Source organism: Pseudomonas segetis (assembly GCF_900188155.1).
In the GTDB taxonomy this organism is placed as follows: Bacteria; Pseudomonadota; Gammaproteobacteria; order Pseudomonadales; family Pseudomonadaceae; genus Aquipseudomonas; species Aquipseudomonas segetis.
Map to the genome: position 1 here is coordinate 285,020 of NZ_FZOG01000004.1, position 57,369 is coordinate 342,388.

Annotated in this window: 53 protein-coding genes and 1 riboswitch (2 of these 54 only partly in view); of the genes, 25 read left to right on the top strand and 28 right to left on the bottom strand. The window is 57.5% G+C overall.

Annotated elements, in window-relative coordinates:
* A protein-coding gene (gene nadD / locus CHB79_RS15225) for a nicotinate-nucleotide adenylyltransferase (protein ID WP_010487234.1) crosses the window boundary here: on the bottom strand, positions 1-499 show its 5' portion. Its footprint begins 146 nt before the window's first position; only the first 499 of its 645 coding nucleotides appear in the window; it begins with the start codon at positions 497-499; its stop codon lies off the left edge, out of view.
* Entirely contained in the window at positions 492-1,760 is a 1,269-nt protein-coding gene (locus tag CHB79_RS15230; protein ID WP_089360541.1) for a glutamate-5-semialdehyde dehydrogenase, read from the bottom strand. Before CHB79_RS15230 ends, nadD begins: the two co-directional genes overlap by 8 nt.
* Before the next feature lie 343 nt (positions 1,761-2,103).
* On the opposite strand from CHB79_RS15230, the gene CHB79_RS15235 reads away from it, so the two are divergent.
* Positions 2,104-3,390, top strand: a complete 1,287-nt coding sequence (locus CHB79_RS15235) for an alpha/beta fold hydrolase (protein WP_089360542.1) — start codon at positions 2,104-2,106, stop codon at positions 3,388-3,390.
* On the opposite strand, the gene CHB79_RS15240 is transcribed toward CHB79_RS15235, so the two are convergent.
* Positions 3,323-4,171 (bottom strand): class I SAM-dependent methyltransferase, encoded by an 849-nt coding sequence (locus CHB79_RS15240; RefSeq protein WP_176443203.1) that lies wholly within the window; start codon positions 4,169-4,171, stop codon positions 3,323-3,325. The two genes, CHB79_RS15235 and CHB79_RS15240, sit on opposite strands and share 68 nt — an antisense overlap.
* Positions 4,172-4,234: 63 nt before the next feature.
* On the opposite strand from CHB79_RS15240, the gene CHB79_RS15245 reads away from it, so the two are divergent.
* Positions 4,235-4,942, top strand: a complete 708-nt coding sequence (locus CHB79_RS15245) for a DNA-3-methyladenine glycosylase (protein WP_089360543.1) — start codon at positions 4,235-4,237, stop codon at positions 4,940-4,942.
* Positions 4,939-6,255 (top strand): bifunctional DedA family/phosphatase PAP2 family protein, encoded by a 1,317-nt coding sequence (locus tag CHB79_RS15250; protein ID WP_089360544.1) that lies wholly within the window; start codon positions 4,939-4,941, stop codon positions 6,253-6,255. The genes CHB79_RS15245 and CHB79_RS15250 overlap by 4 nt, the downstream gene beginning before the upstream one ends.
* Before the next feature lie 20 nt (positions 6,256-6,275).
* Here the strand turns inward: CHB79_RS15250 and CHB79_RS15255 are convergent, their stop codons facing one another.
* From CHB79_RS15255 to CHB79_RS15265, 3 genes are read right to left on the bottom strand one after another with little or no spacing between them, the layout of a single operon-like run.
* On the bottom strand, positions 6,276-6,866 hold the full coding sequence (locus CHB79_RS15255; protein ID WP_089360545.1) for an LON peptidase substrate-binding domain-containing protein: 591 nt from the start codon (positions 6,864-6,866) through the stop codon (positions 6,276-6,278).
* A gap of 10 nt (positions 6,867-6,876) precedes the next feature.
* Entirely contained in the window at positions 6,877-7,593 is a 717-nt protein-coding gene (locus tag CHB79_RS15260) for an LrgB family protein (protein WP_089360546.1), read from the bottom strand.
* Complete coding sequence (locus CHB79_RS15265; RefSeq protein ID WP_089360547.1) at positions 7,590-7,952, bottom strand: CidA/LrgA family protein; 363 nt, start codon at positions 7,950-7,952, stop codon at positions 7,590-7,592. Before CHB79_RS15265 ends, CHB79_RS15260 begins: the two co-directional genes overlap by 4 nt.
* 230 nt (positions 7,953-8,182) lie before the next feature.
* Between CHB79_RS15265 and CHB79_RS15270 the strand changes: the two genes are divergently transcribed.
* The 6 genes from CHB79_RS15270 to CHB79_RS15295 all read left to right on the top strand — a co-directional run bounded on the left by CHB79_RS15270 (position 8,183) and on the right by CHB79_RS15295 (position 12,601).
* Positions 8,183-8,638, top strand: a complete 456-nt coding sequence (locus CHB79_RS15270; protein ID WP_089360548.1) for a MaoC family dehydratase — start codon at positions 8,183-8,185, stop codon at positions 8,636-8,638.
* Between the two features lie 156 nt (positions 8,639-8,794).
* Complete coding sequence (locus CHB79_RS15275; protein ID WP_089360612.1) at positions 8,795-10,531, top strand: C13 family peptidase; 1,737 nt, start codon at positions 8,795-8,797, stop codon at positions 10,529-10,531.
* An 85-nt stretch (positions 10,532-10,616) separates the two neighbouring features.
* The gene (locus CHB79_RS15280; RefSeq protein WP_010487213.1) at positions 10,617-11,258 is read left to right on the top strand and encodes an oxidoreductase; all 642 of its coding nucleotides are present in this window, start codon (positions 10,617-10,619) and stop codon (positions 11,256-11,258) included.
* 18 nt (positions 11,259-11,276) lie between these two features.
* The gene (locus CHB79_RS15285; protein WP_010487211.1) at positions 11,277-11,627 is read left to right on the top strand and encodes a DUF5629 family protein; all 351 of its coding nucleotides are present in this window, start codon (positions 11,277-11,279) and stop codon (positions 11,625-11,627) included.
* 19 nt (positions 11,628-11,646) lie between these two features.
* The gene (locus CHB79_RS15290; protein WP_010487210.1) at positions 11,647-12,258 is read left to right on the top strand and encodes a class I SAM-dependent methyltransferase; all 612 of its coding nucleotides are present in this window, start codon (positions 11,647-11,649) and stop codon (positions 12,256-12,258) included.
* Between the two features lie 73 nt (positions 12,259-12,331).
* Complete coding sequence (locus tag CHB79_RS15295; protein ID WP_089360549.1) at positions 12,332-12,601, top strand: peptide methionine sulfoxide reductase; 270 nt, start codon at positions 12,332-12,334, stop codon at positions 12,599-12,601.
* On the opposite strand, the gene CHB79_RS15300 is transcribed toward CHB79_RS15295, so the two are convergent.
* The 3 genes from CHB79_RS15300 to mpl are packed head-to-tail and all read right to left on the bottom strand — an operon-like array spanning position 12,598 to position 14,877.
* Entirely contained in the window at positions 12,598-12,897 is a 300-nt protein-coding gene (locus CHB79_RS15300; protein WP_036988204.1) for a YceK/YidQ family lipoprotein, read from the bottom strand. The two genes, CHB79_RS15295 and CHB79_RS15300, sit on opposite strands and share 4 nt — an antisense overlap.
* Complete coding sequence (gene ubiX / locus CHB79_RS15305) at positions 12,890-13,522, bottom strand: flavin prenyltransferase UbiX (RefSeq protein ID WP_010487204.1); 633 nt, start codon at positions 13,520-13,522, stop codon at positions 12,890-12,892. Before ubiX ends, CHB79_RS15300 begins: the two co-directional genes overlap by 8 nt.
* Before the next feature lie 2 nt (positions 13,523-13,524).
* A complete protein-coding gene (gene mpl / locus CHB79_RS15310; RefSeq protein WP_089360550.1) occupies positions 13,525-14,877 on the bottom strand; it encodes a UDP-N-acetylmuramate:L-alanyl-gamma-D-glutamyl-meso-diaminopimelate ligase in 1,353 nt (450 codons plus the stop codon).
* Positions 14,878-15,430: 553 nt separating this feature from the next.
* On the opposite strand from mpl, the gene exaC reads away from it, so the two are divergent.
* Together exaC and CHB79_RS15320 are read left to right on the top strand one after the other, a co-directional pair.
* The gene (gene exaC / locus CHB79_RS15315; protein ID WP_089360551.1) at positions 15,431-16,951 is read left to right on the top strand and encodes an acetaldehyde dehydrogenase ExaC; all 1,521 of its coding nucleotides are present in this window, start codon (positions 15,431-15,433) and stop codon (positions 16,949-16,951) included.
* 231 nt (positions 16,952-17,182) lie between these two features.
* Positions 17,183-17,638: a GNAT family N-acetyltransferase gene (locus tag CHB79_RS15320; RefSeq protein WP_089360552.1), complete on the top strand. Its 456-nt coding sequence runs from the start codon at positions 17,183-17,185 to the stop codon at positions 17,636-17,638.
* 52 nt (positions 17,639-17,690) lie between these two features.
* Here CHB79_RS15320 and CHB79_RS15325 read toward each other — a convergent pair whose 3' ends face one another.
* Complete coding sequence (locus CHB79_RS15325; RefSeq protein WP_176443204.1) at positions 17,691-19,289, bottom strand: serine/threonine-protein kinase; 1,599 nt, start codon at positions 19,287-19,289, stop codon at positions 17,691-17,693.
* A gap of 138 nt (positions 19,290-19,427) precedes the next feature.
* Here CHB79_RS15325 and CHB79_RS15330 point away from each other — a divergent pair, with 138 nt between their 5' ends.
* Positions 19,428-20,270, top strand: a complete 843-nt coding sequence (locus CHB79_RS15330; RefSeq protein WP_089360553.1) for a M90 family metallopeptidase — start codon at positions 19,428-19,430, stop codon at positions 20,268-20,270.
* Between the two features lie 94 nt (positions 20,271-20,364).
* Positions 20,365-20,892: an inorganic diphosphatase gene (gene ppa, locus CHB79_RS15335; protein ID WP_087515588.1), complete on the top strand. Its 528-nt coding sequence runs from the start codon at positions 20,365-20,367 to the stop codon at positions 20,890-20,892.
* 74 nt (positions 20,893-20,966) lie between these two features.
* On the opposite strand, the gene CHB79_RS15340 is transcribed toward ppa, so the two are convergent.
* The 3 genes from CHB79_RS15340 to aqpZ all read right to left on the bottom strand — a co-directional run bounded on the left by CHB79_RS15340 (position 20,967) and on the right by aqpZ (position 25,153).
* On the bottom strand, positions 20,967-23,258 hold the full coding sequence (locus tag CHB79_RS15340; protein ID WP_089360554.1) for a CHASE2 domain-containing protein: 2,292 nt from the start codon (positions 23,256-23,258) through the stop codon (positions 20,967-20,969).
* 65 nt (positions 23,259-23,323) lie between these two features.
* Positions 23,324-24,259 (bottom strand): FecR family protein, encoded by a 936-nt coding sequence (locus CHB79_RS15345; protein ID WP_089360555.1) that lies wholly within the window; start codon positions 24,257-24,259, stop codon positions 23,324-23,326.
* A 192-nt stretch (positions 24,260-24,451) separates the two neighbouring features.
* Complete coding sequence (gene aqpZ / locus CHB79_RS15350; RefSeq protein ID WP_089360556.1) at positions 24,452-25,153, bottom strand: aquaporin Z; 702 nt, start codon at positions 25,151-25,153, stop codon at positions 24,452-24,454.
* An 840-nt stretch (positions 25,154-25,993) separates the two neighbouring features.
* Here aqpZ and CHB79_RS15355 point away from each other — a divergent pair.
* Complete coding sequence (locus tag CHB79_RS15355; protein WP_010487188.1) at positions 25,994-26,707, top strand: response regulator transcription factor; 714 nt, start codon at positions 25,994-25,996, stop codon at positions 26,705-26,707.
* 466 nt (positions 26,708-27,173) lie between these two features.
* On the opposite strand, the gene CHB79_RS15360 is transcribed toward CHB79_RS15355, so the two are convergent.
* Positions 27,174-28,181, bottom strand: coding sequence for an AraC family transcriptional regulator (locus CHB79_RS15360; RefSeq protein ID WP_176443205.1), 1,008 nt, complete (start codon positions 28,179-28,181; stop codon positions 27,174-27,176).
* Between the two features lie 142 nt (positions 28,182-28,323).
* Here CHB79_RS15360 and CHB79_RS15365 point away from each other — a divergent pair, with 142 nt between their 5' ends.
* From CHB79_RS15365 to CHB79_RS15380, 4 genes are all read left to right on the top strand, one after another.
* On the top strand, positions 28,324-28,812 hold the full coding sequence (locus tag CHB79_RS15365) for a cupin domain-containing protein (RefSeq protein ID WP_029529513.1): 489 nt from the start codon (positions 28,324-28,326) through the stop codon (positions 28,810-28,812).
* Positions 28,813-28,883: 71 nt separating this feature from the next.
* A complete protein-coding gene (locus tag CHB79_RS15370; RefSeq protein ID WP_029529512.1) occupies positions 28,884-29,654 on the top strand; it encodes an SDR family oxidoreductase in 771 nt (256 codons plus the stop codon).
* A gap of 37 nt (positions 29,655-29,691) precedes the next feature.
* Positions 29,692-30,474 (top strand): crotonase/enoyl-CoA hydratase family protein, encoded by a 783-nt coding sequence (locus tag CHB79_RS15375; RefSeq protein WP_089360614.1) that lies wholly within the window; start codon positions 29,692-29,694, stop codon positions 30,472-30,474.
* Positions 30,475-30,499: 25 nt separating this feature from the next.
* Complete coding sequence (locus tag CHB79_RS15380) at positions 30,500-32,023, top strand: class I adenylate-forming enzyme family protein (RefSeq protein WP_089360558.1); 1,524 nt, start codon at positions 30,500-30,502, stop codon at positions 32,021-32,023.
* A gap of 203 nt (positions 32,024-32,226) precedes the next feature.
* On the opposite strand, the gene CHB79_RS15385 is transcribed toward CHB79_RS15380, so the two are convergent.
* On the bottom strand, positions 32,227-33,015 hold the full coding sequence (locus CHB79_RS15385; RefSeq protein WP_089360559.1) for an aldolase: 789 nt from the start codon (positions 33,013-33,015) through the stop codon (positions 32,227-32,229).
* Entirely contained in the window at positions 33,012-33,737 is a 726-nt protein-coding gene (locus tag CHB79_RS15390) for a haloacid dehalogenase type II (protein ID WP_010487109.1), read from the bottom strand. Before CHB79_RS15390 ends, CHB79_RS15385 begins: the two co-directional genes overlap by 4 nt.
* A 108-nt stretch (positions 33,738-33,845) precedes the next feature.
* Between CHB79_RS15390 and CHB79_RS15395 the strand changes: the two genes are divergently transcribed.
* Positions 33,846-34,700, top strand: a complete 855-nt coding sequence (locus tag CHB79_RS15395) for a LysR substrate-binding domain-containing protein (RefSeq protein ID WP_089360560.1) — start codon at positions 33,846-33,848, stop codon at positions 34,698-34,700.
* A 50-nt stretch (positions 34,701-34,750) separates the two neighbouring features.
* On the opposite strand, the gene CHB79_RS15400 is transcribed toward CHB79_RS15395, so the two are convergent.
* Genes CHB79_RS15400 through kdpF form a run of 6 tightly spaced genes read right to left on the bottom strand, consistent with a single transcriptional unit; the run spans position 34,751 to position 42,585 of the window.
* Positions 34,751-35,443 carry a response regulator gene (locus CHB79_RS15400; RefSeq protein ID WP_010487106.1) on the bottom strand — a complete coding sequence of 231 codons (693 nt, stop codon included), beginning with the start codon at positions 35,441-35,443 and terminating at the stop codon, positions 34,751-34,753.
* Entirely contained in the window at positions 35,440-38,094 is a 2,655-nt protein-coding gene (locus tag CHB79_RS15405; protein WP_089360561.1) for a sensor histidine kinase, read from the bottom strand. Before CHB79_RS15405 ends, CHB79_RS15400 begins: the two co-directional genes overlap by 4 nt.
* 4 nt (positions 38,095-38,098) lie before the next feature.
* The gene (kdpC, locus tag CHB79_RS15410; protein ID WP_010487103.1) at positions 38,099-38,665 is read right to left on the bottom strand and encodes a potassium-transporting ATPase subunit KdpC; all 567 of its coding nucleotides are present in this window, start codon (positions 38,663-38,665) and stop codon (positions 38,099-38,101) included.
* Between the two features lie 48 nt (positions 38,666-38,713).
* Positions 38,714-40,774, bottom strand: coding sequence for a potassium-transporting ATPase subunit KdpB (gene kdpB / locus CHB79_RS15415; protein ID WP_089360562.1), 2,061 nt, complete (start codon positions 40,772-40,774; stop codon positions 38,714-38,716).
* Between the two features lie 12 nt (positions 40,775-40,786).
* Positions 40,787-42,487, bottom strand: a complete 1,701-nt coding sequence (gene kdpA, locus CHB79_RS15420; protein WP_089360563.1) for a potassium-transporting ATPase subunit KdpA — start codon at positions 42,485-42,487, stop codon at positions 40,787-40,789.
* Positions 42,488-42,495: 8 nt separating this feature from the next.
* A complete protein-coding gene (gene kdpF / locus CHB79_RS15425; protein ID WP_138943099.1) occupies positions 42,496-42,585 on the bottom strand; it encodes a K(+)-transporting ATPase subunit F in 90 nt (29 codons plus the stop codon).
* A gap of 208 nt (positions 42,586-42,793) precedes the next feature.
* On the opposite strand from kdpF, the gene CHB79_RS15430 reads away from it, so the two are divergent.
* The 6 genes from CHB79_RS15430 to CHB79_RS15455 all read left to right on the top strand — a co-directional run bounded on the left by CHB79_RS15430 (position 42,794) and on the right by CHB79_RS15455 (position 52,472).
* A complete protein-coding gene (locus CHB79_RS15430; RefSeq protein WP_089360564.1) occupies positions 42,794-43,564 on the top strand; it encodes a sulfite exporter TauE/SafE family protein in 771 nt (256 codons plus the stop codon).
* A gap of 88 nt (positions 43,565-43,652) precedes the next feature.
* A complete protein-coding gene (locus CHB79_RS15435; RefSeq protein ID WP_089360565.1) occupies positions 43,653-43,895 on the top strand; it encodes an exodeoxyribonuclease VII small subunit in 243 nt (80 codons plus the stop codon).
* On the top strand, positions 43,892-44,779 hold the full coding sequence (gene ispA / locus CHB79_RS15440) for a (2E,6E)-farnesyl diphosphate synthase (protein WP_089360566.1): 888 nt from the start codon (positions 43,892-43,894) through the stop codon (positions 44,777-44,779). Before CHB79_RS15435 ends, ispA begins: the two co-directional genes overlap by 4 nt.
* Positions 44,780-44,930: 151 nt before the next feature.
* Positions 44,931-48,203 (top strand): acetyl-CoA carboxylase family protein, encoded by a 3,273-nt coding sequence (locus CHB79_RS15445; RefSeq protein WP_089360567.1) that lies wholly within the window; start codon positions 44,931-44,933, stop codon positions 48,201-48,203.
* A 104-nt stretch (positions 48,204-48,307) separates the two neighbouring features.
* The gene (gene dxs / locus CHB79_RS15450) at positions 48,308-50,206 is read left to right on the top strand and encodes a 1-deoxy-D-xylulose-5-phosphate synthase (protein ID WP_089360615.1); all 1,899 of its coding nucleotides are present in this window, start codon (positions 48,308-48,310) and stop codon (positions 50,204-50,206) included.
* A gap of 31 nt (positions 50,207-50,237) precedes the next feature.
* A riboswitch (cobalamin riboswitch) is annotated at positions 50,238-50,453 on the top strand.
* 96 nt (positions 50,454-50,549) lie between these two features.
* Positions 50,550-52,472, top strand: coding sequence for a TonB-dependent receptor domain-containing protein (locus tag CHB79_RS15455; RefSeq protein WP_089360568.1), 1,923 nt, complete (start codon positions 50,550-50,552; stop codon positions 52,470-52,472).
* A gap of 71 nt (positions 52,473-52,543) precedes the next feature.
* Here the strand turns inward: CHB79_RS15455 and CHB79_RS15460 are convergent, their stop codons facing one another.
* The 6 genes from CHB79_RS15460 to CHB79_RS15485 form a co-directional block, all read right to left on the bottom strand.
* Positions 52,544-53,917, bottom strand: coding sequence for an APC family permease (locus CHB79_RS15460; RefSeq protein WP_089360569.1), 1,374 nt, complete (start codon positions 53,915-53,917; stop codon positions 52,544-52,546).
* 200 nt (positions 53,918-54,117) lie between these two features.
* Entirely contained in the window at positions 54,118-54,921 is an 804-nt protein-coding gene (locus CHB79_RS15465) for a cobalamin-binding protein (RefSeq protein ID WP_089360570.1), read from the bottom strand.
* Positions 54,921-55,337 carry a hypothetical protein gene (locus tag CHB79_RS15470; protein ID WP_010487087.1) on the bottom strand — a complete coding sequence of 139 codons (417 nt, stop codon included), beginning with the start codon at positions 55,335-55,337 and terminating at the stop codon, positions 54,921-54,923. Before CHB79_RS15470 ends, CHB79_RS15465 begins: the two co-directional genes overlap by 1 nt.
* A complete protein-coding gene (ribA, locus tag CHB79_RS15475; RefSeq protein WP_089360571.1) occupies positions 55,334-55,954 on the bottom strand; it encodes a GTP cyclohydrolase II in 621 nt (206 codons plus the stop codon). Before ribA ends, CHB79_RS15470 begins: the two co-directional genes overlap by 4 nt.
* A gap of 151 nt (positions 55,955-56,105) precedes the next feature.
* Positions 56,106-56,744, bottom strand: coding sequence for a retropepsin-like aspartic protease family protein (locus CHB79_RS15480; RefSeq protein ID WP_089360572.1), 639 nt, complete (start codon positions 56,742-56,744; stop codon positions 56,106-56,108).
* Positions 56,745-56,769: 25 nt separating this feature from the next.
* Positions 56,770-57,369, bottom strand: the 3' portion of a protein-coding gene (locus CHB79_RS15485) for a substrate-binding periplasmic protein (protein ID WP_089360573.1). It continues 129 nt past the right edge of the window; only the last 600 of its 729 coding nucleotides appear in the window; the start codon falls outside the window, past its right edge; it ends in the stop codon at positions 56,770-56,772.

The window sequence follows — 57,369 nt, forward strand, 5'->3', positions numbered from 1 at the left end:
TCTGCCCACATGCACCGGTCATCGCATGTGGATCGCTGACACTGCGCGCCGCTAACAAATCGCGCAGTGCCTCTGGGGCTTCGCTGTCAGCATCGGGACGCTGCAATACCAGGATATGGCAATGCAGCAATAATTCATCCCAACGGTGCCAGCTTGGCAACCCGCAAAAGGCATCCCAGCCCAGTAACAAATACAGCTGATCATCCGCTGCCAACTCAGCCCGCAGCGATTCCAAAGTATCGATGCTATAGGACGGCTTATCGCGCTTGAGTTCGCGATCATCAACCACCAGCGGTGCAACACCAGCCACCGCACACTCGACCATTGCCAGACGGTCATGGGCCGAAACCAGCGGCGTATCCCTGTGTGGCGGCCGCGCACTGGGTATCAGGCGCAGCTGATCAAGGGCCATAAACTCGGCGACTTCTACCGCGCCGCGCAAATGCCCAATGTGCACCGGGTCAAAGGTGCCGCCAAATAGGCCAATGCGTTTAGGCATTCTGCCCGCGCAACTGGCCGTCACCGACCACCACGTACTTCTCGCACGTCAGGCCTTCAAGCCCCACCGGGCCGCGAGCATGCAGCTTATCGGTCGAGATGCCAATCTCCGCGCCAAGGCCATACTCAAAGCCATCGGCGAAACAGGTTGGTGTATTGAGCATCACTGAACTGGAGTCGACCTCAGCCATGAAGCGCCGGGCATGGCCCTGATGTTCAGTCACGATCGAGTCGGTGTGGTGCGAGCCATAGTGGTTGATATGCTCGATAGCCTGATCAAGATCATCAACGATACGAATCGACAAAATCGCCGCCAGATACTCGGTAGCCCAATCCTCCTCAGTCGCAGGATTGGCCGCAATCAGGTTGCGCGTGCGCTCGCAGCCACGTAACTCGACACCTTTCTCAGCGAACTGTGCCGCCATCGCCGGCAGGAAATCGGCCGCGACCGACTGATGGACCAGCAGGGTTTCCATTGCACCGCAAATCCCGTAACGATAGGTTTTGGCATTGAAGGCAATCTTCTGCGCTTTTGCCAATTCAGCCAGTGCATCTACGTAGACGTGACAAATGCCGTCAAGGTGCTTGATCACCGGTACGCGCGCATCGCGGCTTACCCGCTCGATCAGCCCCTTGCCGCCACGCGGCACGATCACATCAACAAACTCGGGCATGGTAATCAACGCGCCGACCGCTGCGCGGTCAGTGGTTTCAACCACTTGCACCACGGCAGCAGGCAGATCGGCTGCGGCCAAGCCACGCTGGATGCATGCCGCAACCGCCCGATTGGAGTGAATGGCCTCCGAGCCGCCACGCAAGATAGTCGCGTTGCCGGATTTCAGGCACAGGCTCGCGGCATCAATGGTCACATTTGGCCGCGACTCGTAAATGATGCCCACCACGCCAAGCGGCACGCGCATCTTGCCAACCTGAATACCCGACGGACGGTAGCTTAAATCCCGAATGGCACCGATCGGATCGGGCAATGTCGCCACCTGGCGCAGGCCTTCGATCATTGCATCGATGCGCGCAGGCGTCAGCGCCAGGCGATCGAGCATCGCCGGTTCCAGGCCATTTTCACGACCTGCGGCGAGGTCTTTGGCGTTGGCTTCGGTCAATTCGGCGCGCGCACAATCCAGCGCCGACGCGGCGGCCAGCAAGGCGCGGTTCTTCTGGGCAGTGCTGGCACGCGCAATCACGCGCGAAGCCTCACGGGCAGCACGGCCCAAGCGGGTCATATAGTCGAGCACGGACTCAGTCATGGTCTCGGTAGCCAGGCAACAAGGAAAGCGGCTGATTATAGCGAGCGCAAGCCCTCACGCACAGCGGTGCCTGGCAGATGGCGAACAGCTTGTTACGGTTTTTCCACAGTAACAACTGCAGCAGCCGTTATTTCGCCAATAAAAGCGCCCTGCAGGACAGACAGGTCTAAGGATAGGTAACCAAAAGAAATGCACCTGTCTATTTTCAAAACTACCTACACAGAAAAACACTTACCCCGTGCCATCACCCAGCTGTATCCGCCTGGCAACCCATTAGCGACCACGCCAAGGCGCTAAATACCGAGAATAATGACAGGCGGACCACCGTCGGAGCAATTGAGCCATGCGCTATAGAACCGACTACAACCCGACGCAATTGAATAACAGCCCCCAGACGCTGATGATCGGTCCCTGGCGCCTGCAGTACCTCGCATACGCCACCCATAGCCATGATTCGCGCCAGCCCGTGCTGTTCATAGGCGGCGCTTTCCAGAGCTTTCGCTCTTTCAGTCACGAAGTCGGCGAATTGCTGGCCGACCATCCCGTGATCCTGCTCGACCTGCCCGGCCAGGGCGGCAACCTGCAGCCCGCCGGCGAGTTGAGCCTGGAGGATCTGGCTGACCTGATTGCAGGCTTTATCAGCGAACTGAATCTACCCGCCGTCATGCCAATAGGGCTTTCGTATGGTTCTGCACTCGCAGCATTGTTTGCCTGTCGCCACCCAGGTAAATGTTACCGCTTGCTGCTTTCTGGCGTTGCCGCATTCGGTAGGCCTGGCGCACGACTATTACTGGAGGAAAGCCTCCACATACTTGAGCAAGGCGATATCAAGCTCTTTGCACAAGGCGTCGTCAGCGGCCTGATCAACCCCTTGCGCATTGAAGAAACAGGAATATCCCCGACCTTTCAAAAAGCCTTGCTGCGTCAGTTGCAACGCTTGTCCGGCTCGGATATCCAGCGCTACCAACAAAACAGCCGGCGCCTGCTCGACTTCCAAGGGTTTGACGCACACCCCAAGTGCCCAACGCTCATAATCGCTGGCGAATATGACCACTTCACCCAGCCCTGGGAGCATGCGCATTTTGCCGCGGCCTGTGCGGATGCAGAATTTGCAATCATCAACAACGCCGATCACCTTGCACAACTGGAACGTCGCCCAAGCTGCAGCCAGCTTTACCTGCCATTCCTGCAAGGCAGAACGCTGCCCATGCAGTGTGCGGGCGTCCGGCGCATCAAGAGTCATTCACTATTGCAACTCGAACGTCGCCAGGAAGCACGTACCCCACCGCCACAAGCTCAAGCTCGCCTGCGCAGTATCGATGGTCGCGAATGGCATGCGGAAATTGTTGAGCTGGGCTTCTTCGGCGGACTGCTGCGCACTGAATACACCCAGCAATTGCCTGTTCGTGGCTGGCAGCTGTTACTCCAGGAACTTGAGCCACAAGGTATTCTGCTGGTTCACCAGTCTACGCAGGGGGCAGCGTTTATCTTCACCCACGCCGACGCGCGAGCCAGCCAGGCACTGGCCCACTACATCCGGCGCGCCTACGCCTATCAGGGGCTTACATATGGGCGTGAACGACTCTCACCAAGCCAGGCCCTTTCGCGATTGGCAGGCCCAAATCTGTAGCGCGCAGGCTGGGATCAATAACCTCGACAGCAGCAAAGCCACAGGCCTTGAAACCTGAACCAATTGCCTCGGCATCGGCGTAGTGCAGGTAATACTCGCCGCGGGTCAGTTTCCCCACCAAATCAACACCCCAACGAATTTGTTGGTAACGCGGATGCGCCTGCAACTCCGGATACAAGTCGGTGATATAGCTTGCCGCACTGAAAGCGCTTAGCTCACCAGCTAGGCGCGTCCAAAACAACTCGATCTGTTTTCGCGGGAAATAGTTGACCAACCCTTCGGTAATCACCAAGACAGGCTCATCGCGATCTAGCTGGGCAAAAGCACTGGCGAGGCTATTGACGCCATGCTGGGCAAACACATCGACAGCGGTAACCTGATGCCTGTCGCCAAGCCAGCCGTTCCTGGCCAGCAACTGGCGCTTGCGCTCAGCCATATCCGGCAAATCGGCTTCCATGTAGCGAAGTTGCGGATAACGCTGAGTGAAACGCCGCCCCCGAGGCGAAAGCCCGCAGGCGATTTCAACCACCTGGCGAACCCCATGATTTTCAATAGCGCAGTGCAGGCATGCATCAATTTGCAGATGACGCAGCAGCAACATGTTTTCAAGATCCAGGTCAAAAAAACGCCTGCTCGCCCACATCACCGGCCTTAGAACAGAGTGGGAGAAACGGCCAAAGGTGCTGATAAATGCAGCATCAGACAAGCCGCGCCGGTACCATACGTACGCAGTGAAATGCGCACTCGGGCTTATGTGGCTGTGAAGAACGCGTTCAGACATGCTTAAGGCTCGTCTTGTTATTATCCAAGCAGCCTATGCCCTACGACCAAGCAGCGACAGCCCATGCCTGACAAACCCGCCTTAAGTACAGCAAGCCAGCCATTGAACGATGTTTTTTTCAATCGCGACGCATGTGTACTGGCCCGCGATCTTCTCGGCAAAGTCATTCGCCACCGCCAGGGAGCCCTTTGGCTTTCGGCACGAATTATCGAGACAGAAGCTTATTACTGTGCTGAAAAAGGCAGCCACGCATCGCTTGGCTATACAGAAAAACGTCGCGCCCTGTTTCTCGATGGCGGGCATATCTACATGTATTACGCACGCGGTGGAGACTCCCTTAATTTCAGCGCACAGGGCCCGGGCAATGCGGTTTTGATCAAGTCCGGCTTCGCCTGGCTCGACGAATGCTCTGGCGCTCCAAGCCTTGAACGCATGCAAAGGAACAACCCGGACAGCCAGGGCCAACCGCGCGCGCGGGAAAAACTCTGCTCAGGACAAACCCTGCTATGTAAGGCGCTCGGTTTGAAAGTGCCCGAGTGGGATGCACAGCGTTTCGACCCGGAGCGGCTCTTTGTCGAGGACATTGGCGAGTCCCCCCAACAGATTATTCAAACCACCCGCCTTGGCATTCCACATGGTCGCGATGAACAACTGCCCTATCGGTTTGTTGATGCAGACTATGCACAATACTGCACGCGCAACCCTTTGCGGCGCGGGCAGCTTGAAGGCCATGATTTTTATAGACTCGATCGCCAGGACGCACACAGATGAACCAATGGATTGAACCCTTGACTGGCTGGTTGTCCAGCAACCCGCAATGGCTGGCCGCTGCAGTATTCCTGATCGCGCTGACCGAGTGCCTGGCAATCGTGGGCTTGATAGTGCCCGGCACATTTTTACTCTTTGCCGTGGCGGCCATGGCAGGCAGCGGCGTCCTGAGTCTCGGTGAAACCTTGTTATTGGCCTATGCCGGCGGACTGCTGGGCGATGCGCTGTCCTACGCACTGGGGCATTTTTTCCACAAAGACATCCGCCGCCTGCCTGGCTTGCGGCAGCGTGAACACTGGCTCGAATACGCTGAAAACTACTTCCAGCGCTACGGTATTGCCAGCCTGCTAGTGGGGCGTTTTATCGGCCCCCTGCGACCGATGCTGCCGATGGTCGCAGGAATGCTGAACATGCCGCTGCCACGATTTATCCTGGTCAGTCTGCTCGCCGCAGCCGGCTGGTCAGTCGCCTATTTGCTACCCGGCTGGGCGACCGGCGCGGCACTGCGCTTGCCTTTGCCTCCAGGTTTCTGGGCTGAAGCCGCCATAGTCGCCGCGGGTGTTGGGCTTTTTGTGCTGATCGCCGCGCAAAGCAACCTGCGCGACCAGCACCACGCCGGACTCATAACCGCCTGCTCAGGACTGATAGCACTCATTGCCATGATGATTGGCTGGCCCCATCTGGACGAACTGGATAACGGCTTGATGACCCTGATCCAGGAACAACGCAGTAGCCATGCCGACATGCTGGCGCAAAGCATCACCCACCTGGGCGACTTCACCACACAGTTCGCGGCCGCAGCGTTGCTATGCCTGTTGTTAGTCGCGGCCAAGCAGTGGCGCTCGGCATTATTTAGCGCCATGACCCTGCTGGGCACAGCCCTTAGCAATACCGTGCTGAAGCTGACCTTTGCTCGCCAGCGGCCTGAGGTACTGGCCGAGCCGCTGAGCAGCTTCAGCTTCCCCAGCGGGCACAGTTCGGCGGCCTTTGCTTTTTTCCTGGTGCTTGGGGTTCTCGCCGGACGTGGTCAGCCAGCACGATTGCGCCTGACCTGGTTGATCGTCAGTTGCCTGCCAGCACTGATGATCGCCTGCTCACGGGTGTACCTCGGCGCACACTGGCCGACCGACATCATTGGAGGCGCGCTGTTGGCGAGCACATTGTGTGCAGCCAGCCTGGCAATCAGTCAAATCAAACACCCACTCGCCCCGCTATCGATGAAAGCCTGGTGGCTGATCGTGCCAGCTTGCACAGCGTTGTTAGCTGGCATCTCGATTTGGCAGTTATCAATCAATACCCTGCAATATCGCTATTAAGCAGACATGGACAATGCAGGTCAGGCGTTAAGCTCGGCCTGCAATTGATCAAGTACTTCTTGCAGCAACGCCAGGCGCTCCAAGGGCTGGTCAATGCCCAGCAATTGAATTTTCTGCTCGGGCTCAAGCGGTAACAGGTAAGCCAACTGATTGGCCAGATCCGCTTGGCCATTCGCCTGGCCTTCCATGCCCAACGCCTCGACCATGGGATGCACCGCCAACGCATGGAGCAAGGCATTGAGGTCGGCATGCTCTTCCAGCAATGGTTGTTCAGGCGCCTCATCCAGCCAGGTGATGTCGGCCATGGTCAGTTGATCGGCCAAAAGCTGCGCCCGCTCAACACGAAAGCGGCGTGCGCCCTGTACGCGAATACCTAGCAAGCCATTGGGCTGCTGCTGGAAGTCACGAACCAGGGCTTCACAACCTATTGCCGAGAACTCTGCGGCCGCGGCACCGACTTCATTGCCTTCAAGAATGCACACCACGCCAAAGCCTTGGCCTTGCTTCATGCAGCGGCTGACCATGTCGAGGTAGCGCGCTTCGAAAATTTGCAGATCCAGCAAACAGCCAGGAAACAACACCGTATTCAACGGAAACAATGGCAGGTGCACAACAACCTCCTCACCTCAGTAACACAAAAGCCAACGGCAGCAGCACAGCCGTCAGCATACCCATCAAACTCATGGCCAGTGCGGCAAACGCTCCACACTCCTCGCTTTCCTGCATCGCTCGTGACGTACCGACAGCATGCGCGCTGATGCCTAGCGCCAACCCGACCGCAGCATGATGATGCACACCAAAGATGCGCAACAATGAAGGCCCGAGAATGGCGCCAACAACACCGGTCAGCATCACAAACACCGCAGCCAGTGCCGCAATGCCTCCAATTTGATCGGCCACCAACATGGCAATCGGCGAGGTAACCGACTTGGGCGCGATACTCATCAGCATCAAGGGTTCAGCCCCGAATAACCATGCAATGCCAATGCCTAGGCAGGTGGCAACAAGGCCACCAACCAATAAGGTTGTCACTGTTGGCCAGAACAGTTGGCGGATTCTGCGCAAGTTAAGGTACAGGGGCACGGCCAGGGCAACAGTGGCCGGGCCAAGGAACAGGGTCATGGATTCAACGCTGAGCTTGTACTCGGCGTAGCTCAGACCACAGATCAGCAGCACGGCGATAACGATGACCATCGACACCAATACCGGCTGCAAAAAGACCCAGCGCGTCTTCTCATAACCCACCATTGCCAGTTGATAGGCGCCCAGGGTGATTCCCACGCCAAACAGCGGATGGTGAGTAACCGCTTGCCACGCCGCCAGCCAGTCAAGGGTCATAGGCCACCCTGCTTACGTACCTGGCGCTCGATCAGCTTTTGCATCAACCAACCGGCGAAGACCAGTGAAAGAACCAATGAAAGCACCAGCGCACCGACCACCGCCCAGAAGTCGGCGGCAATGTCGGTGGCATAGGCCATCACCCCTACAGCGGGCGGCACAAGGATCAGCGGGAGGTATTTGAGCAGGCTGCTCGCGGCTTCGCGCAACGGCGCATCGACCTCGCCACGAACAAGTAGAAACACAAACAACAGCATCATGCCGATAATCGGCCCCGGCAAAATCGGGAAAAATAAAACATTCAGCGCCGTGCCCAATAATTGACACAGCACCAGCCAGGAAAGGCCGCGCAACAGCATTGTGAATCTCCGCAGGATAATGGCGTGGCTGCATATCATCGCGCACGCATCAGGTGATCGAGGCGCGCATTGCGCCCAGCAAACCTAACCATTATAGGCTGCCTATGGGCTCGCCTATAACCCAGTATTCAAAAAGCAACATGGTGCTTGACCCTGAAACCGGGCCATGGTGATCTAAGTTCTTGAGGCAATACACCTAAAAGAACAAAACGTCTCCCCAAGGAGGGAATATGCCGCAGGTGAAAATTGAAGAGTTGAAAAGCTCCATCGGTAAAGAACTGGGTCGCTCCAAGTGGTTAACTATTGATCAACAACGCATCAATCAGTTCGCCGACTGCACCGGCGACCATCAATTCATTCACGTCGACCCAGAGAAAGCCAGGCAGACCCCATTTGGCTCAACCATTGCGCACGGTTTCTTGTCCCTGTCGCTGATCCCGATGCTCATGGACGGCATCATGCTGGTACCTGAAGGCCTGAAAATGGCCATCAACTACGGCTTTGATTCTGTACGCTTCATCCAGCCGGTCAAGGTCGATTCCAAGGTGCGCCTGGTCGCCACCCTGCTTGATGTCCACGAAAAAAACCCAGGGCAATGGCTGCTCAAGGTCCGCGCGGTTCTTGAAATCGAAGGGTCTGAAAAGCCAGCCTACATATCTGAAATACTCACGCTCTGCTTCGTTTAGCCTGAACCATGATGGCGGCGGTGACCTGCCGCCATCACTACAACCTTTGCCCAGAGTAAAGGCCCTGATCAAATTCCATCCTGGGTCACCCCCGTCTAGTTCTTCAACCGTTGCTTTGCTGCATACTTCAACTCTGTATTTCCAGGGATGTTCAATATGCGCCGTTTCACCAAGGTGGCTGCCGTAACGCTCACACTGTTTCTGGTGGCCTGTGGCGAGGGCGAGCCACTGCTACCGGCCAACGCCACGCTCCCCGACGGCTCGCGCTATCGCGGCCAGGTAGTCGATGGCTTGCTGCAAGGTCCGGGACGCCTGGATTTTGCTGATGGTGGCTGGTACCAAGGTGAGTTCAAGGATGGTCGAATGAGCGGTACCGGCGAACTGCGCAAAGGCAACGGTGAGCACTACATCGGCCAGTTCAAGCAAGGCCTTTATGAGGGCCAGGGTGAGCTCACCCTGGCAGACGGCAGTCACTACAAAGGTGGTTTCAGCCAGGGTCTGTACGCCGGCGAAGGTACCTTGAAGCACAATTCAACCCTCTATACCGGCCAGTTCCAACAAGGCCAATTCAGCGGCTTGGGCTCGCTCGATTCCCCCGACAAGAGCAACTACAGTGGCCAGTTCAGTGCAGGCAAAGCCAATGGCCATGGCGTGCGCCGCGATGAATACGGCAACCAGTTCAGTGGGGTATTCAACAACGGCTTACTCAATGGCCCTGGAAGCTTTAAAAGCAGCGATGGCGACCTCTATACCGGAAACTTTGTCGATGACCAGTTTGTTGGCAGCGGTCGCTATCAAACCGCTGACGGCGATGTCTGGAGCGGTGAATTCAGTAACGGCGCACTGAATGGCCACGGTGAGTTCAAAGGTGCCGACGGCAGCCACTATCTGGGACAGTTGGATGATTGGTCATACAACGGCCGAGGTCACCTGACCCTGGCTGATGGCAGCCAGTACGACGGACACTTCATCTACGGCGAGTACACGGGGCCAGGCATCTTAACGCTGGCCGATGGCAGCATAAAATCCGGGACCTGGCTAAATGGCCAATTGATCCGCGATGTGCAGGGTAACCCCCTTGTCGATCCACTTGAGGTTGGCTTACTCGAACAAGGCAAGCTGCTGGAAAACACAATCAAGCAGTTGCCACAATCGACGGCTGAACAAGAAATCTATGCCCTTACGGTCGCCGGAGACGGTAAGCAAAGCGTCTTCATGCGCGAAGCGAACTACGTCGATGACCTGCTGCAAAAACGGTTTTCCGCACGGGGCACAATCGCCTTGATCAATCACCGGGATCACATAAATGATCGGCCACTGGCTACCCGCGAAAGCATTCGCCGCGCGGTAGAAGCAATAGCGCAACGCACCGGGCCAGAAGACCTGGTGTTTATCTATTTGACCAGTCACGGCTCACGCAATCATGAATTAAGCCTGGATATACCACGCATCCAGCTCTCCGACTTACCCGCCAGTGAACTTGGTGCCTTGCTCAAGCCCTTGGCCGACCGCGACAAAGTCGTCGTGATCTCTGCTTGTTACTCCGGTGGTTTTATCCCCGCGCTAAAAGACCAGCGCACCTTGGTAATCACGGCCTCGCGCACTGATCGCGTATCGTTCGGCTGCTCCGACGACAACGACTTCACCTATTTTGGCCGGGCACTGTTTGCCAACGCACTGAACCAGACGGATGACCTTGAACGTGCATTTGAATTGGCCAAGGCGGAGGTCAGCAAGCGCGAAAAGGAACAGGACTTCGCCCCATCAGAGCCACAGATCTGGGCCGCGCAACAGGTGATCAAACACTGGCAGGCACTGCGTGCCGATCAAGCAAAACGCGCGCTGATGATCAAATCCACTGACTCAACCACAGTTGAAACACTGAAAAAATGATAACCAGACGCAGATTTCTTGCCTATCGCGCAATAGTTCGCCACGGCCTGATAAGCTGATATGTATCAGCGGAGAAACAACAACTATGTATTTGACCCCTCAACACATCTTGCTTGCAGGCGCGACCGGTCTTACTGGCGAGCATTTGCTCGACAGGCTGCTCAATGAACCTACGGTTGCAAGGGTTCTGGCGCCTACCCGTCGTGCGCTGGCCGAACACCCTCACCTGGAAAACCCCGTGGGTGAGCTACTGGATGTATTGCCGCAACTGAGCGGCCAGGTCGATACCGCCTTTTGCTGCCTGGGTACAACAATCAAGCAAGCGGGTTCAAAAGAAGCGTTCCGCGCGGTGGATCATGACCTGGTCCTGGCATTCGCCCAGCGCGCCCGTGACCTGGGCGCCCGCCACTTGCTGGTGGTCAGCGCGCTTGGCGCAGACGCCAACTCTTCGGTGTTCTACAACCAGGTCAAAGGCCAGACCGAACAAGCCCTGAAACAACAGGGTTGGCCGCAACTGACCATAGCGCGCCCTTCTCTGTTGATAGGTCCTCGCGCGGAGTTTCGCCTGGGCGAACGTGTGCTGATGCCATTATCACGCTTGGTGCCCGGCAAATATCACGGCATTGAGACCACCGTATTGGCCCGTGCCTTATGGCGCCTGGCGCTTGAGGAGGATGATGGCACACGCATCATCGAGTCCGATCAACTGCGCCGGTTAGGCCGCTAACACTGGGAAACGCTGAATATGAGCACTACTCACAACAGCCTGATTGAAGCCCTGGTCGATGCCGACATGCTGGAAATCGACGGCCTGTACGCCTGGCAATTCAGCCTCGACAAAGAACTGCTCGCACAGGTCAGCGCCGGCTCAGCCAGCACCGACAGCCAAGCCAAGCCGCTGCTAAGCATGGAGTGCATAGACGGCCGCGATCGCCGTCACTGGCAGTTCACCCTGGGCCAGATCAGCGCCGCGACTTATGACAGCAGCAATGAACATTGGAATATCGCAGGGGCCGAACAATCGCATAAGCTCAAGTGCTTCGCCGCCATTACGGGTAACAATGATGACGATGACGAGTCAGAAGCGCAGGACTGACGATTAACAGGACGGGCTGATGAACCTGTACGATCGCTTTGTATTGCCACGCTTAATTGACTTTGCCTGCGGCATGGGCGAAGTCATGAAGGCGCGCTCCAAGATTGTTCCTCAGGCCCACGGCAGAGTGCTTGAAATAGGCATCGGCAGCGGTCTCAACCTTGAGTTTTATGACCCGGAAAAAGTCAGCGCCGTGGTTGGCGTTGATCCCTCTGCCGAGATGCAAAAGCTGGCGCGAGAACGAGCTGCCAGAACCCCGATCCCAATTGAAATGATTGCCCTGGAACTTGGCCAGATCAAAGCCGCCGACGCCAGTTTCGACAGCATTGTCTGCACCTTCACCCTTTGCACCATTGCCGACACGGCCACCGCGCTTAAAGAAATGCGCCGAGTGCTCAAGCCTCAGGGGCGCCTGCTGTTTTGCGAGCACGGCCTGGCCCCCGACGCCAGGGTAGTGCGCTGGCAGAATCGACTCACGCCCATCTGGAAGCCGCTGGCTGGCGGCTGCCACCTAAATCGCGATATTCCAGCCCTGATAAGTGCCGGCGGCTTCAGGATTGGCGAGCTGGACAAACGCTACCTGCAAGGCCCCAAAGCCATGACCTACGTCTATTCGGGCTGGGCGGACTAAGCAAAACAGCACGACTACTGCGTTGCCATGGCCCAAAGGGGCGCGACTTAACGCTTAATCCTGGAAGCCAAGCATGGACGATCAACGCATCCAACTGATCAACAAAATTCCTCTCGGCGCCAGCAAAGCCAAGGCATTCGGCCGTACCTACAGCATTAGCCGCAGCGACTTCAATGCAGGTCAAAGCATCAAGGTCTATGCCGAAGAGCTCGGTGGCACTGACTTTATCAGCTTCAACTACTACATCACCGCCAACACAGCACTGCTCAAACCTTGCGAGATGCCGCAGGAAAAAGTGATGAGTTTCTTGCGCGAACTTGAATTGATCACGCCCAGCAGTTAAAGACCGCCAGTGACATTCAAGGTACCGCCCAGGGCGGTAATCAACGACAAAGGCAACAGCAGCGTATCGAGCAAGGCACTGAAGGGCAGGTCCAGCCCAGGCATTGCCGGGGCCTGTGCACCAAAACGGTCCAGCGGGCAACAGCCGCCATTGAGCACATACCAGTCGAGCCGGGTTCCGGCATAAACCACCGGGGCATCGGCCTTGGCTGCATCAAGTGTGCTTACAGTGGCGCAGCCGCTTGTGACTAAAAGCAATGCAAGCATTGGCGCGATGCCAAAAAAGTGTTTAGTCATCGCGACTAACGTGATGATGCTCACCCCAGCGTGGCAACATATCTTGTGGAATGCCAAGGCAATTGAGGATTCGCGCGACTACAAAATCGATCAAGTCATCAATGGTCTGCGGTTGGTGGTAAAAGCCAGGCGCCGCCGGCAATATTGTCGCCCCGAGGTTGGACAGCTTGAGCATGTTTTCCAGGTGAATACTGGAAAATGGAGCCTCGCGCGGAACCAGGATCAACTGCCGACGCTCCTTGAGGGTGACATCTGCCGCTCGCTCGATCAGGTTATTGCAGGCGCCAGTGGCAATTGCAGAAAGGGTACCGGTTGAACAGGGTACAACCACCATCGCGCTCGGCGAGCCAGATCCTGAAGCCACTGGCGACATCCAGTCTTCCTTGCCATAGACCCGGATTTGCTCAGGCGCAGCCCCGGTGTACTCGCTCAGAAAAGCCTGCATCGCTTGTGGCTTGGCAGGCAGGGTTACGTCCGTTTCGGTCGCCATGACCAGTTGTGCCGCCTTGGAAATCAGAAAATGCACCTCACGCTCTTCCTGCACCAGGCAATCCAGCAGGCGCAGCCCATACTGGGCGCCAGAAGCACCTGTCATCGCCAAGGTAACGCGTTCCGGGCCTTGCATGCTTATGCCTCCAGCGCCTTCGCTAATTTACTGTGCAGGCCGCCGAAGCCACCATTGCTCATCACCACCACTTGTGTTCCCGGCTCTGCCTGGGCCTTGACCCCTGCAATAATGGCGTCGAGCGAGTCGCAGACGGTGGTTGGCACCGAGGATGAAGCCACGACCGCCGCCAGGTCCCAGCCCAGGTTTGCCGGAGCATACCAATACACTTGATCCGCCTGATGCACAGAGCCAGGCAAACCATCGCGGTGAGCACCAAGCTTCATCGAATTGGAACGCGGCTCGATAACTGCAATCAGCTTGGCCGAACCTATTTGCTTGCGCAAACCGTCGAGGGTCGTGGCGATCGCCGTTGGATGATGGGCGAAATCATCATAGATGGTCACACCCTTGACTTCGGCGACCTTCTCCATCCGCCGCTTGGCATTTTTGAACAGGCACAGCGCTTCAATGCCCAGTGCGGGCACAACTCCGACATGCCGCGCGGCAGCCAGCACAGCCAGTGCGTTAGCGACGTTGTGCTGGCCGGTCAGCGCCCAGTCGACAATACCCTCGACCCGACCCTCAAACAGCACTTCAAAACGAGCGCCGTCCTCACTCAGCAAACGTGCCTGCCACTGGCCATCAGCGCCGGTGGTTTGCACCGGCGTCCAGCACCCCATCTCGACTACCCGCTTCAGCGCAGCTTCAGCAGTAGGATGAATAACCAGACCTTCGCTTGGAATGGTACGTACCAGATGGTGGAACTGACGCTCAATCGCCGCCAGATCAGGAAAGATGTCCGCATGATCAAACTCGAGGTTGTTCAGAATCGCGGTACGTGGCCGGTAATGGACAAACTTGGAACGCTTGTCAAAGAACGCGCTGTCATATTCATCCGCCTCAATGACGAAAAATGGGGTAGCACCCAAACGTGCCGAGACACCAAAGTTCTGCGGCACACCACCAATCAGGAACCCCGGACTCATACCAGCATGCTCAAGCACCCACGCCAACATGCTGCTGCTGGTGGTTTTGCCATGGGTACCGGCCACGGCCAGCACCCAGCGGCCTTGCAGCACATGATCGGCCAGCCACTGCGGCCCGCTGACGTAAGGCAAGCCTTTGTTCAATACATACTCGACTGCCGGATTACCACGCGACATGGCGTTGCCAATCACCACCAGATCAGGAGCGGGCTCAAGCTGCGCTGGATCATAGCCCTGGGTGAGCTCGATGCCCTGGGCTTCAAGCTGGGTACTCATTGGCGGGTATACGTTGGCATCGGAACCGGTGACATGGTGGCCCAGCTCCTTGGCCAAGACCGCCATGGAGCCCATGAATGTGCCGCAAATACCAAGGATGTGGATATGCATGAAAAACCTAAACCTCAAAAAACGGGCCGCAGCAGCCCGACAAAATCTCGCCGCAGATTAGCACAGCAGAGCAGGCCGATAAGCCTGCGAGCGACTAATCTCTATCTAGGCAGTGTACAAACGCAAAGTGTGCGCCGAGCCGAGCCCAATGCCTTTGGCTGATTCTCATCTGGGAACATCTGAAATTAAGCAAGCAGGCCAGGATAGGACAAAGCGCAGCGATCCACAGGAGAAACAGACAAGGGCCGGCCCTAAGGGCGAACGACAGCGAGGAACAAATGCGAAAAAGTAGCCGAGAACGCGCTCGCCTTGTGTGCGCCTAAATGAGCATTTGATTCGGGTCGTTCACCCCATTGGACCGCAGCAAGGGCTGCCCAACTGAAGTTTGTTCAGCCTGCTTTTAACCCAACATGGGCTGCACCAGCCTAGGCTGCCTCAGTAGTATCGAGGGCAGCAGCTTTGCAGAGGTTCCCCTAGATTGACCACGTGATGCCCATGGGCTGCCACCGCTGACCTTGATGTGCATCACCACAACACAAGAGAGGCCCACATCATGATTTACGCCAAACCCGGAACGCCAGGCTCGGTTGTTTCATTCAAGACGCGTTATGGCAACTTTATTGGAGGCCAGTTCGTTGACCCAGTCGATGGCGAGTATTTCACCAATACCAGCCCAATAGACGCCTCGGTGATAGCCGAGTTTCCCCGCTCTCGCGCGGCTGATATCGAGCTTGCACTGGATGCAGCCCACAGCGCCGCGGATGCCTGGGGCAAAACTTCACCCCAGGCACGCGCCCTTATCCTGCTGAAAATCGCTGACCGTATCGAAGAGAACCTTGAACTGCTGGCGGTCACCGAAACCTGGGACAACGGCAAAGCCGTACGCGAAACCCTGAATGCCGACGTCCCCCTGGCTGCCGACCACTTTCGCTATTTCGCCGGTTGTATTCGCGCCCAGGAAGGCAGCGCCGCAGAAATTGATGAACACACGGCGGCCTACCATTTCCACGAGCCGCTGGGAGTGGTTGGCCAGATCATCCCATGGAACTTTCCACTGCTGATGGCCGCCTGGAAGCTCGCCCCGGCTCTGGCAGCAGGTAATTGCGTGGTCCTCAAGCCAGCGGAACAAACACCCCTTTCGATCACCCTGTTTGCCCAGCTGGTCGGCGACCTGCTACCTGCCGGGGTGCTCAACATCGTCCAGGGTTATGGTCGCGAAGCGGGTGAAGCGCTGGCCACCAGCAAGCGAATCGCCAAGATTGCCTTTACCGGCTCAACGCCCGTGGGCTCGCATATTCTCAAATGCGCGGCTGAAAACATCATTCCCTCGACCGTGGAGCTAGGTGGCAAATCCCCCAACCTGTTCTTCGAAGACATCATGCAGGCCGAGCCCGAGTTCATTGAAAAGGCCGCCGAAGGCCTGGTGCTGGCCTTCTTCAACCAAGGCGAAGTCTGCACCTGCCCTTCCCGGGCATTGGTTCAGGAGTCGATCTACGAACCCTTCATGCTCGAAGTGATGAAGAAGATCAAGCAGATCAAGCGCGGCAATCCACTGGATACAGAAACCATGGTTGGCGCCCAGGCCTCGGAACAGCAATACGATAAAATCCTGAGCTACCTCGAGATAGCCCAACAGGAAGGTGCAGAACTGCTTACCGGAGGAGCCAGCGAAACCCTTGAGGGTGACCTGGCAAGCGGCTATTACATCCAGCCGACACTGCTCAAAGGCACCAACAAGATGCGCGTCTTCCAGGAAGAAATCTTTGGCCCGGTGGTTGGGGTGACCACATTCAAGGATGAAGCAGAGGCGCTAGCCATCGCCAACGACACCGAGTTCGGCCTGGGAGCAGGCCTTTGGACCCGCGACATCAACCGTGCGTACCGCATGGGCCGGGCAATTAAAGCAGGTCGGGTCTGGACCAACTGCTACCACCTCTACCCGGCGCATGCGGCGTTCGGTGGCTATAAAAAGTCCGGCGTGGGCCGTGAAACTCACAAAATGATGCTCGATCATTACCAGCAAACCAAAAACCTGCTGATCAGCTACGACATCAACCCACTGGGCTTCTTCTAGCCACAACGCAGGCCACATGCAATATGTGGCCTGCCTCCCAGCACGATTTTCTAGGGCAACAGCCCAACACAGAGCAAACGCTTGCTTGGATTGCACTTTCCATTTTTTCTAGGCAGCATCAATCCCGATACTGGCATAAGCCATGCTTGTTTTTTTGAGCCAACACGGGGACTGGCTGCTGTTAAAGCACTACAGGTCAAGCCCGCCCAACTACTGATACTGAGGCCTGCAATGCGCATCGTTCAAGCCACGCTGGAACACTTGGATCTGTTGACCCCTCTGTTCGTCAAATACCGTGAGTTCTACGGTGAACTGTCTTTCCCGGACTCGTCGCGGGCCTTTCTGGAGAAACGCCTGCGCCGCAAGGAATCGGTGATTTACCTGTCATTGGCTGATGATGAAGACAAACTGCTTGGCTTTTGCCAGCTTTATCCGAGCTATTCATCTCTGGCCCTCAAGCGGGTGTGGATTCTCAACGACATCTACGTTGCCGAAGACGCTCGCCGCCAACTGGTCGCTGATCGCTTGATCCAAACCGCGAAGAAAATGGCCAAAGACACCAATGCCGTGCGCATGCGTGTGTCCACCAGCAGCGATAACGAAGTGGCACAGAAAGTTTACGAGTCCATTGGCTTTGTGGTTGACGAGCAATTCAAGAACTACCTGCTGCCAATCAACCCTGACTGAGCCCTGCGCCAGCAGTGGCTTGCACAAGATCAAACCACTGCTGGCAATCGCGTCAACGGGCGAGGCTCACCAACAAGCCAATGCTCAACTGCAACAACAAGATGCCGACCACCCATACTCGCCAACTGACGACTTTACTGGCCGACTTGCTGCTACCCGGGCTTTGCTGAAGTGGTTGCTGCAAGGCCTGCTGAAACTCAGAAAGGGCATCGAAGCGGGACGCGGCCTGGGGCGCCAAGGCCCTCGCCAGCACGCCGTCCCAGCCCTCAGGCAGTCGTCGATTGAAGTTCGCCAATGGCACATAGTGACTCACTGGACTGGCTTCTGGACGGGCAATTTCTGGCCACTGGCCACATAGCAGCCAGTAGGCTAAGGCTGCCAAGGCGAACTGATCAGCTCGCCCATCCACGCGTCCTCCAGCCATTCGCATCTCAGGCGCCAATGGCAAGGCATCAACTGGCATGGCCTGGCGTGGCGCCCCCGGAATCAATACAGCATGCTCTGCGAATAACAAGACTCGCCCAGACTCGGCAATCAGAATATTGCGCGGATTCAACCACAAGCCCTGCATGCCTCGGCGCTGCAGGGCACGAACCCCGTCTATCGCCTGCTTGATAATCGACATGACCCCTTGCACTGCCAAGGGCCCGCGCCCGGCAGCCCAGTCAGCCAAACTGCGCATATCCGCAGATGGGTACTCAAACAGGGTGAACGCATGCTCACGAGGGTTAAATGCCGAAAGAACTTGAGGCAAACCCGGCACAGGACTGCGGCGCATGGCCCACTCACGCTGCCAGAAAACATCATCGGCAGGCTGTTCCGACAGCCACAGGAGCGCACAGCGCCCGGCAGCATCAAGCGCCTTGAACACACGCCCGGGCGGCCCAAATGAACAACTCCCGGTGATGGTCCAGCCATCTATTTGCATGCCTACAGTGGCGTTCTCGACCACCGGCCAGGTCGCTGTACCTGCCTGCCGGTCGAACTGGCTTGAATCACCCGACAAAAGCAAGGCCCCGGCACTTGGCGCACTCAACAAGGGTTCAAGCAGGCCCTGTAATTCGGTTGTGCAACAGCGCTGGCAGGCATTCTGATAGGCGTTGAGATCGGCCACGCCGAGCAGTGGCTGAGGCGCCAGAAGCAACAAATCACCCTCGTTCAACGGCAGGCTGTACTGGATCAGCGCAAGCTCGGCCTGCTCGCCAATTTGCAGTCCATCGCGCCCTACCAGCGTATGAATATTGTTGTTTTGGTAACGCAGCAAGCCTATAGAGCCCGCCTGCAAGAACTGCACGCTCCCCTCCTGCAACAGCAGCAGGCCGACATTTAGTTCTGCAATTTCACGTCCGGCCTGCTTGCGACGAAACAGCTGTTGATTCAGAGCCGCGAGTACTTGACGCGCTGCTTGCGCCTCGCTCCAGGATTGCGGCGTACAGCGGTAGTCGGCAAACAATGCATCGAGGTAATGCTCGATACTTTGCACCACATCGGCGCATTCACGTGCCCAAAGTAATGCCACCATCAATACAGGAGGCCGTCCGTTACGCCCGGCGACCCACATCGCCCTGACCCGCGCCGCTTGGCGCGGCAGGTCTATTCCATGGCCGTAAACCACTGTGGCTGCTGGATGCTCCATGCACTCTGTAGGCATCTCAAACCCTCCCTCGCGAACGATGAATCGGCGTCCCGGGTAAACCTGTGCAGCCTTTGTGCCGTTTTTCTGCTGAGCTTGTTGCCTGTCAAGGTGGAGGCTTAAGCTATATCCAGCCAAATATGGGGAGCAGCCGGGATGTGGATATTGCGTAAATGGCGACGCAGGCGAATCCTTGCCAATAACCCGGTAAGCGCGCAAAGCTGGGCCGAAGTTCGCCGACGCCTCCCCATTACCGACGGACTCAATGCACCAGACGAGCAATGTCTGCAGGAGCGAGCGGTATTATTTCTGCACGAAAAACACCTGACAGAACTCGATGGCGCAAAGCTTTGCGACGTTGATCGGCTGGCGCTGGCGACCCTTGCCCAACTGCCCATACTGCATTTGGGCGAGCTGGGCTGGTATCGCGGCTTCCATGAAATCATCCTGTACCCAGATGACTTTATCAGCCCGCAAAGCGCACGCGACGCCAGCGGCGTGGTTCACCAGTGGAGCGGAGAGCACAGCGGTGAAGCCTGGCTACAGGGGCCGGTGATCCTTGCCTGCTCAGGCATTCGCAGTAGCGGCGCATGGAATGCATACAACCTGGTCATCCATGAGATGGCGCACAAGATCGATATGCTCAACGGGGCGGCCAATGGCCTGCCACCGCTGCACGACAATATGCGCGTCCAGGAGTGGGCCAGCACCCTGCAAGCTGCATTTGATCAGCTCAACCTGCACCTCGACACCCAACCACATGCCCCACCACCAATCGATGCCTATGCAGCGGAAAACCCGGCAGAGTTCTTTGCAGTGTGCAGCGAGTATTTTTTCAGCGCGCCCGACCTGCTGAACCAGGCATTCCCAAGCGTTTACGCGCAGTTTGTCCTGTTTTACCGGCAAGATCCCCTGCAACGCCTGAAGCTTCTGGAACAGGCCCAGCCGAGTTATCGTCAGCAACACAGCAACGTGCCCGTGTTATACCGATACGTCTAAGCGACCAATGGTTAACTACGCCAGCGTAGCAACCATGCGGGAATACGCCTATAATCTCGCCACTTTTTTGGCCCATTTCCAGGGAGTTAACCCCATGAGCTACAGCAAGATTCCGGCAGGCAAAGACCTTCCGAACGACATCTACGTCGCTATTGAGATTCCGGCCAACCACGCGCCGATCAAATACGAGATCGATCACGACAGCGATTGCCTGTTCGTTGATCGTTTCATGGCTACGCCAATGTTCTACCCGGCCAACTACGGCTACATCCCGAACACCCTTGCGGACGACGGTGACCCACTCGATGTACTGGTTGTAACCCCTTACCCAGTCGCGCCAGGCGCAGTGATCCGTGCTCGCCCGGTTGGCGTGTTGCACATGACCGACGAAGCCGGTGGCGATGCCAAGCTGATTGCAGTACCGCACGACAAGCTGAGCCAGCTGTACGTCGATATCAAGGAATACACCGACCTGCCAGCGCTGCTGCTTGAACAAATCAAGCACTTCTTCGAGAACTACAAGGACCTCGAAAAAGGCAAGTGGGTCAAGGTTGAAGGCTGGGGCAATGCTGACGCGGCCCGCGCTGAAATCACCAAGGCCGTTGCCGCTTACAAAAAGTAAGCAGGCAATCGCACTACAAAAAAACCAGCCTAGCGCTGGTTTTTTTGTAGTGCGGGCGGCGATAAACGCCTGGTTCAGGCCTGCGACTCATCGAGCAATGGCAATTTCAAGCTAAACACGCTGCCCTCTCCCACCACGCTTTGACACTCGATAGTGCCGCCGTGGCGCTCGACCACGGCCTTGACCATCGCCAAACCCAGGCCAATACCGCCAACTGATGTGTCCAGGGAAAAGCGCTGGTAATTCCTGAACAGCTGGGCAATGTTTTCAGCACTGATGCCTTCTCCCTGATCCGCAATCACGCACACTGCCATGCCTTGCTCTATCGATAGCGTCACGCTGACACAAGTGTTGGCAGGACTGTACTTGATCGCATTCTCAAGCAAATTAAACAGGGCGCGACACAGCAAGCCCGGGTCAGCCGACACCACGGCCTCCTCATCTGGCCAGCACGTCTTGAGCCTGATCATCTTGTTGCGCGCCAGCGTCCACACCTCATCAACCGCGTCCTGGACAATGCTGTCAAACAGCACCGCTTCAAATCTGTACTCGGACGATTCAGCCTTGGTCAGTTGCAAGAAATCGTCGGTCAGGCGCAGTGCCCGGCGCACCTGTTTATCGATACTTGCAAACACCTGGTCGTGCCCATCATTTTCAGCCTGATGCATGGAAAGCAGCGACAGGATTGCCGAATGCGGCGCGCGCAGGTCATGCGAAAGAAAGCGCAGCATGCTCGCGCGTTGTTCTTCAGCCTCACGCTCGCTGGTCAAGTCAACCAGGCTGATTAGCCAGCCGGCCGTTGTTCCATGCTCTGCAGTCATCATCGAGGCGACCTCGGTGCGCAGGCTCAAGCCATGTGAAGTGCGAAACTCAACCTCACCGAGACGCTTGAACTGCTCCGGATCGTTCGTATCCAAAATGCTGACATCCGGATGCCCCAGGTGCTGTAGATAGCTAGCTAGGCTACGACGTACGCTATGGTCCTTGACCAACGCCCGTGCACGTCGGTTGGCGAACAGGATGTCTCCATCCCTACGGCACATCAAACTGGCAACCGGCAGATGCTCCAAACCATCGGTCATAAATCTTCTGGTGTTGCGCACCTGATCAACCGCGCGCTCCAGAGCGACAATACGCTGCTGGATAATATCCCCGGTCATGTGCCCCTTCTTGAAAGCACGCTCGGGCAATACTTGCGGCTCCTGATCAAGGCGCGCCAGCTCCCAGCCAAAATAGCCCAGTGCCGCGCTCAAACGTCGCCAGTTCCACAGCAAATAAGCCAGTAAAACCCCGAGAAGACTGGCCGAAGGCGGCCACCACCAACCTGCCTGCAACAACATCAGGCAAGCCAGCAACGTCAGCATGACCACACTCATACTCAGCAGCAACGCGTAACGCAGGCCAGATATCAACATAATGGCCAGCAATAGCATGACCGGCGCAACAGCCAGGAGCATGGCGCGCCACCCTGAAAGCTCGACAACGCTGCGCCCCTGCAACAGGCCGTTGAGGATATTGGCCTGAATTTCAATACCAGGCGTGACCCCGGCGCTAGCCGAGATGGGCGTGACATAGCGATCGCCCAGGCCCGGCGCGGTGGCACCTATCAGGATAATACGATTGCGCAGCAGCGAATCGGGCACCTCGCCGCGCAGGAGACTCGAGTAGGACACACTGGCAAATGTGTCGGCACGTCCCAGGTAAGGAATACGAATCACATGGTCATCAACCCAGCCTTGTGCGTTGGCCGCCAACGCCTGCCCCGGGAGCTGGCCTGCCCCGGCAGGATCAACCAATGAGTAACCAACCCAAGCCATCTGCAGCCGTGGCTTATTAACCATGCCTTCGCGCAAATGGACACTACGCACCACGCCATCACTGTCGGCTTGCACATTGATATGGCCAATTCCCCATGCACATTGGCGCAGGGGTTCCACGGGCAGAAACTCACTCGTGGCGCCGCCCTCCAGGGCGATTTGCTTGCGTATGGATGGCAATACCACCACGCCTGACTTGCATAATGCATCGGCAAAACGACGATCTACTGCGGGGCTAAGCCCAGGTTCAGTGAAAACCACATCAAACAAAATGGCTGCGGGCTTGGCATCGCTCAAACGATCAAGCAGGGCCGCGTGAACCTCTCGCGACCAGGGCCAGCGGCCAATCTCGGACAGGCTGCGATTGTCGATTTTAACAATAAGAATTCTCGGGTCGTTGCCCAGCCGGGTCAGCGAGAGCAAGCGATCGTAGATCAGTGAGTCAAACCCAAGGGCATTGGTCAGCGAGAGCACGGCAGTCAGCGGGATCAAAATCAAGGTCACAATGATCCACTCGCGAACAATACGATTGAACAACTGGCGAGACATCGAAAAAGAATTTCGCCGCTCAACCTTTGTGCCAGGCTCGCTTTTATTGTCTGTCACTCGAGTTCTCAGTACTTACTTGCAACAGGCAGGAAGTGCATCACGTGATAGATTGAAGCCATTCCTTCAAGGCCCAACTCATCAAATGCAGTTATGCGCATGTAGTACAAAGGGGAATCGAGTCCGGTGAAACTGATCTGGGTTGAACTTGAGAACTGTTCGCGCCTGATCCGCAAAAATGTTGGATCACTGGCAACCTGCACCCGATAGCGTTTGGCTCCAGCGAGCGGCTTGATCAATACAGTCCATTCGCCCTGCGCCCCTGCACTACCCTGCTGGCCAAGCAACTCAGGCCCAGGTAATAAGTCGACCGCTTTCAAGGTGCCAACAGGGGCTACACGCATGCCTTGCCTGGCGTTGATCAAACTCGGCTCATCAAGCCCATCGCCACGCTCAGCGGCAAGGCGACCAGTGAGTACTTCAGTCAAGACGGCATCCTCACCCTCAACTTGCCGTGCACGAAAATGCGTACCGCGCACACCCAGAACCCCGACAGGCGTAAGTATTTGAAAGTGTTCTACCTGAGGATCACGCTTGTGCACGTAGGACTCTACCTGCCCTTGCAGCAGCTTGACCTGCATGACTTTCTTGTCAGACAAGAGCACAACACGGCTTTGTGAAGGCAACACAATACGAGAGTCATCACCGAGCCTCAGTGCAATAAATGCATTGCTACCGGTGCGAATGCCCTGCTCCCGCTCGACCGCCATACCTTCAACCAGAGGGGTCTCCCTACCACGCTTGTCGACCAGCCAAGCCTCACCTTCAAGAGATTCGACTACCGCAGGCAAAGGCTCCGGGATATCGGCCAAGGCAAGGTTTGCAGCAAGCCCATCCGTCCCAGGACGCAACTGATCAGCGTATAACCCGGTGCTGCCAAACAGGCAAATGACTGCCATGCCCAGCACCAGGGCAGCAATGGCATTGCATGGCATGCGCTTCATGAATAGACCGGCACACGCGATAAAAATGCACGAACTGTTGAATGAGCCACTTGATACCTCCCTGTGATCGATAGCCAGCCTGCGCAATTCAAGCAGAAAACCGGGCCGGCCGCTGCCTGACAGCTAAAAGCCTCTAAACAAAAACAAGGATACCCATCTCTGGATACCCTTGTTGGGTAAAACGCCTAAAAGTCAGCCGTCCTGCTTTGACCCAATCATGCGATAGATGCCTGCCCCCAATACAGCCCCGAGCAAAGGAGCAAGCCAGAACAACCAAAGCTGGGCAATAGCCCAGTCACCTGCAAAGAGGGCAACAGCCGTGCTGCGTGCAGGGTTAACCGAAGTGTTGGTCACTGGAATACTGATCATATGGATTAACGCCAACGCCAAGCCGATCGCAATAGGCGCAAACCCCTTTGGCGCCCGTGTCGATGTTGCACCCAGAATGACCACTATAAACATCATGGTCATCACCACCTCCGTCAGGAAGGCTCCAGCCATCGAATAACCTGCGGGGGAATGTTCAGCATAGCCGTTGGCTGCAAAACCGGAGGCGGCCAGATCAAACCCGGGCTTGGCATCGGCAATAAAATACAAAACAGTGGCTGCGGCAATGCCGCCAATCAGTTGCGCAATAACGTAGGGCAGCAACTGCCTGCCCGGGAAACGACCTCCTACCCATAACCCGAGGGTTACAGCGGGGTTTAGATGGCAACCCGAGATATGCCCAATTGCAAACGCCATGGTCAACACACTCAGGCCAAACGCCAGTGCCACACCCAGATAGCCTATATCCGAACCCGCCAATACCGCACTGCCGCAGCCGGCCAAAACCAGCCAGAAGGTACCAAATACCTCTGCCGTACATTGCTTAAAAGCCGTGTTACCACTCATGCCTGCTTCCTTACGAACATGTCCCAAAGTTATGCGAACGAGCCGTTCGCATAAGCAATATCAATGGGAGATTAGTTAACTCAAAATAATCGATGGGAAGCACGTCCTTGTGCTATTTACCAAGCGCGGTAGTGATAGCTCACTCTTGCCGGTCAACATGCAACCGCCACGCGCTCTACATCTTCCCTGAGGCATCCATGCCCTGTAGCAATCCATGCTACAGCTCACGACCATCCGAGCACGCTCGGCAGCCAACGAGAATGTTGCTCCTGGTTGGGTCCGTCCAACCTCGACCCGCTCCTGCTGGAACCTGTACACAGGTCACAAGGTTCCTTATACCAATGAAAGCCACGTACCTAGATCACAATCAGCCAATCCTATCCGTGGTCAGCTAGATGCACAGGTCGTTGCTTAGCAACCCCTTTAAACGGTGGCTAAACTGGCCTTCATTCGCGGCTTCCATGCCGCTTGCTTCGATTCATTGCGCAATCCTTGAGCAATAGATCGAACCTCTTCACTGCCTGAGTGATCAGAACAGTTAATTACAAATACTCAGCACAACCCAAAACCTGAAAGGATGGATGGAAAGACCAGCATCCATAGCAGCATGGTTAATTGCGCGCCTACAGCAACGCAGGCTACATCAGGCAATTCTTGCTACCTTGCCTTGGATCATCAAAAGTGCTTGTATGCGATTTTTATGTGGCGTAAATCTAGCAAGCAGTGATGCTGCTTTTTGGCAAATCTCATATTTGTTCAGATTTCGCCTCACCCCCGCATCCGAGCAACAACCTTACTCATTAAACCCGCTCGTTAAGTTGATACGGATCATCCCAAGCTATGCGTGTAGCAATACTGGACGACGAACAAACCGAGGTAGACCGCATCACTCAGACTCTGCAGAACATTGCAAAGCGCAGTGAGGTGCCTTGGAGTTTGCACGGTTTTAGCCGCGGCGAAGAGTTGCTCAGACAATTGAAGCGCGAAACATTCGACCTGCTGATTCTTGACTGGCAGCTGCCGGACGTAAGTGGACTGACAGTCTTGCGCTGGAGCCGCAAACATCTTGAGAAGCAGCCTCCGGTCATCATGTTGACCAGCCGCAATGGTGAGCAGGATGTTGTGCTGGCATTAAACGAAGGCGCCGATGACTACATCAACAAACCCTTCCGTAGCCAGGAATTGCAAGCGCGGGTTCTGGCCGTGTTGCGCCGCCAAGGCAACGTCGTACAAAACAAAAGCCCTTCGCTCAAGGTCTACGACCTGCTGTTTGATGACACCGAGCAGCAGGTCAAGCGTAACGACATGCCCGTCAACCTGACCGAGCGAGAGTACAGCTTGGCGAAATGCTTGATCAGTAATATCGACCGGCCACTTTCACGCGAATACCTCTATGAGCGTTTCTGGCCCCGCGAGGAAGTCCACTCGTCACGTCCGCTTGATACACACATTTACCGCCTGCGCAGCAAACTCGGACTCACCCCGGAAAACGGCTGGAAACTGGCAACCATCTACGGTTACGGCTATCGCCTGGAGCGAATTGCCAGCGATTAATTCTGCCTGGATCAATACACTGAAACAGTTATGGCTGGCAGCTTCGCCTGGGTCTTGCTAAAGTCTCGGCCCGCTCGCCTCTGACGACAGAGTGCACGCCCCCATTTGGCAGTTACGACTCACCATAAATGAGTCGCGACCGCCCCCTAAAGCCGGCCACAAGCCGGCTTTTTAATGCCTGAAGCTAGGCAGATGGGGCCTCATTCGCCCATTAGTCAACCGTCCCCGCTCTCCTGCTCGGAACTAGGGTGCTTGAGCTACTCACAAAATCGACTTAATAACCCTGAGCGTGTGTCGCTCAGCGCTTCTGGGCCAGAGTATTGCGGCTAGGCACAGGACAGCGGAATCAGCCCGACATTGTGATTCGAGGCCGTGCTCGCCAATGGTGGAGTATCTGAGTCGATGGCTGAAACAGTGACATACCAGGTCACGAAGACAGAAGGTGAGAAAAGTGAATCACCCTGCTCTAGTCCTTACGTAGTCCACGCGGCGACTCTCCAAACCAGCGACGGCAGGCACGATTAAAGGAGCTTTGCTCACGGTAGCCAAGCAGACCCGCTACTTGGGCCATGCTCATATCTGCGCGTTTCAGGTAACTTTGCGCCAGCTCCTGGCGCACCTCATCGACCAGTTCTTCAAAGAAAACCCGCTCAACTTTCAGCCGGCGTTGCAAAGTGCGCTCTCCCATGCCGAGATGTCGCGCTACCAAGCTAAGGGTACAACGCCGTTGCAAGGGCAGAAGCTGCTGGATTAGCTGGCGCACCTTGCTAACCAGTGTATGACTGACTTCGGCCAGTGCATTAGCGACAAACGCCTCCATCGTTTTGCACATCAGCGGATCACTCACATCAATCGGTCTGAGCAGATCTGCACTTCTGATCTCCATGCTGTTACTCGATGCCTCGAAATACACGGGGCAACCGAAATAGACACGGTAGTGACTTACCGGCAACAAGGGTGTGTGCTGGAAGCTCACACTAAGAGGCTTGAAATTGCGACCACTCAATAACCGCATGACTTGCATGGCAAACCCGAGTGACAACTCAATAGTTTGTCGCTGCTGAGTAACTTGGGTCAAGGCAATAGAAAAGAACAACTCGGGGCGTTCGCACAGCGTCGGATCCTCAATCTTCACTACCGCTGCCGGGCTATGGTAGGCCATGTATCGAGCAATTCGCTGCAAGCCATCGAGAGCGGTCTCCGAAAACTGCGCGATAAGCGCCAATGGCCCGAGAACGCCAACACTCTGCTGCTGGGCCATGCGTAAGCCAAAATCAGGACAATCAAGATCTTGGCTGACCCTCTCCAATGTCTGAACGAACCCAGCATAGGACATGAACTGCTTGGGATCACTGATCAGCGTCTCGCTCACATTCAGTTGCGCCAGATAAGGCGCAGGATCCCGCCCCAGCTCACGCACCAGATCGGGAAAGGCCGTCAGAGAGCTACCTCTGATGAGCACATTTTCAACCATATCAATGTACCGTTGCAGTGACTGTTGCTCTAGCATACAGGCCGGTCTGAAAAGATAAAAATACGTCATATGAAGTAAAAATTGCCAGCACTACTACCGGCCATACTGGATTCCGAAATCTACAACAATAATGGAACCCATCATGTCCAATGCTGTATCTGTACTCCAGCAACCCTCAGATTGGCTGCCGCTCAACCTGCCTGGTGCAAAGGGTGTCAGCATCAAAGTGTACAAAGCCGACCCGGTTCTCAATCGAGTCATCGTTCGTGCCCGCTTCGAGGCCAACTCGCAAATGCCTCGTCATCTGCATCACTGCTATGCGGTAGCGGTAACTCTCAGCGGTAGCTGGGACTATGATGATGGACACTTCGAAGCAGGTGAAATCGCCTACGAAGACATCGGCAACGACCATGTAGCCTATAGCGAGGCAGGGTCGGACATGATCATCACCTTCGACAGCCCAAGCGGCCAATTCATCGACAACTTCCTCGAAGACGGAACGATTTTCCACTTGGGCATGCGCTTCTTCCAAGCCGTTGAAGGGATAAGCCTGGGCGCCTACGAGCAACTCGACCTTGCCTCGCTGATCGACATCCTGCCTGCGGCCCGCCCGGCGATCCGCGCTGCCTGATCCCTACGACCCAACCATCATTCAGGCGGACCTGATGCCTCTGCTGGCACACGCCTGTGCAAGGGAAAACGATGAGACTGAATAACAAAGTAGTGCTGGTCACAGGTGGCGCATCCGGAATGGGACAGGCCTTCGTAAGGCGCCTAGACCAGGAAGGTGCTGTCGTTTATTTCACCGACATCAACGAAGTCGCTGGCAAGGCGCTCGAAAGCGAAATCAATAATGACGGCGGCCATGTATTTTTCCTCCCCCAAGATGTCAGTAATGAGTCTGATTGGCACATGGTGCTAGACACTATACGAAGCCATGAAAAACGACTTGATGTGCTGATCAATAATGCCGGCATGATCATTCCAGGCAATATCGAGGAATGTTCCTTGGAACAATTCCAGCTCCATCTCGATGTGAACCTTAAAAGTGCCTTCCTAGGTTGCAAGTTATCGCTCCCGCTGATGCAGCAACACGGTGGCTCGATCATAAACATGTCGTCGATCACTGCTATCGTCGGCGAGCAGGACGCCATTGGCTACTCGGCCTCGAAGGCCGGCGTGCGGTTTCTTTCCAAGTCGGTTGCCCTGCATTGCGCCGAAAAGGGATATGCCATTCGCGTCAACAGCCTGCACCCAGGCTATATCTCCACGCCTCTGGTCACGGGCGTGATGTCCAAACTTGATGCCGACCGTCAGGCTGCGGTGCATCAGCGCCTGATGCAGGAGTTGCCGGTCAAGCGTTTCGCCGACCCTGACGAGGTTTCCGGCACAGTGGTGTTCTTGTCCAGCGATGACTCGAAGTACATCACCGGCACCGAAATCATCATCGATGGTGGCTTCAGTTGCCACTGAAACCACCCGCATTCAGTCTTTCAGCGGAAGCCAGCGTATGAATCAACCTTCAGTACTCATCGAGATGGACGGAAACGTCTGCATCATCACTCTCAATCGTCCAGAGAAACGCAACGCTGTAGATCGCGTGACTGCCAATGCATTGCGTGACGCATTCATTGCGTTTGAAGCGAATGAGCATCTGCATGTAGCAGTGCTGGCTGGCAGTGGCGACAATTTTTGCGCAGGCGCAGACCTATCTGCGATGGGAGATCCAACATTGCGCAATGAGGTTGAGCCAAGTGGTACCGGCCCGGGCCCCATGGGGCCGAGCCGCATGCTGCTTAGTAAACCGGTGATCGCCGCCGTCAGCGGCTATGCAGTGGCGGGCGGATTGGAGCTAGCGTTGTTGTGCGACCTGCGGGTAGCGGAGAAGTCAGCGGTATTCGGTGTGTTTTGCCGTCGGTGGGGCGTACCGCTGATCGACGGTGGGACTGTACGTCTTCCGCGTATCGTCGGACAAGGGCGAGCCTTGGACATGATGCTCACCGGGCGCCCGGTACATGCCGAGGAGGCGTTGGAAATTGGGCTGGTTAATCGCGTTATGGAGGACGGCCAGGCCCTTGCCGCATCCCTGAAACTGGCAAAGGAGATTGCGGCCTTCCCCCAACAGTGCTTACGTGCTGACCGCCAATCGGCCTATCTACAGTGGGACAACGAGTTGGCGCAAGCGCTAATCAATGAAGGAGCTGGCGGTTACCCGATCGTCTTCTCCGAAGCAATCGAAGGGGCCGAACACTTCGTCAAGGGCTCAGGCCGACATGGCCGTTTTGACGGCTAATGCTCCAGTCACAGGAAGCGTCGATATGACAACAACTTATCTAGAACTTATTCACCGTGGCGCTATGGCCCACGGCCCACGTACCGCAGTGGTATTCGAAGACCAGTCACTTACCTTTGATCAGGTCCAGACCCTGAGTAACCAGCTGGCCCACACCCTGATCGAGCAGGGTGTGACACGGGGTGAGCGGGTTGCAGTTTTGCTAAACAATGGCCTGCACAGTGTCCCTGTCGACTTCGCGCTGGTTAAGTGCGGGGCTAATCGAGTCCCCCTCAACTCCCGGCTGTCACTGGCTGAACACCGTCGGATGCTGGAAGAAACGCAGTGCAACTACCTCGTCTACGGTGCCGACCTGGCTGAACGCGCCCGGGAGCTGAGTGGCGAACTACCCGAATTGATCTGCCATGGCCTGGGCGACGCCAGCAGCAGTGGCATCGACTTGTTGCACGCAGCAGCTAAAGCCAGTGCTAATGCCCCAAAGGTCGAGGTCAGCGACGACGACGTAGTGCTGACCCTTTTTACCTCCGGCACTACCGGCACACTGAAGGCCGCACAGCATACTCAAGCCTCCTATGCAGGTATCTGCAAGAACGTACTGCTTAACCTGATCGCAGTCGAGCAGGATGATGCCATGCTGCATGCGGCATCCTTGATTCACGCCAGCGGTGTGTTTGTCTTGCCATTCTGGTCGCGCGGTGCACGCACCGTAATCATGCGTGGTTTTGATCCTGACCAGTTCCTGCAACTGATCGAACACCATGCCATTACAGCGATCAACCTGGTGCCAACAATGCTGCAGATGCTGATGGCCTCCCCAGGCTTCGCCAGTACTGATATCAGGCATCTTCGCCAAGTAATCTACGGTGCCTCGCCGATGCCGCGTCCCGTGATCGACAAGGCCATGGAGCTGTGGGGGCGCGAACGCTTTTGGCAGTATTACGGGCAGACAGAATGTCCATTGGCTGTGGCTGTTCTACGCCCGGAGGATCATAAAGGTGAGCTACTCGGTTCCTGTGGCCGGCCTTCGATTGATGTAGAGATCCGCCTGGTCGATGAGCAAGGCAACGATGTCGCACCCGGCGAGCCCGGAGAGATTGCCGTGCGCTCGCCATCTCGCATGCTCGGTTACTTCAACGCCCCGGATTTGAACCAGAGCATGTTCCTCGATGACGGCTGGCTCCGCACTCGCGACATCGCCTGCTTTGATGCACGTGGTTTCCTGCACATCAAGGATCGCACCTCGGACATGATCATCACCGGTGGCTATAACGTCTATCCCCGTGAAATCGAAGACGTGCTCATGGCCCATCCAGCCATAGCCGAGTGTGCGGTCGTTGGCCTGAAAGACGAAAAATGGGTGGAATCCGTTACTGCCGTCGTAGCCCTGCATCCCGGAGCAGAAGTCGATGAGCAGCAGTTGATTAGCTTCGTTGCCAGCCAGGTTGCCTCCTACAAGAAACCCCACCGGGTTCTGTTTATGGAGCAAATTCCCAAAACGACCGTCGGCAAGCTCAACCGCAAAGCGTTACGAGACACTCTGAACGCTTGAAGCAACCTCGCCTTGCAGTGTTGGCTGTGAGGCGAATCATAACCAGGAAGGAAATTAGCACTCCAGAGGGTGCATCCAATGTTATGCCCGGCCAAAGATGACCCGCCCCTCCTGATCATTTGCACAACCGCCCGACAACCACCGAGCATCGTATTGAGCCCCATCGAATACACCGGATCGGTTTTCGGCCAGGCGGATGCGCCTCAAAGATCGCTGAAGCCGGGCTGCAGCAAGTTCAACTGGCGTATGACACTGTCGAGGTGTGCCCGTGCGTTGTGCGCCTCGCCGATACGCATCTGCGCGGCTGTCTTTTCAGCTATTTCAGGCGCAACCGGCTGTAGGGGCACGCCCGTGCTCATGGCGCGAATCTGTACCTCGGCTGCGCGCTCTAAATAGTAGAGATCGTCCCACGCCAGGGACAGGTCAGCGCCCGTGACCATGACGCCATGGCTCTTCATGAACAGCACCTGCGCATTACCCATCGCAGCGGCAATCCGCTGCCCTTCGCACACATCCAGCGCCAAGCCATTGAAACCATCGTCCACCGCGACCCTGCCGTAGAACTTGAGCGCTGTTTGTCCCGCCCAGCGCAAGGGCTCGCCCTCAAGCATGGCCAATGCAGTGGCGTTTGGCATATGCGTATGCAACACCGCCACCGCCTTTGGCTGCAGGCGATGGACTTGCGCATGGATAAAAAAAGCTGTGGTTTCCGGCACACCGCTGCCGCACACCACCTGACCGTTGAAATCACAAATCAACAGGCTGGAAGGCGTGATTTCAGCGAAGGCCAGGCCAAATGGATTGACCATAAACAAGTCATCATGACCCGGCACCAGCACCGAAAAGTGATTGCAAATACCTTCAGCCAATCCCAAATGAGCAGCCATGCGCAAGCAGGCGGCCAGGTCGACACGCACTGCGTGGATTTGCGGGATGTCGAAGTCGATATGTTGCCAGGCATGGGCGGTGCTTATATTCGATAGCGAGTTCATTGTGTTACTCCTTGATCACGGGTCCAGCCAAGGCTTGCAAAGAGCTGGCGCAGGCCATCCAGCCTTGGCAATACCGCATCGGGCTGGTAGTCGGCCGGTGCCACACGCTGGGTGCCACGGTCAATCCAGATACAGTGAAAGCCCATGTCACGCGCGGCAACGAGATCGAGATGCGGGCTGGCGCAGATATGCAGCACCTGCGAGCGTTGCACGCCGAGGCTGGCATGGGCGAAGTCGAACAATCGCGGATCAGGCTTATAGGCCTGGGCCTGTTGCGCCGTGATCACCCGGTCGACATGCCCAGCCAACTGCGCCACGTTGCCAGCAATAATGTCGTCGTCGGTGTTGGACACGATACACAGCTTGAAACCCTGCTGTTTGAGCCAGCCCAGCGTTTCGACCACTTCAGGAAATGGCGGCATGCGTCCGATACGGGCAACAAATGCTTCGCCATCATCCGGCTCGTAACTGGCGTCCAAATCGGCCAAAGTGCGGCGCAGCGCTTGCGCGGACACCTGGCGAAAGCTCATGTAGGCCGATTGCTGCTCCAGATCGTGCTCATAGTTATCGTAGACGCGAATGAAGTCCGCTTCACGGTGAGCAATTCCCTTTTGCCTGAGCAATTGGCGCACGTATTCAAGCAAGCCTTCATCCCATTGGATCAACGTGCCGTAGCAATCAAAGGTGAGCCATTGCGGTTTTGCGAAATGTTGAAGTGACATGACAAACAACCTCTTGAACAGTAAGAAGGCATCAATCGTCGCGCTGGCAGACTAAATTTGAAAATTAAATTATGATTAAAAAATAATTCACTAATCGAATTTATAACCATGCTTGATCTTGAGCTTCTCAAAACCTTCGTGAGCGTTGTCGATTCCGGTGGTTTCACCCGCGCCGGCGACCGTGTAAACCGCACGCAGTCAACCATCAGCCAGCAGATCAAAAAACTCGAAGAGCAGCTCGGCCGCCCACTGCTGATCAGGCATAGGGCCAGCAAGTCGATCCAGCTAACCGAAGACGGCGAGCGCCTGCTCAGCTACGCACGGCGCTTGGTCAGCCTGGCCATGGAAGCCAGCGATATGCTCAATTCCCAAGATATGCGCGGAGTGGCCAGCCTGGGCGTGCCCGAGGATTTTCCCCTGGATCGGCTGATCGAACTGCTGACAGGTTTTAACCAGCGCTTCCCGGACATCCGCCTGGACACGCGCAATGGCCTTAGCTGCGAGCTCAATGAACAACTGCAGCGTCGCGAACTGGACCTGGCGCTGATCAAGCGCAATATCGACCAGTCAGCGGCTATCGCGACCTGGTCGGAGCGACTTGAGTGGGTTGCAGGAGCACAGTGGCAACTGCAGCAACAGAGCATTGCCTTGGTGGTCTACGAACAGGGTTGCCTGTATCGCGAGCGCGCCATTCGCGCTCTTGAAGCCGCTGGCCAGCGCTGGCATATCGCGTTCTGCTCGCAAAGCCTGGCGAGCATACAGGCGGCCGTAAGCGCAAATATTGGCCTGAGCCTTTTGCCAAGCAGCGCAGTGAGGCCCGAGCATCGTATAGTCACCGATCAACTTGGCCTGGGCACACCGCCGCCGACGGAGCTGGCGTTGGTAGCCTCATCCAGGCTTCTCAGCAACATCCAGCAGTGCCTCGCCGATTATCTGGTTGAGCAGATGGCTGGCAATAGCTGAGACGTGGCTTTAAGCCGATCCATCGCGCTTGCAAGCGCGACGGATCCGACTCAATGCTCCAGCAATCTATAACCCACACCGGCCTCGGTGATGATAAAGCGCGGGGCGGCAGGATCATCCCCGAGCTTTTGCCGCAGATGGCCGATGACCACCCGCAGGTAATGGCTGTCATCAGCATGACTGGCGCCCCAAACATCCTTGAGCAGGTGCTGCTGGGTCACAACACGGCCAAGGTGTCGGGCAAGCACGGCCAACACCGCATACTCCTTACGGGTCAGTGCAACCTCCGATCCATCGAGCGTCACTCGACGATAAGCAAAGTCGACACTCAAGGGCCCGCTGTTGATCACGGCCGCGGCCAGTTCGCCGCTACCAGCCTGGCGCAGCAATACACGCACCCGCGCCAGGAACTCCTGAATACCAAATGGCTTGGTCATGTAATCGTTCGCGCCTGCATCCAGCGCTGTCACTTTATCGCCCTCTCCTGCGCGAACCGACAACACCAGCACCGGAACCTGTGACCACTCCCTTAGCTCGCGCAGCACCTGTTGACCGTCCATATCGGGCAAGCCGAGATCAAGCACCACCATATCCGGCTTACCCAATGCAGCCTGAGCCAGACCGTCGCTGCCATCAGCACTTTCGATCACCTTGTAGCCTTTGGCCACAAGGCTGATGCGCAAGAACTTGCGGATCTGCGCTTCATCATCGATGACTAAAACAGTCGGCTGATTACTGCTCATACAGACTCATCTTCCATAACAGGTTGTGGCGACAGCGGTATGTGCAGCGTCAGTGTTGCGCCACGCCCCTCAAGCCCTTCACTTACACTCACTCGCCCGCCGTGAGCCCCCAGCATACCCTGGCAAATTGCCAAACCTAAGCCGGTGCCCTGGCCGCCGCGATCCCCTCGGGCAGCGGTGTAGAACATGTCGAAAATTTTATCGCGTTCATGTTCAGGAATACCCGGCCCTTGATCACTGACAGCAATGCGTATTTCCTGACCATCAGCTTGCACAACCAAATGCAAGCGGCCCCCGGCTGGGGAAAAACGCGCCGCATTTTCCAGCACATTGATCAACGCCTGTTCGATCAGCGCGGCATGCACATAAAGCAGCGGCAGATCATCGCCCATCGACAGCTCGACCTTCAGCGGAGCGAGCACCAGACGTAAGCGCTGCAAGGCGCTGGAGACGATATCGCATGGCGCCACCCAATCGCGGGCCAGTTTAAGCGCACCATGGCCGAGGCGAGTCATATCGAGCAGGTTCTGGATGTAGCGATCAAGACGCTCGGCCTCATCACGGGTGCCTTCCAGTAGTTCATGTCGATCCGCAGCTGGAATTTGTTCGCCAAGCGTTAGCAAGCTGTCGATCGAGCCACGCATTGCGGTCAGCGGCGTGCGTAAATCGTGAGACACAGACGCCAACAAGGCACTGCGTAACTCTTCGGTCTGGCCATGCAGGCGCGCCGCCTCCAAGTCTTGCGCAAGCTGCGCACGGCTCAGTGCCTGTGCCAGGGGCTGGCCGAGCGCGGCAATCAAGCGGCGTTGCGCACTGGCCAGGGGCGCGCCATTTTTGGGGCTGATTCCGAGCAAGGCCAAGGGACCGTCTTCACCTTCCAGCGGCCACCACCACCAACGCCCGCCCGGCAAAGTATCGGTGCCCAGCCCGGCTGGCTGGCTGTGCTGCCAGGCCCAGTCGGCGGCGGCTCGCTCCTGATCTGTGAGCAGGCGCTGGCTACCGGCCTCGACCTTCCACACATCATCTTTACCCCGCGCCAACAGGCTGACATCCAACTCTTGCCACAATGAAAACTGCTGCATGGCAGCGCTGAGTATCGCCTGACGATCAGTGGCGGCCGTCAACTTGCTGGATAACTCAAGCAATGCGGTGGTCTGCGCCTGGGTTTCGCGCAGGGCCACCAATTGTTGACGCTGACGGCTTGCCAGGTTGCCCGTCAGTGCAGCCATCAGCAGGAAAAACAGCAAGGTCAAGACATCCTCTTGCCGGGCAATGCTCAAGGTCAGCGTCGGCGGAATAAATAAAAAGTTATACGCTAGGAACGAACAACCAGCGCAGGCCAGCGCTGGTCCCAAGCTGCTGCGCACGGCTACCACCAATACGGCCGCCAGGAACAGCAGCGAGATATTTGGCAGTTCAAGCACCTGTGACAATCCCAACGCGACAAGGGCTGCCAGAACGGCGGCAACCACGGCTTGCAGGTAGTCACGCCAGATCAACGGTCGGCTGACCCGACGCAAGCGCACGGTCCTTTCCGGCGCGCAATCCAGTGCAGAAATTTCCAGCCCCTGGCCTTTTAGCATCAAGCGCTCTGCCAGCCCGCGCCCAAACCAGCGCCGCCAAAAACCAGCACGGCTGCGACCGACCAGAATCAGGCTGGCCCGTCGCTCGCGCGCATGTTCAAGCAGGGTTTTCGCACACTCGCCGCCTCGCAAGCCGACAACTTCCCCACCCAAGCGCTCGGCCAATTGCTGCGCAGCCTGCAACAAGGCCAAACGCTGCTCGTTACGAGGCTTGCCGGTATCGACATGCACCACCGACCAGGGTAGATGCCGCCGCTCGGCGACCCGACAGGCATGGCGCACCAAAGGCTCGGCCTGAGCATCGCCGTCGATTCCCACCAACAACCGCCCGCGCAAGGCCGGTGCGTCCAGGCCTTGCAGCCGGTAACGCCGAGTCAGCTCGGCATCGACCCGCGCCGCCGCCGTTTGCATGGCCAATTCGCGCAAGGCTGTAAGGTTGGTCTGGCTGAAAAAGGCATCTATCGCGGCGCGCGCTTGCTCAGGCACATAGACCTTGCCCTCGCGCAAGCGCTCGAGCAGCTCGCGAGTGGGCAGGTCGATCAGCAGAATTTCATCGGCTTCCTGCAGCACCCAGTCAGGCAAGGTTTCGCGCACCTGGATACCGGTGATATCGCGCACGCGATCATTGAGTGATTCCAGATGCTGGACATTGACCGTGGTGTACACATCAATGCCCGCATCGAGCAATTCCTGCACGTCCTGCCAACGCTTGTTGTGACGACTGCCGGGGGCATTGCTATGGGCCAGCTCATCAACCAATACCAGTGTGGGCGGCTGCGCGAGAATGGCGTCCAGATCCATCTCGCGCATCACGACACCACGGTATTCCAACTTGCGCTGGGCCTGTTGCGGCAAGCCAACCAGCATCGCCTCGGTTTCAGCGCGACCATGGGTTTCGGCAACTGCCACCCGCACATCAGTGCCCATGCGCTGCTGGGTCTGAGCAGCCTGGAGCATGGAATAGGTCTTGCCGACGCCCGGTGCGGCGCCTAAAAAAACCTTGAGCCGACCGCGCGTGCCTTTGGGTAAATCAGCCAGCAGGGCGTCAGCTTGGGTTGCATCACTCATAGCGTTACTCAGCGCGAGACAGATCCTGATTTTCTGCCAGCGCCATGTTCAGCGCCAGTACATTGACCACTTGCGGCCCAATTAAAGGGGTTTCAAGCAGCGCATCAATCAGGCGATCAAGGCTGGCTCGAGGCATGTTGCGCGCTGCAGCAATGCGCGCCACCTGATAACGTGCGGCTGCGGGTGACAAGTGCGGGTCAAGGCCACTGCCTGAGGTTGTCACCAATTGCATGGGAACAGCGCCCTGTCCGGCAACCTGCAAGCGCTTGGCGTCTTCTGCCACACGCTTGGCCAATGCCGGATTGCTCGGTGCCAGATTGCTCGCAGCGCTGGCCACAGTGGCGTAATCCCCCGCCGAAGGCCTCGGCTGAAACCACTGCGCCCCGGCAAAGCCTTGAGCCAGTAACTGACTGCCGCGCACCTCGCCTTGCGCATCACGCACCAGGCTGCCATTGGCTTGCACCGGAAATGCGAGCTGAGCGATAGCGGTCACGGTCAAGGGGTAGACCGCGCCGGTAAGCAGCGTCATAAAAACCAGAACGCTCAATGCTGGACGGATTTGCTTAAACATCATCGACTCTCCGAATGCAATACGGCGCCGGCAAAGGCGCCAGGAAGATCAAACCAGGCCGACAGCCACCAGCAGCATGTCGATCAACTTGATACCCACAAAAGGCGCCAGCAAACCGCCCAGGCCATAGATCAGCAGATTGCGCCGCAGCAGGCTTGCAGCGTCCGTTGCCTGCACTCGAACCCCGCGCAGCGCCAGCGGAATCAGGGCCACGATAATCAGGGCGTTAAATACGATCGCCGAGAGAATCGCACTCTGCGGACTGTGCAGCTGCATCAGGTTAAGTACGCCAAGCTGTGGATAAACACCGATAAAGAGCGCAGGCAAAATTGCGAAGTATTTGGCGACATCATTGGCCACCGAGAAGGTGGTCAGCGCCCCACGGGTGACCAGCAACTCTTTACCGACTTGCACCACATCAAGCAGCTTGGTCGGATCGGAGTCCAGGTCAACCAGGTTGGCCGCTTCACGCGCAGCCTGGGTGCCGTCATTCATTGCCAAACCAACATCCGCCTGAGCCAGCGCCGGGGCGTCATTGGCGCCGTCACCGCACATGGCGACCATCTTGCCCTCGGCCTGTTCACTGCGAATACGTTGCAACTTTTTCTCGGGCGTAGCCTCGGCGATGACATCATCAACACCCGCCTCGGCGGCGATGGCAGCAGCGGTCAAGGGGTTGTCACCCGTGACCATCACAGTGCGAATACCCATGGCGCGCAACTCGGCGAAGCGCTCGCGAATGCCGGGCTTGACCACATCTTTAAGGTGGATAGCACCGAGCAAGCGCGCATCACTGGCCACCAGTAGCGGCGTGCCACCGCTTTGCGCAATCTTGTCGACGGTCCGCGCCAGCGCGGCAGGCATATCCGAACGGTTCATCTTTAGGTAGTCGAGCACAGCATCCACCGCACCCTTGCGATACCGCTGACTGCCATGATCGGCGCCTGACAAGCGTGTTTCAGCACTGAAGGCGATGACCTTCACTGCCGAGCGCTCAGGGGCCTGCACCGGACCAAGATTACGAATGTACTCGACGATGGATTTGCCTTCGGCGGTGTCATCGCCCAGTGACGACAACAACGCCGCCTCGGTTAGATCCTGCTCGGCGATACCGGGCGCTGCGATCAAGGCGCTGCAACGACGATTACCGAAGGTGATGGTGCCGGTCTTGTCGAGCAGCAGCACATGCACATCGCCAGCGGCCTCGACTGCGCGCCCCGACTTGGCGATGACATTAAGCCGGACCAAGCGATCCATGCCGGCAATGCCAATGGCCGAAAGCAAGCCGCCGATAGTGGTTGGAATCAGCGTTACCAACAGCGCCACCAAATACACCAGCGGCAAGTCACCTCCCGCATAGCGGGCGAATGGCTGCAATGTGGCGACCACCACCAGAAACACCAGGGTCAGGCCGATCAACAGCATGTCCAGCGCTATTTCGTTCGGCGTTTTCTGGCGGCGCGCGCCCTCGACCAGGGCGATCATCCGGTCAAGCGTTGACTCGCCGGGGTTAGCGGTAATCTTCACCAGCAACCAGTCCGACACCAGGTTGGTGTTGCCGGTGACAGCCGAGCGATCACCGCCTGACTCACGAATAACCGGAGCAGACTCACCAGTAATAGCCGCCTCATTGACCGCAGCGATGCCTTCAATGACTTCGCCATCACCGGGAATCTGCTCACCGGCCTCAACCCGGACTATATCGCCACGCCGCAACTCACTCGCAGCGACTGACTCATAGACGCCCGGCTGAGTTTGCCTGCGCGCCTTGAGGCCTTGGCTTCCGGCCTTGAGGCTGTCGGCCCGGGCCTTGCCGCGTCCCTCTGCCAACGCCTCGGCAAAGTTGGCAAACAACAGGGTGAACCACAGCCACAGCGCAATCTGCACCGCCAGCCCTGTGCTCACCGCCGGGTTGGGCATAAAGCACAGCACAGTGGTGACAATCGCGGTCAGCTCAACCACCAGCATCACCGGCGCGCGTTGCAGTTGGCGCGGATCAAGCTTTGTAAAGGCCTTGCCCAGCGCAGCCTGCCAGAGTGTCGAAGCACCGGTTTTTGCCTGGGCCGCAGTCTTTGGTTGCGGGTCTTGCGTGAGAATAGGAGCATTCATCATGGCTCTCCCTTAGAAGCCCTGCAGCAGGGTCAGGTGTTCAGCGATGGGACCAAGGGCCAGCGCTGGAAGAAAGGTCAAACCGCCAACCAACAAAATCACCATTGTCAGCAGCGTCACGAACAGCGGGCCGTGGGTGGGAAAGCTGTTGCCATCTTGCGGGGCTGATTTTTTCGCGGCCAGACTGCCTGCAATCGCAAGGATTGGCAGAATGAAACCGAAGCGCCCCAGCAGCATGGCCAAGGCGATCATCACATCGTGATACGGGGTATTGGCACCAAAGCCCGCAAATGCAGAGCCATTGTTGGCAGTGCCTGATGTGTAGGCATACAAGACCTGGCTAAAGCCATGTGCGCCGGGGTTGCTGATCGACATCGCCGGGCCTGGCAAGCTCACACCCAAGGCACCAAACACCAACACACCGACCGGCATGACCAGAAGCGTCATGACCAACAGGCGTACTTCACGCGCCTCAAGCTTCTTACCCAGGTATTCGGGTGTGCGACCTATCATCAACCCGGCAAGAAATACCGTAATCAGGACAAACAACAACATGCCGTACAGGCCCGCGCCAACCCCGCCGAAAATGACCTCACCGAGCATCATATTGAGCATCGGGATCATCCCGCCGAGCGCACTGAAACTGTCATGCATGGCGTTGACCGAACCATTGGACGCGGCGGTAGTGGCCACCGCCCACAGAGCCGAGGCGGCAATGCCCAGTCGGCTTTCCTTTCCTTCGAACGCACCCGATTGCTCAATGGGCAAGGCCGCCAATGCAGGGTTGGGCTGCAACTCGGCGTACAAGGTCACCGCAAAGCCAGCCACAAACAGAATCAGCATGCTGGCCAACAGCGCACGACTTTGCCGCAGATCCTTGACGTAGTGACCGAAGGTGAACAGCAACGCCGCCGGGATCAGAATGATCGAAGCCATCTCGACCAGATTGCTCCATGCCGTCGGGTTCTCGAATGGATGCGCCGAGTTGACGCCAAAGAACCCTCCGCCATTGGTGCCCAACTGCTTGATTGCGATCTGGCTGGCCGCCGGCCCCAGGGGAATGCTCTGGTCAGCACCCAACAGCGTCTTGGCATGCACGTAGGCCATGAAGCTTTGTGGCACGCCCTGCCAGACCAAGAACAGCGCCAGCAACAGGCAAAACGGCAGCAGCACATAGAGCACGCCACGCGTCATATCGACCCAGAAATTGCCAATGCTGTTACTTGAGCGGCGAGCAATACCGCGACAAAAGACGACCAACACCGCAAGGCCCACCGCCGGGCTGACAAAATTTTGCACGCCAAGCCCAAGCATCTGGCTGAAATAGCTCAGTGATGCCTCGCCGCTGTAGGCCTGCCAGTTGGTATTGGTGACGAAGCTCACCGCCGTATTGAGCGCCAGCGGCCAATCCATACCGGCAATATGCTCTGGATTGAGCCCCAAACGGCCTTGCAACATCAGGATTGCAAACAGCCCGATCAGGCACGCCAGGGTGAACATCAACAGAGCAGTGCTGTAGCCTTTCCAGTCCTGCTCGGCTTGGCTATCAACCCCCGCAAGGCGGTAGCAAAAACGCTCTATGGGCAACAGCACCGGGCTGAGCAGGGTCTTGTGCCCTTCCATTACCCGGAAGATATAGCGCCCCAGAAAAGGGGCAGGCACCAGCACCAATACAAAGAAGGCCAGAATCAGCCAATAATCTTGGATGTGCATAAGGCCTCCTAACCACGCTCGGCGCGCATCAGCGCAAGCAGCAGATAAAAGAACAGGCCAAGGGCCAAACACAGCGACAATCCGTCGAGAACACTCATAGTCATTGCTCCGAAAACGCCCCAACGGCGCATGAGTCATTCTCGGATTTCAGGCGTAAAGGTTCGATTGGGCTAAGGCGCGGGCGGCGTAAAGAAAGTATAAAAATTCAGTCTTGGCCAAATCAGGCAGCACCTGCCGAGCAACATCCTGCTTGGCGAACAACCGACGATTGATTAGGCTGCGCCTTTTTACTGCAAAGACGCTCCAATGCCCTGGCTTGATATAGCGATTTTGATTGCCGCAGGATTCGCCGCAGGCGCAATGAATGCCCTGGCCGGGGGCGGTACGTTTTTCTCGTTCCCCGCGTTACTTGCCACAGGCCTGGCGCCCGTCACCGCCAATGCAACCAACGCCGTTGCGCTCTGGCCAGCGAGCGTTGCGGCAGCCTGGGCTGGGCGCAAGACACTGCAACCGCTCGGCAGCTACCTGGTTCCCTTGCTATTGGCAGGACTTGGCGGCGGCTTGCTTGGCGGTATCTTGCTACTGCTTGGTGGCGATGAAATTTTTCGCGGTTTAATCCCTTGGCTCCTGCTCGGCGCCACACTTTTATTTGCCGCCAGCCCACAACTAAGTCGTGCCCTGGCCGCGCGCCGTTCAGCAAATACACAACCGCCGCACACGACATGGTCATTGGCGGCGCATGCGACGGTTTCGGTGTACGGCGGCTACTTCGGTGCGGGCATGGGCATTTTACAACTCGCCGCCTTCTCGATCGAAGGCCATGCCCTGGCACGCAGCAATGCGCTTAAAAACCTGATTTCGGCGGTGATCTACAGCGTCGCAACCGGCACCTTTATCATCGCCGGGCGGGTTAGTTGGTACGAGTTGGTCATACTCCTGGGCGGCGCAACCATTGGCGGTTATGCCGGCGGAGCGCTCGGCCAGCGCCTGCCCGCCAAGTTCCTGCGCCTGCTGGTCATTGCCGTTGGCAGCAGCATGACGCTGTATTATTTCTGGGCGACTTACCTGCGCAGTTGAAAGCGGCCCATGATTTGCCCGAAAGCCTCGTCTCTGCTAGTGTCGCGAGCGATATTCGTCCGTTGATTTCCCGCCGAGAACACCCGCCATGGCCCGCAAGAAAGCCGCTGTTGATTTTGAGCAGTCCCTGACAGAGCTGCAAAGCTTGGTCGAACGCCTAGAAAACGGCGAAATGTCGCTCGAAGACTCACTGACCGCCTTCGAACAAGGTATCCGCCTGACCCGCGATTGCCAGGCCGCGCTGGCGCAAGCCGAACAAAAGGTCAGCCTGCTGCTGGAACGTAATGGCGAGCTGGAGGAAGCGCCTTTCGACGCGGATAAACAAGCATGATCGAAGCCTATCAGGCGCAGTGCCAAAACCGTGTAGATGCCGCCCTTGAGCGTCTGTTTGTTGCACCACAGCCAGAATTGCAACGCCTGTATCAAGCCATGCGCTACAGCGTCACCAATGGCGGCAAGCGCGTACGCCCGCTACTGGCCTACGCAGCGTGCGAAGCCCTGGGCGGCAATGTCGAGCATGCCAATGGCGCCGCCTGCGCGGTCGAGCTGATCCATGCCTACTCATTGGTCCATGACGATTTGCCAGCCATGGATGACGATGACCTGCGCCGAGGCAAGCCGACCACACACAAAGCCTTCGATGAAGCCGCTGCCATTCTGGCTGGCGATGGCCTGCAAACCCTGGCCTTTGAAGTGCTCGGCAACGCTGAGTTGAACCCCCACAGTGCCGAGTTGCGCCTGGCGATGATCGCGACCCTCGCCCGTGCCTCCGGCCCGGCGGGCATGGTGGGTGGCCAGGCAATAGACCTGGGCTCGGTTGGCCAGGCACTTGACCAGGCGGCCCTGGAAAATATGCACAGGCACAAGACCGGCGCCCTGATCGAGGCCAGCGTCGCCCTTGGCGCACTGGCCAGCGGCAACGCAGACCCGGCCACACTGGCCGCCCTGCAGCGCTATGCCCAGGCGATAGGCCTGGCCTTCCAGGTGCAGGACGACATTCTCGATATCGAGAGCGATACTCACACCCTGGGTAAAACCCAAGGCAAGGACCAGGCTAACGACAAGCCAACCTACCCCGCGATACTGGGTTTGCAGAACGCTAAAGGCTATGCGCTGGAGTTACGCGACCAGGCCCTTGCGGCACTGGAAGACCTGGGCTCCCCGGCTGAGCCGCTGCGCATGCTAGCTCGCTATATTGTCGAGCGCCGCCACTAACTAGAACGGCGACCTGAGCAACTGGGTTGCCGCCTGCCTCAGGCACAATCACTCAAACAAATACCTTGTCGATCAGCAGGCAAGGCTTTGTTTACCCGCGCCGCATAGTGCATAAGATGGTCTCCAGAATAAGAATTTTGGAGCCGTTGCCATGTCCTTTTCAGCCTTGCTGATCGCCAACCGCGGTGAAATCGCCATCCGCATTGCCCGCGCCGCTGCCGATATGAATCTGCGCAGCGTTGCTATCCATGCAGAAGACGATGCGACCTCCCTGCATGTGCGCACAGCTGATCACGCAGTTGCCCTCAAGGGCCGTGGGGTTGCCGCCTATCTGGACATCAACCAGCTAATCCGTGTTGCCGTGGAAAACGGCTGCGACGCCATCCACCCGGGCTACGGGTTTCTTGCGGAAAACCCGGACTTTGCCCGCCAATGTGCCGCCGCAGGTATTTGCTTTATTGGCCCTGGTGCTGAAGTCCTGCAACTTTTTGGCGACAAGGCCCAGGCCCGGGCACTGGCCGAGCGTTGCGACGTCAAGCTGGTACCGGGTATCAACCAGGCAATAACCCTGCAACAAGCACAGGACTTTATGCACAGCCTCGGCGACTCATCGGCGGTCATGCTCAAGGCGCTGGCAGGGGGTGGCGGGCGCGGCATGCGGGCGGTATTCAACCCCACCGATTTGCCTGAAGCATTCCAGCGCTGCCAGAGCGAAGCCCAAGGCGCCTTTGGCAACGGCGCGCTGTACATAGAACAATTGGTGAACAACGCCCGCCATATCGAAATCCAGCTGTTAGGCGATGGCAGCGGAGCGGTCAGCCATTTGTGGGAGCGTGACTGCAGCCTGCAACGACGCCAGCAAAAGATCATCGAGATAGCACCAAGCCCGGACCTGTCGCCAGCCACACGCCAAGGCATGATCGACGCCGCGCTCAAGCTTGCCAGCAGCGTCAATTACCAAGGCATCGGCACCTTCGAGTTCCTGCTCGATAACGATCAACCCGAGCAGTTCTACTTTATGGAGGCCAACCCCCGGATCCAGGTTGAACACAGCATCACCGAGCAAATCAGCGGCGTTGACCTGGTGCAATGCCAAATCAAGCTGGCCATGGGTTATTCGCTGGCCGATCTCAACCTGCTGCAACCACCGGTGATCAATGGCTGTGCCGTGCAACTGCGAATCAACCTGGAAACCATCGACAGCGACGGCAAGACCCAACCGGCCACCGGCACCCTAAGCTCTTACCAACCGCCCAGTGGTCCTGGTTTGCGAGTGGATGGCTACGGCTACCCGGGCTACAGCATCAACCCGAACTACGACTCCTTGCTGGCCAAGCTGATTGTGCATGCCCCCGATTACCCCAGCGCATTGCGCAAAGCCTATCGTGCGCTCTGTGAGTTCAATATCGAAGGCGTGAGCAATTCAATCAGCCTGCTGCAAAGCTTGCTGCAGCTTCCAGAGGTTGCACGCAATGAGGTCAACACCCGCTTTGTCGAAAAACAAATGAGCAGGCTACTCGACTGTGCTCATCCGCACCTGTATTTCAATCACGGCGCCAACTCGACAGCCTGTCCGCTCGCCACTCCCGTGCCCGAGGGCTGCGCAGCCTTGGGCGCACCGAGCAGCGGCGTGGTCGTCAGTCTTGAAGTCAGGCAAGGCGATAGCATCGCAAAGGGCCAGACCATTGCCGTGCTCGAAGCCATGAAAATGGAGCTTGAAGTCAGGGCAGAGCAAAGCGGCATTGTCCGCAGTCTCGCGGTAGAAACCGGCAGCATAGTCAATCAAGGGGCGGCCTTGATGTTTATCGAGCCCGCCCAGGTCACCGAGCAACAGGTGCTCAATGAACAAAGTGCCGATCTTGAGCATATACGTGCGGATCTCGCCGAGGTCCTTGAACGCCACGCCCTCACCCTTGATGAAAGACGCCCGCAGGCTGTGGCCAAACGCCGTAAAACCAGGCAGCGCACCACCCGGGAAAACCTTGCGGACCTGCTGGATGATGGCAGCTTTAACGAATACGGCGCCCTGGCCATCGCAGCACAACGGCGGCGGCGCTCACTCGACGAGTTGATCGAGCAGAGTCCGGCCGATGGACTGGTTGCCGGCACCGGCACTGTTAACGCCAGTTTGTTTGGCAATAAAGCCGCGCGCTGCATGGCCATCGCCTACGACTACACGGTATTTGCCGGCACCCAAGGCGTCATGAATCACAAGAAGACCGACCGCATGCTGCAATTGGCCGAACAATGGCGCTTGCCCCTGGTGTTATTTGCCGAAGGCGGTGGCGGTCGACCCGGCGATACGGATTTCGTCGGTGTCGCCGGGCTGGATTGTCACACCTTTGTCGGCATGGCCAGGCTTTCTGGCCTGGTACCGCTGGTCGGCGTGGTGTCTGGACGTTGCTTTGCGGGCAATGCTGCGCTGCTGGGCTGCTGCGATGTGATTATCGCCACGCACAACGCCAGCATCGGCATGGCAGGCCCGGCCATGATCGAAGGTGGCGGGCTGGGCAGTTTTAGCGCCGAACAAGTCGGCCCCTCAAGCGTCCAAAGCCCGAACGGGGTGATTGACCTGCTGGTCGAGGATGAAGCCGAGGCCGTGCGCGTCGCCAAGCAATACCTGGGTTACTTTCAAGGCGCGCTGAGCACCTGGCAATGCGCGGATCAGCGCCTGCTGCGCCATCTGATTCCCGAAAACCGCTTGCGCGTGTATGACATCCGCCAAGTGATCGAAACCCTGGCGGATCAAGACTCGGTTCTGGAACTGCGTCGCGAGTTTGCGCCAGGCATGATCACCGCCTTTATTCGTATCGAGGGTCAGGCCTTTGGCTTGCTCGCCAATAACCCCGCGCATCTCGGCGGCGCCATTGACGCAGTCGGTGGCGACAAGGCCGCGCGCTTTATGCGGCTGTGCAATGCATTTGGTATTCCACTGGTATCACTGTGTGATACCCCCGGATTCATGGTCGGCCCGCAAGCAGAGCAACAAGCCACTGTGCGCCATGTATCGCGCATCTTTGTGGCTGCTGCCAGCCTGAGCGTGCCCTTCTTCACCATCGTTCTGCGCAAGGGTTACGGCCTGGGTGCGCAAGCGATGGCCGCAGGCAGCTTCCATTCGCCGCTGTTCACCGCCGCCTGGCCCAGCGCTGAATTCGGCGCCATGGGCCTTGAAGGGGCCGTTCGCCTGGGTTTTGCCAAAGAGTTGGCAGCCGCCGAGTCCGATCAAGCACGCCAGCAACTGTTCGACAAGCTGGTAGCCAAGGCCTATGCCAATGGCAAGGCAATCAATATGGCCAGCTTCCTTGAAATCGACGCAGTGATTGACCCTGAACAGACGCGTGGATGGCTGACCCGAGGTCTCAACTCGACACCGCCCACTGTCGCCGAGCAACCCCACAAACGCGGTTTTATCGACACCTGGTAGCTCCCGGCCATGACAAGCGGATGCTCAATGGCCACTTCTTATTTGGGTACTGCGCGGGGCTTCGGGTAAACTGGCGCATCTTTGTATTTATAACGATTCGCCTGATGCCGACGACTTTCCACGAGATTCCACGCGAACGACCGCTGACGCCCTTGCTTGACCGCGCGAATACGCCGACCGAGTTGCGCCGCCTGGGCGAAGCCGAGCTGGAAACCCTGGCCGACGAACTGCGCCAATACTTGCTTTACACCGTTGGCCAGACGGGCGGCCACTTCGGCGCGGGCCTGGGTGTAGTCGAGCTGACAATTGCCCTGCATTACGTGTTTGACACCCCGGACGACCGCCTGGTCTGGGATGTTGGCCATCAAGCCTACCCGCACAAGATCCTGACGGGCCGCCGCGAACGCATGGCCACCCTGCGCCAAAAGAACGGCATTGCCGCATTCCCGCGGCGCAGTGAAAGCGAGTACGACACCTTTGGCGTGGGTCACTCAAGCACGTCCATCAGCGCTGCGCTGGGCATGGCTGTTGCCGCGAAAATCCAGGGCAGCAGCCGCAAGAGTGTTGCTGTCATTGGTGATGGCGCGCTGACCGCCGGCATGGCGTTCGAAGCGCTGAACCACGCCTCCGACCTCAAGGCCAACATGCTGGTGGTGCTCAACGACAACGACATGTCGATCTCGCGCAATGTGGGCGGGCTGTCGAACTACCTGGCGAAAATTCTTTCCAGCCGCACCTATGCAAGCATGCGCGAGGGCAGCAAGAAGGTCCTCTCGCGCCTGCCCGGCGCCTGGGAAATCGCCCGCAAGACCGAAGAACACGCCAAAGGCATGCTGGTTCCAGGCACCCTGTTTGAAGAACTTGGCTGGAACTACATAGGCCCGATCGATGGCCATGACCTGCCGACAATGCTGGCTACGCTGCGTAACATGCGCGACCTTGAAGGCCCGCAGTTCCTGCATGTGATCACCAAAAAAGGCAAAGGCTTCGCCCCGGCGGAAGCCGATCCCATTGGCTACCACGCCATTACCAAGCTTGAGCCAGTCAATCGCCCAGCCGCACAAGCCAAGAAAGCGTCCGGCCCCAAATACTCCAGCGTATTCGGCCAGTGGCTATGCGACATGGCAGCGCAGGACCCGCGCCTGCTCGGCATCACCCCGGCAATGAAAGAAGGTTCTGACCTGGTCGCCTTCAGCGAGCAATATCCCGATCGCTATTTCGATACGGCGATTGCCGAGCAGCACGCAGTCACACTTGCAGCGGGCATGGCGTGCGAAGGCAGCAAACCGGTCGTGGCGATTTACTCGACCTTCTTGCAACGCGCCTACGACCAACTGATCCACGACGTGGCCGTGCAGCACCTGGACGTATTATTCGCCATCGACCGCGCGGGTTTGGTCGGTGAAGATGGCCCAACCCATGCGGGCAGCTTCGATATCACCTACCTGCGCTGCATTCCCGGCATGCTGGTGATGACCCCAAGCGATGAAAACGAATTGCGCCGCATGTTGACCACCGGGCACCTGTATAACGGCCCGGCAGCTGTACGCTACCCGCGAGGCACTGGCCCCAACGCACCGATTGAGGCCGGTCTTGAGCCGTTTGAAATCGGTAAGGGCGTAATCCGCCGCCAGGGTAGCGGCACAGCCATGCTGGTGTTCGGCGTACAGTTGAGTGAAGCGCTAAAGGCTGCCGAAGCACTGGATGCGACCGTAGTCGACATGCGCTTCGTAAAACCCATTGATGAAGCATTGATTCGCCAGCTGGCCGCTGAGCATGAACTGCTGGTGACCATTGAAGAGAACAGCGTCATGGGCGGTGCTGGAAGTGCCGTCAGCGAGTTCCTGGCGCAGGAAAACCTGCTCAAGCCAGTGCTGCACCTTGGCTTGCCCGACCTTTACGTCGAGCACGCCAAGCCGTCACAAATGCTTGCCGAATGCGGCCTCGATGCCGCCGGTATTGAGCAGGCAATTCGTCAGCGCCTGGCTGTTATCAACAAATAAGTAACCCGCTACCGCCAACTCGGTAGCGGTTGTAATCGTGATTGACCGAGGTCGCTGCCAGCCGCAAGGCTCAGCGTGAAAAGGGAAGCAGGTGCGTCCATGACAATGCCTGCGCTGCCCCCGCAACGGTAACCGACAGTGCTGCGCTCAGGCGCAACACAGCGTTTTTCGACAACCACTGGGTTCGCCCGGGAAGGTGAAAAACGCAGTCGGCAGCCCGGAGACCTGCCTCGTTGCAATTTTTGACTGGTGTTGCGGAGGGCATCACCGTCAAGTGCAGGCTTCCGTTTGCCAGTACTTGCCCCTGCCCTCCTCAAAAGCATTGCACTTTTGAGGTTGTTAAATGAAGTTTTCCCGTGTTTCCCTGGCTCTTGCCCTGGCTCCGTGCCTGGCTACCGCAGCCGAACCTGCTGGACCTTACCAAGCGTCTCCGTTGGTCATTACCTCTGGCCGCCAGGCCGAGCCGATCAGCAAGGCCACGGCTGCAATTACCGTATATGACCGCCAAGACATCGAACGCCTGCAAGCCGGCGACGTTCTGGACCTGCTCGCCCGCACCCCAGGCGTCAGCGTCCAGCGCAGCGGTGGCCGCGGCTCGCTGAGCGGGATATTTATTCGCGGCACCTCGACGGCGCAAAGCCTGGTGTTGGTCAACGGCCAACGCATCGCTGGCAGCTCCAGTGGCACGGCCAGCCTTGAACAGCTCAATCTTGATCAAATCGAGCGTATCGAAGTGGTCCGTGGCAGTCGCTCGGCGCTCTATGGCTCAGATGCAATTGGTGGCGTTATCCAGATTTTCACCCGCACAGGTGAACAAGGCTTGCACCCACGCCTGAAAGTCGGCTTCGGCACCCACGGTACCTGGCAGCGCAGCCTTGGCCTGTCTGGAGGCGATGAGCAAACCCGTTTCGACCTGGGAGCATCACTCGATGAAACCGATGGATTTGAGCGCACTAACCTGATTGGCAGTGAAGACAGCGCCTACCGCAACAAGGGCCTCAACCTGAGCCTGTCGCATAATTTCAGCGACAGCCTTGAAGCCGGGATCAACCTGCTGCGCCAAACCGGACAAAGCGAATACGACTACAGTTTGTCGCCCGCCCAAGCCGCCGATACAGACTTTGAAGAGTCAACCGGTAGCGCTTACCTGCAATCGAAACTGAACGAATACTGGACTTCGCGCCTGGAACTGGGGCACACCGAGAACCGGCAAAAATCCCACGACCCATACGGTGGTTCGATCTTCAATACCTACCGTGACCAAGCCAGTTGGCTCAATACAATCGCCTTTGCCGAGCACCAGCAATTGTTGCTCGGCCTGGACTGGTATGAGGATCGCCTAAATAGCTCGACGCCCTTCAACGAGGACTCGCGCTGGAACAAAGCCGCATTCATCCAGCACCGCTACGACAATGACCAATTCGGCACGGAGTTGGGCCTACGCCATGACGACAACCAGGCCTTTGGCAGCGAGAACAGTTGGAACGCTGCCTTCACCTGGCACCTGAACGACGATAATGACTTGATCGCCTCCTACAGTGAGTCGTTCCGAGCGCCCACCTTCAATGACCTGTACTACCCGGACGACTGCTTCCCGGGCTTCGGCTGCACGGTCTACAGCAACCCCGATCTAAAACCCGAGACGGCTCGCAGCTATGAACTGCAGTGGCGTTCGCGCCTGTCGCCGAGCAGCTCACTCGAAGTCTCGGCCTACCGCACCCGCATCGAAGACGCCATAGTCACCAACAATGCGCTGGACGGTAACCAAGCAAACAGCGTTGATGCCTTCCGCCCCGAAAACATTGACCGAGCGACCATCCACGGCCTGGAAGTCGCCCTCAAGCAACAACTGTTCGGCTGGCGGGCCAGTCTCGGCTACAGCCTGGTCGATGCCCGCAACAGCAGTGGCAGCGGCAATGACGGCAAGCGTCTGAGCCGTCGTCCGGAAAACACCTTCACCGCCGATCTGGATCGCAGCTTTGGTCAGTTCAATGTCGGCGCGAGTTGGTTGGTGGCGAGCCATAGCTACAACGACCTGGCCAATACCCAGGAAATACCAGGCTATGGCGTGCTGGGCCTGCGCGCAGGCTGGAATGCCCCCAACGACCTGCGCTTCGACCTGAAGCTGGACAACCTGCTCGACCACGATTACTACCAGGCAAACGGCACCGCATTCGACAGCACTACATTCGCCCAGGTGCCCTTCCATTATGAGGAAGCCGGGCGTACCGCACTGGTTTCGATGACCTGGACACCGCAGCTGTAACCGAACACCCGGCCACTAAAAAGGACCGCTTGATGCGGTCCTTTTTATTTATGGGGCTTGAGCGCCTGGACTCAATGGCCAATTTCAACGCTTCCGTAAACCTTGCACGAGTATCCGTAGAGCACGGCACCCAAGACAGCCCATACGCCAACCAACAGCCACTCGACTGGCAGCAACGCCGAAGGTGAGACAGGCGTATAAAGCAGCACCAGGCCAAGCGAAAGCAGCAACGCCACATAACCAACCCAAGGACCACGCCCGGCGCGGAATGGACGTTCCATATCAGGCTCATTCCTGCGCAGCACAATGAACGAAAGTGCCACCATCGCATAGGCAACAACGATGCCCAGGCCACCGGCATCAACCAGCCAGACCAGCGCCTGGCGCCCGAACAAGGGGGCGATGATCGACAGCGCACCAATCAGGAGAATCGCATTGACCGGTGTTTTGTAGGTGGGATGCAGCTTGGCCAGGAACGCCGGCAGCATCTTGGCTTCAGCCATCGCATAGACCGCCCGCGAGCCGCCGATTAGAAACGCGTTCCAACTGGTCAAGATACCCCCCAGGCCAGCAAGGACCAAGAGTTTGCCTGCCCAGCTTCCACCCAGCACTGCTGTTGCCGCATCGGCAGTCGCCAGTTTCGAGCCCGCCAGCGCCTGGACATCCAATGCTCGACCCGTGGCGTACATGATCAAGATGTACCAGGCGACAGCCATCAAGACGGAAACGATCAGGATAATGCCGATCTTGCGAAATGGCAGGTCGATTTCTTCAGCGGCCTGCGGAATGACGTCAAAGCCAACGAACAAAAACGGCGTCATGATGATGACTGAAAATACACCGCCCACTCCGCCGATGAACAAGGGCTCGGTGTTGGCGCTTGAACCGTTAAACAGCGAACCGCTGATAAGCATGATGCCAACCGCCAGAATCAGTACCGTGATCACCGCTTGAAACAGCGCGCTGGATTTCACACCCCGGATATTCAGCCATGTCATGCCAATTGCACCGACAATACCCACCAGCGCCCAGGTGAAGTAAACCTCCCAGCCAGCGATTGAGTACATCAAGCCAACCTTGTATCCGGGAATAAGCTCCTCAAGCACAGTGGGCAAGGCAACCGCCTCAAAGGCGACCACCGAGACATAACCGAGAATGATCGCCCAGGTGCAGAAGAACGAGGCTCCGGCGCCTAATGCCCGGTGAGCGTAGACGTGCTCGCCGCCGTTTTGCGGCATGGCTGCCGCCAGTTCGGCATAGGCCAGGCCAATCATGATCACCGCAGTGCCGCCGATTGCAAAAGCCAGCATAGTGCCGCCTGTGCCTGCGTTACTGATCATGGTCCCGGCAAGTACAACCCAGCCCCAGCCAACCATTGCACCGAACGCCAGCGCGATTACATCCGTTGAACCCAATACCCGGGCAAATTTCTTGTTATTGGACATGGTTCCTCCTTGAGTCCGAACCTATAGGCAACTCTGGACAGCTGCTGAAGGCTTCATTTGAAAATATGAACCCTTAAACTGCCCGTCGGTTCAATGGCCAGATGCTTGCTACAAGATTTCTCGCACGCCCACCCTGAATTTACGGGCACAAGAACCCCCCCAGCCCCATGGGTTCCGGAAGAAGTGGCTGTGAGTTGGGGTTATTGCGCCTTTGCCAGCACTTGGCAAAGTTGCGCGGTGGCATGCAGCATCTGGAAGCTTGGGCGCTCCAGGCCTTTATCCGGCACCTGCCAAAGCTGCTTGCGCTTGACCGCGGTGATATCGGGCCAGCGTTGCCAGGGTTCAAGCTGCGCACCGCTGCCGGCCAGGATCACCTCCGGATTGCGCTGTAAAACCGCCTCGACACTGACCTGAGGCGCAGGCAAGCGAATATCGGCAAAGACATTCTCGGCGCCACAGACACGCAGTGCGTCACTGACAATTTGCTGGCCACCCAGGGTGTATAGCGGCTTATCCCAGACCTGGTAAAACACCGACAATGGCCGTTGCCGATGATAGCGCTTGCGCAAATCAGCCAGCCCCTGGCGAAACTGTTGCTGCAACCGTCGGCCTTGCTGGCCCCGGCCGATGCGCTGGCCGATTTCGGCAAACTGGTCGGCAAGGCTATCGAGCGTATGCGGCTCAGCCACCAGCATCGGGATACCAAAGGCTCGCAACTGCTCGCGCTGCGCCTGGCTAACACTGCCGGGCCACAACAGGATCAAGTCTGGCTGCAAGGCCAACAGGGTTTCCAGCTCCAGCTGCCCGTAGCGGCCAACCGATGGCAATTGTGCCACGGCCGCAGGTCGTGGCCCGCCATCGAGCACGCCAACCAGTTGCTGCCTGGCGCCAAGCTCAATAACGATTTCGGTCAGTGACGGGGCAAGGCTGACGATTCGCTGCGCCGCCAGGGCTGGGGCGGATAAACCGACTGCCAGCAGCAGGGTCAACCATAGGCGAAGCATCAACCGAGCTGACGAGGAGTGCGGTAAAGGTAGAGAATGACCATGCTCGACACCGTCAGCAGGATCAGCGGGATCGCTTCAAGGCTGGTGAATACTGCTACGGCAGCAATCCAGGCCGGCAGGCTGGCACCAACAAAGGCCTTGCGCCGCGTTTTGGCCAGTGCCTGCCAGGCCGCAGGCTCGGCATCGCTATCGCGGGCCTTTCCCGTGGCAATAACAGCATGCTTGTAGGCATTGAACAGCGGCAAGCTGACAAACATCGACAACATACCGGCTATAAAGAACGGCATCGCCAATATGCCCGGTTGGCGGCTGGACTCGAACAGGCTGTTGAAGATGATGACCGGCAAGAGGACCAGCGCCAACTGCCACCACCACAGAATCGAAAGATGGCGACGCGCCTGAGCCCGATTCACACTTTTTCCTCGACCTCGGCCTGATGCATGCTGCCGAGCATGTGGCCAAGCTTGCCAGCCTTGGTCGCCAGGTACTTTTTGTTGTGCGGATTATGGTCAATCTGCAAAGGCACCCGTGCCGCCACATTGATGCCCATGTCGCCCAGCGCCTTCACCTTGCGCGGGTTGTTAGTCATCAGTTTCAGCTCGGTAATGCCCAGATGGTCGAGCATTGGCTTGCAGATCGCATAGTCACGCTGGTCGGCTCCGAAGCCCAGGCGCTCATTGGCTTCAACGGTATCGGCGCCGCCATCCTGCAATTCATAGGCACGAATTTTATTCAGCAAGCCAATACCACGGCCCTCCTGGCGCAGGTAAAGCAATACGCCGCGCCCTTCAGCAGCAATGGCGCTCAGCGCAGCTTCGAGTTGGAAACCGCAATCACAGCGCAGGCTGAACAGCGCATCGCCGGTCAGGCACTCGGAATGCAAACGCCCCAGCACGGGTGCGCCGTTGGCAACATCGCCAAATGTCAGCGCGACATGCTCCTTGCCTGTGGTTTCTTCAAGGAAGCCATGCATGGTGAAGACGCCAAACGGCGTAGGTAATTGGGAGGCAGCAACGAACACGACTGGCACCCTGTGCTCCTAGAGTCAGTAAGGGATATAGGCGTGCATTGTAACAGCAGCCAATAGCCAGGGGTCAGCCTGAATTACTGATGATAAGTATCAAGGAAAATAACTCGACCGGAGCCTTTACTTGCTCACATCCATTGGTCGAAGCAATGCATCAATGCTTGGACTCCAGCACCAGCACGTCCTGATCGACCTTCCAGCCCACGCGCCCGAGGAAACTCATGCCCAGCAACGCCTCGCCACCCGTGCCCACATCCATCACGGTGCCTTCCACGCCCCGCACCTCGATGGTGCCGACCTTGACACTGTCGAGATTGATCCGCCAGCCACGGGCCACGCCATTTGCGGTACTGACCCGTATTTCTCTGCCTGTAGCCCGATAGTCTATTCCCAGCCGATCGGCTTGGGCGCCGGTCAAGGCGACCGAAGTGGCGCCGGTATCCACCAGGAACTGAATGGGGTGACCGTTAACCGAACCGGCGACCCAGTAATGGCCACTTTCACCCTTGGCAATGCTCAGGGAGCGCTTCTGCGGCGCCGCCATGCCTTGGCTGTAGTCACGCGAGAGGCTGTAGTTGCGCTCTACCCCATCGACTCGCAGCACCGCACCACGCGCATTCGCGCTCACCACCTGAACCCCGCCAGGTCCGGTCTGGCCGACTTTTACCAGCTTGCGCTGACCATCGACATTCAGCACAGCCGCACCCGGAAACAATCCGACCACTTGAATTTGCGGTGCAGCCCAGGCCAGGCTGGCGAAGGCCAAGAGCACGCTGAAGCAGAGTATTTTCATGTGCGGTTTCCAACATTCCCTGTTATCAGTCAAATGGGTAAGGCTGTTTCCAACGCTGGAAAATGGGTTTCAAGGTGCCCTGCTCGACCAGTACCTGCATGCGCTGATCGAACAAGTCAGCCAGTTGATGACCGCGCGGGTTATCGGCAAACCCCAGGTAGATCGGCAAGCGGGTCAGCACCGTCACCCGGTAATGCGCAGGATCGGCAGCGGTCATCAGCAATTGCTCGACCTCGGTGCGCGCATCAATGTAGTAATCGGCACGCCCGAAATTTAGCATCTCAAGAATGCCATTTCGGCGCTGCACTTCGCGAAAACGCGTCAAATTCGGCAAGTATTGCTGATAGGCATAGCCGCGCACCCAGACCAGTCGGTACTGGTTGAGGGTCTGCAGATTGGGCACCGGGGTAGCAAGCGTGCTCAGGGCGGTGATCTGGTCGGCATCGTAGTTCCAGTGCGGATAAAACACCCCCTGCTGGACCTCGTCGAGGTAGGAGCCAACCCAGGCATCGGCCTCGCCACGCTGGACCAGGCCAATCGAACGCGTGTATGGCATGGTCTGGATATTCAGCTTGACGCCAACAGGCTCGTAAACCGCCCGCAGGACATCCCAGGCCAAACCGCT

Bases quoted from the DNA above. Each gene is read 5' to 3' on its own strand.
- CHB79_RS15430 (WP_089360564.1), top strand. From the start codon at position 42,794: ATGCCCTGGCTTGATATAGCGATTTTGATTGCCGCAGGATTCGCCGCA.
- dxs (WP_089360615.1), top strand. From the start codon at position 48,308: ATGCCGACGACTTTCCACGAGATTCCACGCGAACGACCGCTGACGCCC.
- CHB79_RS15240 (WP_176443203.1), bottom strand. From the start codon at position 4,171: ATGTCTGAACGCGTTCTTCACAGCCACATAAGCCCGAGTGCGCATTTC.
- CHB79_RS15330 (WP_089360553.1), top strand. From the start codon at position 19,428: ATGTGGATATTGCGTAAATGGCGACGCAGGCGAATCCTTGCCAATAAC.
- CHB79_RS15275 (WP_089360612.1), top strand. From the start codon at position 8,795: ATGCGCCGTTTCACCAAGGTGGCTGCCGTAACGCTCACACTGTTTCTG.
- CHB79_RS15230 (WP_089360541.1), bottom strand. From the start codon at position 1,760: ATGACTGAGTCCGTGCTCGACTATATGACCCGCTTGGGCCGTGCTGCC.
- CHB79_RS15245 (WP_089360543.1), top strand. From the start codon at position 4,235: ATGCCTGACAAACCCGCCTTAAGTACAGCAAGCCAGCCATTGAACGAT.
- CHB79_RS15445 (WP_089360567.1), top strand. From the start codon at position 44,931: ATGTCCTTTTCAGCCTTGCTGATCGCCAACCGCGGTGAAATCGCCATC.
- CHB79_RS15300 (WP_036988204.1), bottom strand. From the start codon at position 12,897: ATGACTAAACACTTTTTTGGCATCGCGCCAATGCTTGCATTGCTTTTA.
- CHB79_RS15360 (WP_176443205.1), bottom strand. From the start codon at position 28,181: ATGGTTGAAAATGTGCTCATCAGAGGTAGCTCTCTGACGGCCTTTCCC.
- CHB79_RS15320 (WP_089360552.1), top strand. From the start codon at position 17,183: ATGCGCATCGTTCAAGCCACGCTGGAACACTTGGATCTGTTGACCCCT.
- CHB79_RS15325 (WP_176443204.1), bottom strand. From the start codon at position 19,289: ATGCCTACAGAGTGCATGGAGCATCCAGCAGCCACAGTGGTTTACGGC.
- ppa (WP_087515588.1), top strand. From the start codon at position 20,365: ATGAGCTACAGCAAGATTCCGGCAGGCAAAGACCTTCCGAACGACATC.
- CHB79_RS15345 (WP_089360555.1), bottom strand. From the start codon at position 24,259: ATGAAGCGCATGCCATGCAATGCCATTGCTGCCCTGGTGCTGGGCATG.
- ispA (WP_089360566.1), top strand. From the start codon at position 43,892: ATGATCGAAGCCTATCAGGCGCAGTGCCAAAACCGTGTAGATGCCGCC.
- CHB79_RS15365 (WP_029529513.1), top strand. From the start codon at position 28,324: ATGTCCAATGCTGTATCTGTACTCCAGCAACCCTCAGATTGGCTGCCG.
- CHB79_RS15340 (WP_089360554.1), bottom strand. From the start codon at position 23,258: ATGTCTCGCCAGTTGTTCAATCGTATTGTTCGCGAGTGGATCATTGTG.
- kdpC (WP_010487103.1), bottom strand. From the start codon at position 38,665: ATGTTTAAGCAAATCCGTCCAGCATTGAGCGTTCTGGTTTTTATGACG.
- CHB79_RS15235 (WP_089360542.1), top strand. From the start codon at position 2,104: ATGCGCTATAGAACCGACTACAACCCGACGCAATTGAATAACAGCCCC.
- CHB79_RS15395 (WP_089360560.1), top strand. From the start codon at position 33,846: ATGCTTGATCTTGAGCTTCTCAAAACCTTCGTGAGCGTTGTCGATTCC.
- CHB79_RS15385 (WP_089360559.1), bottom strand. From the start codon at position 33,015: ATGAACTCGCTATCGAATATAAGCACCGCCCATGCCTGGCAACATATC.
- CHB79_RS15285 (WP_010487211.1), top strand. From the start codon at position 11,277: ATGAGCACTACTCACAACAGCCTGATTGAAGCCCTGGTCGATGCCGAC.
- CHB79_RS15380 (WP_089360558.1), top strand. From the start codon at position 30,500: ATGACAACAACTTATCTAGAACTTATTCACCGTGGCGCTATGGCCCAC.
- mpl (WP_089360550.1), bottom strand. From the start codon at position 14,877: ATGCATATCCACATCCTTGGTATTTGCGGCACATTCATGGGCTCCATG.
- CHB79_RS15390 (WP_010487109.1), bottom strand. From the start codon at position 33,737: ATGTCACTTCAACATTTCGCAAAACCGCAATGGCTCACCTTTGATTGC.
- CHB79_RS15260 (WP_089360546.1), bottom strand. From the start codon at position 7,593: ATGACCCTTGACTGGCTGGCGGCGTGGCAAGCGGTTACTCACCATCCG.
- CHB79_RS15270 (WP_089360548.1), top strand. From the start codon at position 8,183: ATGCCGCAGGTGAAAATTGAAGAGTTGAAAAGCTCCATCGGTAAAGAA.
- CHB79_RS15375 (WP_089360614.1), top strand. From the start codon at position 29,692: ATGAATCAACCTTCAGTACTCATCGAGATGGACGGAAACGTCTGCATC.
- CHB79_RS15455 (WP_089360568.1), top strand. From the start codon at position 50,550: ATGAAGTTTTCCCGTGTTTCCCTGGCTCTTGCCCTGGCTCCGTGCCTG.
- CHB79_RS15370 (WP_029529512.1), top strand. From the start codon at position 28,884: ATGAGACTGAATAACAAAGTAGTGCTGGTCACAGGTGGCGCATCCGGA.
- CHB79_RS15405 (WP_089360561.1), bottom strand. From the start codon at position 38,094: ATGAGTGATGCAACCCAAGCTGACGCCCTGCTGGCTGATTTACCCAAA.
- CHB79_RS15465 (WP_089360570.1), bottom strand. From the start codon at position 54,921: ATGCTTCGCCTATGGTTGACCCTGCTGCTGGCAGTCGGTTTATCCGCC.
- ubiX (WP_010487204.1), bottom strand. From the start codon at position 13,522: ATGCAAGGCCCGGAACGCGTTACCTTGGCGATGACAGGTGCTTCTGGC.
- CHB79_RS15355 (WP_010487188.1), top strand. From the start codon at position 25,994: ATGCGTGTAGCAATACTGGACGACGAACAAACCGAGGTAGACCGCATC.
- CHB79_RS15280 (WP_010487213.1), top strand. From the start codon at position 10,617: ATGTATTTGACCCCTCAACACATCTTGCTTGCAGGCGCGACCGGTCTT.
- kdpA (WP_089360563.1), bottom strand. From the start codon at position 42,487: ATGCACATCCAAGATTATTGGCTGATTCTGGCCTTCTTTGTATTGGTG.
- CHB79_RS15295 (WP_089360549.1), top strand. From the start codon at position 12,332: ATGGACGATCAACGCATCCAACTGATCAACAAAATTCCTCTCGGCGCC.
- kdpB (WP_089360562.1), bottom strand. From the start codon at position 40,774: ATGAATGCTCCTATTCTCACGCAAGACCCGCAACCAAAGACTGCGGCC.
- exaC (WP_089360551.1), top strand. From the start codon at position 15,431: ATGATTTACGCCAAACCCGGAACGCCAGGCTCGGTTGTTTCATTCAAG.
- CHB79_RS15290 (WP_010487210.1), top strand. From the start codon at position 11,647: ATGAACCTGTACGATCGCTTTGTATTGCCACGCTTAATTGACTTTGCC.
- CHB79_RS15480 (WP_089360572.1), bottom strand. From the start codon at position 56,744: ATGAAAATACTCTGCTTCAGCGTGCTCTTGGCCTTCGCCAGCCTGGCC.
- aqpZ (WP_089360556.1), bottom strand. From the start codon at position 25,153: ATGAGTGGTAACACGGCTTTTAAGCAATGTACGGCAGAGGTATTTGGT.
- kdpF (WP_138943099.1), bottom strand. From the start codon at position 42,585: ATGAGTGTTCTCGACGGATTGTCGCTGTGTTTGGCCCTTGGCCTGTTC.
- CHB79_RS15460 (WP_089360569.1), bottom strand. From the start codon at position 53,917: ATGTCCAATAACAAGAAATTTGCCCGGGTATTGGGTTCAACGGATGTA.
- CHB79_RS15435 (WP_089360565.1), top strand. From the start codon at position 43,653: ATGGCCCGCAAGAAAGCCGCTGTTGATTTTGAGCAGTCCCTGACAGAG.
- CHB79_RS15250 (WP_089360544.1), top strand. From the start codon at position 4,939: ATGAACCAATGGATTGAACCCTTGACTGGCTGGTTGTCCAGCAACCCG.
- CHB79_RS15265 (WP_089360547.1), bottom strand. From the start codon at position 7,952: ATGCTGTTGCGCGGCCTTTCCTGGCTGGTGCTGTGTCAATTATTGGGC.
- CHB79_RS15400 (WP_010487106.1), bottom strand. From the start codon at position 35,443: ATGAGCAGTAATCAGCCGACTGTTTTAGTCATCGATGATGAAGCGCAG.